The organism is Salmonella sp. 741265116_PST, assembly GCF_046567715.1.
GTDB classification, from domain to species: Bacteria; Pseudomonadota; Gammaproteobacteria; order Enterobacterales; family Enterobacteriaceae; genus Salmonella; species Salmonella enterica.
Window position 1 is genome coordinate 1 of sequence record NZ_JBKFPH010000027.1, and the last position, 57,671, is coordinate 57,671.

50 protein-coding genes and 3 pseudogenes (1 of these 53 running past the window's edge) are annotated in these 57,671 nt (G+C 53.2%); 16 read left to right on the forward strand and 37 right to left on the reverse strand.

What is annotated here, in order from left to right:
• The 5 genes and pseudogenes from ACLD11_RS17055 to torC form a co-directional block, all read right to left on the reverse strand.
• Positions 1–63, reverse strand: a pseudogene (locus ACLD11_RS17055) (heme ABC transporter ATP-binding protein CcmA); the annotation flags it as partial.
• Between the two features lie 5 nt (positions 64–68).
• Positions 69–1,469 (reverse strand): cytochrome-c peroxidase, encoded by a 1,401-nt coding sequence (locus ACLD11_RS17060; RefSeq protein ID WP_000724467.1) that lies wholly within the window; start codon positions 1,467–1,469, stop codon positions 69–71.
• A 189-nt stretch (positions 1,470–1,658) separates the two neighbouring features.
• Positions 1,659–2,291 (reverse strand): molecular chaperone TorD, encoded by a 633-nt coding sequence (gene torD, locus ACLD11_RS17065; protein ID WP_411015147.1) that lies wholly within the window; start codon positions 2,289–2,291, stop codon positions 1,659–1,661.
• Positions 2,284–4,836 carry a trimethylamine-N-oxide reductase TorA gene (gene torA, locus ACLD11_RS17070; RefSeq protein WP_020437375.1) on the reverse strand — a complete coding sequence of 851 codons (2,553 nt, stop codon included), beginning with the start codon at positions 4,834–4,836 and terminating at the stop codon, positions 2,284–2,286. Before torA ends, torD begins: the two co-directional genes overlap by 8 nt.
• Entirely contained in the window at positions 4,826–6,010 is a 1,185-nt protein-coding gene (gene torC, locus ACLD11_RS17075; RefSeq protein WP_001230254.1) for a pentaheme c-type cytochrome TorC, read from the reverse strand. The genes torA and torC overlap by 11 nt, the downstream gene beginning before the upstream one ends.
• A 129-nt stretch (positions 6,011–6,139) precedes the next feature.
• On the opposite strand from torC, the gene torR reads away from it, so the two are divergent.
• Positions 6,140–6,832, forward strand: a complete 693-nt coding sequence (gene torR, locus ACLD11_RS17080) for a two-component system response regulator TorR (protein WP_001562512.1) — start codon at positions 6,140–6,142, stop codon at positions 6,830–6,832.
• Here the strand turns inward: torR and torT are convergent.
• Positions 6,805–7,845: a TMAO reductase system periplasmic protein TorT gene (gene torT / locus ACLD11_RS17085; protein ID WP_001202038.1), complete on the reverse strand. Its 1,041-nt coding sequence runs from the start codon at positions 7,843–7,845 to the stop codon at positions 6,805–6,807. The two genes, torR and torT, sit on opposite strands and share 28 nt — an antisense overlap.
• A 79-nt stretch (positions 7,846–7,924) precedes the next feature.
• On the opposite strand from torT, the gene torS reads away from it, so the two are divergent.
• On the forward strand, positions 7,925–10,660 hold the full coding sequence (torS, locus tag ACLD11_RS17090) for a TMAO reductase system sensor histidine kinase/response regulator TorS (RefSeq protein WP_411015148.1): 2,736 nt from the start codon (positions 7,925–7,927) through the stop codon (positions 10,658–10,660).
• Positions 10,661–10,685: 25 nt separating this feature from the next.
• Here torS and ACLD11_RS17095 read toward each other — a convergent pair whose 3' ends face one another.
• The 6 genes from ACLD11_RS17095 to yidA form a co-directional block, all read right to left on the reverse strand.
• Positions 10,686–12,023, reverse strand: a complete 1,338-nt coding sequence (locus tag ACLD11_RS17095; RefSeq protein WP_076727569.1) for an MFS transporter — start codon at positions 12,021–12,023, stop codon at positions 10,686–10,688.
• 84 nt (positions 12,024–12,107) lie between these two features.
• On the reverse strand, positions 12,108–13,256 hold the full coding sequence (dgoD, locus tag ACLD11_RS17100; RefSeq protein ID WP_061377470.1) for a galactonate dehydratase: 1,149 nt from the start codon (positions 13,254–13,256) through the stop codon (positions 12,108–12,110).
• Entirely contained in the window at positions 13,253–13,870 is a 618-nt protein-coding gene (locus ACLD11_RS17105; RefSeq protein WP_156010370.1) for a 2-dehydro-3-deoxy-6-phosphogalactonate aldolase, read from the reverse strand. The genes dgoD and ACLD11_RS17105 overlap by 4 nt, the downstream gene beginning before the upstream one ends.
• The gene (locus ACLD11_RS17110; RefSeq protein ID WP_000127129.1) at positions 13,854–14,732 is read right to left on the reverse strand and encodes a 2-dehydro-3-deoxygalactonokinase; all 879 of its coding nucleotides are present in this window, start codon (positions 14,730–14,732) and stop codon (positions 13,854–13,856) included. The genes ACLD11_RS17105 and ACLD11_RS17110 overlap by 17 nt, the downstream gene beginning before the upstream one ends.
• A complete protein-coding gene (gene dgoR, locus ACLD11_RS17115) occupies positions 14,729–15,418 on the reverse strand; it encodes a D-galactonate utilization transcriptional regulator DgoR (RefSeq protein WP_000174317.1) in 690 nt (229 codons plus the stop codon). The genes ACLD11_RS17110 and dgoR overlap by 4 nt, the downstream gene beginning before the upstream one ends.
• Positions 15,419–15,671: 253 nt before the next feature.
• The gene (gene yidA, locus ACLD11_RS17120) at positions 15,672–16,523 is read right to left on the reverse strand and encodes a sugar-phosphatase (RefSeq protein WP_156010368.1); all 852 of its coding nucleotides are present in this window, start codon (positions 16,521–16,523) and stop codon (positions 15,672–15,674) included.
• Between the two features lie 305 nt (positions 16,524–16,828).
• Between yidA and ACLD11_RS17125 the strand changes: the two genes are divergently transcribed.
• From ACLD11_RS17125 to ACLD11_RS17135, 3 genes are all read left to right on the forward strand, one after another.
• Positions 16,829–18,091, forward strand: coding sequence for an MFS transporter (locus ACLD11_RS17125; RefSeq protein WP_411015149.1), 1,263 nt, complete (start codon positions 16,829–16,831; stop codon positions 18,089–18,091).
• A 13-nt stretch (positions 18,092–18,104) separates the two neighbouring features.
• Positions 18,105–19,298: a mandelate racemase/muconate lactonizing enzyme family protein gene (locus ACLD11_RS17130; protein WP_183057508.1), complete on the forward strand. Its 1,194-nt coding sequence runs from the start codon at positions 18,105–18,107 to the stop codon at positions 19,296–19,298.
• Between the two features lie 114 nt (positions 19,299–19,412).
• Positions 19,413–20,309 (forward strand): LysR family transcriptional regulator, encoded by an 897-nt coding sequence (locus ACLD11_RS17135; RefSeq protein WP_079973661.1) that lies wholly within the window; start codon positions 19,413–19,415, stop codon positions 20,307–20,309.
• 18 nt (positions 20,310–20,327) lie between these two features.
• Here ACLD11_RS17135 and gyrB read toward each other — a convergent pair whose 3' ends face one another.
• The 4 genes from gyrB to dnaA form a co-directional block, all read right to left on the reverse strand.
• Entirely contained in the window at positions 20,328–22,742 is a 2,415-nt protein-coding gene (gene gyrB, locus ACLD11_RS17140; RefSeq protein WP_000072047.1) for a DNA topoisomerase (ATP-hydrolyzing) subunit B, read from the reverse strand.
• A gap of 28 nt (positions 22,743–22,770) precedes the next feature.
• Positions 22,771–23,844, reverse strand: coding sequence for a DNA replication/repair protein RecF (recF, locus tag ACLD11_RS17145; protein WP_411015150.1), 1,074 nt, complete (start codon positions 23,842–23,844; stop codon positions 22,771–22,773).
• 197 nt (positions 23,845–24,041) lie between these two features.
• Positions 24,042–25,142: a DNA polymerase III subunit beta gene (dnaN, locus tag ACLD11_RS17150; RefSeq protein ID WP_000673474.1), complete on the reverse strand. Its 1,101-nt coding sequence runs from the start codon at positions 25,140–25,142 to the stop codon at positions 24,042–24,044.
• Positions 25,143–25,146: 4 nt separating this feature from the next.
• Positions 25,147–26,547, reverse strand: a complete 1,401-nt coding sequence (gene dnaA / locus ACLD11_RS17155) for a chromosomal replication initiator protein DnaA (RefSeq protein ID WP_000059093.1) — start codon at positions 26,545–26,547, stop codon at positions 25,147–25,149.
• Positions 26,548–27,207: 660 nt separating this feature from the next.
• On the opposite strand from dnaA, the gene rpmH reads away from it, so the two are divergent.
• From rpmH to yidC, 4 genes are read left to right on the forward strand one after another with little or no spacing between them, the layout of a single operon-like run.
• Positions 27,208–27,348: a 50S ribosomal protein L34 gene (gene rpmH, locus ACLD11_RS17160; protein WP_000831330.1), complete on the forward strand. Its 141-nt coding sequence runs from the start codon at positions 27,208–27,210 to the stop codon at positions 27,346–27,348.
• A 16-nt stretch (positions 27,349–27,364) separates the two neighbouring features.
• Positions 27,365–27,724, forward strand: coding sequence for a ribonuclease P protein component (gene rnpA, locus ACLD11_RS17165; protein WP_000239725.1), 360 nt, complete (start codon positions 27,365–27,367; stop codon positions 27,722–27,724).
• Positions 27,688–27,945 carry a membrane protein insertion efficiency factor YidD gene (gene yidD, locus ACLD11_RS17170; RefSeq protein ID WP_001307474.1) on the forward strand — a complete coding sequence of 86 codons (258 nt, stop codon included), beginning with the start codon at positions 27,688–27,690 and terminating at the stop codon, positions 27,943–27,945. Before rnpA ends, yidD begins: the two co-directional genes overlap by 37 nt.
• Before the next feature lie 2 nt (positions 27,946–27,947).
• Positions 27,948–29,594, forward strand: a complete 1,647-nt coding sequence (yidC, locus tag ACLD11_RS17175; RefSeq protein ID WP_000378278.1) for a membrane protein insertase YidC — start codon at positions 27,948–27,950, stop codon at positions 29,592–29,594.
• A 300-nt stretch (positions 29,595–29,894) separates the two neighbouring features.
• Here the strand turns inward: yidC and ACLD11_RS17180 are convergent, their stop codons facing one another.
• A complete protein-coding gene (locus ACLD11_RS17180; protein ID WP_411015151.1) occupies positions 29,895–30,986 on the reverse strand; it encodes a hypothetical protein in 1,092 nt (363 codons plus the stop codon).
• Between the two features lie 174 nt (positions 30,987–31,160).
• Between ACLD11_RS17180 and mnmE the strand changes: the two genes are divergently transcribed.
• From mnmE to ACLD11_RS17205, 5 genes and pseudogenes are all read left to right on the forward strand, one after another.
• Complete coding sequence (gene mnmE, locus ACLD11_RS17185) at positions 31,161–32,525, forward strand: tRNA uridine-5-carboxymethylaminomethyl(34) synthesis GTPase MnmE (protein WP_411015152.1); 1,365 nt, start codon at positions 31,161–31,163, stop codon at positions 32,523–32,525.
• 182 nt (positions 32,526–32,707) lie between these two features.
• Positions 32,708–33,098: pseudogene (locus tag ACLD11_RS17190) on the forward strand (MFS transporter); the annotation flags it as partial.
• Between the two features lies 1 nt (position 33,099).
• Positions 33,100–33,393, forward strand: a pseudogene (locus ACLD11_RS17195) (DNA-binding transcriptional regulator); the annotation flags it as partial.
• A gap of 157 nt (positions 33,394–33,550) precedes the next feature.
• A complete protein-coding gene (locus ACLD11_RS17200; RefSeq protein ID WP_024157381.1) occupies positions 33,551–34,306 on the forward strand; it encodes a 4'-phosphopantetheinyl transferase family protein in 756 nt (251 codons plus the stop codon).
• On the forward strand, positions 34,306–34,890 hold the full coding sequence (locus ACLD11_RS17205; protein WP_001608976.1) for an NADPH-dependent FMN reductase: 585 nt from the start codon (positions 34,306–34,308) through the stop codon (positions 34,888–34,890). Before ACLD11_RS17200 ends, ACLD11_RS17205 begins: the two co-directional genes overlap by 1 nt.
• 44 nt (positions 34,891–34,934) lie before the next feature.
• Here ACLD11_RS17205 and adeP read toward each other — a convergent pair whose 3' ends face one another.
• On the reverse strand, positions 34,935–36,272 hold the full coding sequence (gene adeP / locus ACLD11_RS17210) for an adenine permease AdeP (protein WP_411015153.1): 1,338 nt from the start codon (positions 36,270–36,272) through the stop codon (positions 34,935–34,937).
• A gap of 168 nt (positions 36,273–36,440) precedes the next feature.
• Here adeP and yieH point away from each other — a divergent pair, with 168 nt between their 5' ends.
• Complete coding sequence (yieH, locus tag ACLD11_RS17215) at positions 36,441–37,106, forward strand: 6-phosphogluconate phosphatase (RefSeq protein ID WP_411015154.1); 666 nt, start codon at positions 36,441–36,443, stop codon at positions 37,104–37,106.
• A gap of 94 nt (positions 37,107–37,200) precedes the next feature.
• Here the strand turns inward: yieH and phoU are convergent, their stop codons facing one another.
• From phoU to ACLD11_RS17250, 7 genes are all read right to left on the reverse strand, one after another.
• Positions 37,201–37,926, reverse strand: coding sequence for a phosphate signaling complex protein PhoU (phoU, locus tag ACLD11_RS17220; protein WP_000377800.1), 726 nt, complete (start codon positions 37,924–37,926; stop codon positions 37,201–37,203).
• A gap of 14 nt (positions 37,927–37,940) precedes the next feature.
• A complete protein-coding gene (pstB, locus tag ACLD11_RS17225; RefSeq protein ID WP_000063118.1) occupies positions 37,941–38,714 on the reverse strand; it encodes a phosphate ABC transporter ATP-binding protein PstB in 774 nt (257 codons plus the stop codon).
• An 86-nt stretch (positions 38,715–38,800) separates the two neighbouring features.
• Positions 38,801–39,691 carry a phosphate ABC transporter permease PstA gene (gene pstA / locus ACLD11_RS17230; RefSeq protein ID WP_411015155.1) on the reverse strand — a complete coding sequence of 297 codons (891 nt, stop codon included), beginning with the start codon at positions 39,689–39,691 and terminating at the stop codon, positions 38,801–38,803.
• Complete coding sequence (gene pstC, locus ACLD11_RS17235; RefSeq protein WP_000741630.1) at positions 39,691–40,650, reverse strand: phosphate ABC transporter permease PstC; 960 nt, start codon at positions 40,648–40,650, stop codon at positions 39,691–39,693. The genes pstA and pstC overlap by 1 nt, the downstream gene beginning before the upstream one ends.
• A gap of 135 nt (positions 40,651–40,785) precedes the next feature.
• Entirely contained in the window at positions 40,786–41,826 is a 1,041-nt protein-coding gene (gene pstS, locus ACLD11_RS17240; protein WP_000867131.1) for a phosphate ABC transporter substrate-binding protein PstS, read from the reverse strand.
• Between the two features lie 165 nt (positions 41,827–41,991).
• Positions 41,992–43,365: a fructose-specific PTS transporter subunit EIIC gene (locus ACLD11_RS17245; RefSeq protein WP_001542435.1), complete on the reverse strand. Its 1,374-nt coding sequence runs from the start codon at positions 43,363–43,365 to the stop codon at positions 41,992–41,994.
• A gap of 48 nt (positions 43,366–43,413) precedes the next feature.
• Entirely contained in the window at positions 43,414–44,232 is an 819-nt protein-coding gene (locus ACLD11_RS17250; protein WP_000166709.1) for a shikimate 5-dehydrogenase, read from the reverse strand.
• A gap of 94 nt (positions 44,233–44,326) precedes the next feature.
• On the opposite strand from ACLD11_RS17250, the gene ACLD11_RS17255 reads away from it, so the two are divergent.
• Positions 44,327–46,084, forward strand: coding sequence for an SgrR family transcriptional regulator (locus ACLD11_RS17255; RefSeq protein ID WP_411015157.1), 1,758 nt, complete (start codon positions 44,327–44,329; stop codon positions 46,082–46,084).
• Between the two features lie 149 nt (positions 46,085–46,233).
• Here the strand turns inward: ACLD11_RS17255 and glmS are convergent, their stop codons facing one another.
• From glmS to atpI, 12 genes are all read right to left on the reverse strand, one after another.
• Complete coding sequence (glmS, locus tag ACLD11_RS17260) at positions 46,234–48,063, reverse strand: glutamine--fructose-6-phosphate transaminase (isomerizing) (protein WP_411012025.1); 1,830 nt, start codon at positions 48,061–48,063, stop codon at positions 46,234–46,236.
• 188 nt (positions 48,064–48,251) lie between these two features.
• On the reverse strand, positions 48,252–49,622 hold the full coding sequence (glmU, locus tag ACLD11_RS17265) for a bifunctional UDP-N-acetylglucosamine diphosphorylase/glucosamine-1-phosphate N-acetyltransferase GlmU (RefSeq protein ID WP_183059028.1): 1,371 nt from the start codon (positions 49,620–49,622) through the stop codon (positions 48,252–48,254).
• 319 nt (positions 49,623–49,941) lie between these two features.
• Positions 49,942–50,640: a Bax inhibitor-1 family protein gene (locus ACLD11_RS17270; RefSeq protein ID WP_183059029.1), complete on the reverse strand. Its 699-nt coding sequence runs from the start codon at positions 50,638–50,640 to the stop codon at positions 49,942–49,944.
• Between the two features lie 229 nt (positions 50,641–50,869).
• Entirely contained in the window at positions 50,870–51,289 is a 420-nt protein-coding gene (locus ACLD11_RS17275; RefSeq protein WP_001251971.1) for a F0F1 ATP synthase subunit epsilon, read from the reverse strand.
• A gap of 20 nt (positions 51,290–51,309) precedes the next feature.
• Positions 51,310–52,692 (reverse strand): F0F1 ATP synthase subunit beta, encoded by a 1,383-nt coding sequence (gene atpD, locus ACLD11_RS17280; RefSeq protein ID WP_000190499.1) that lies wholly within the window; start codon positions 52,690–52,692, stop codon positions 51,310–51,312.
• 26 nt (positions 52,693–52,718) lie between these two features.
• A complete protein-coding gene (gene atpG / locus ACLD11_RS17285; RefSeq protein ID WP_000896506.1) occupies positions 52,719–53,582 on the reverse strand; it encodes a F0F1 ATP synthase subunit gamma in 864 nt (287 codons plus the stop codon).
• A 50-nt stretch (positions 53,583–53,632) separates the two neighbouring features.
• Positions 53,633–55,174 (reverse strand): F0F1 ATP synthase subunit alpha, encoded by a 1,542-nt coding sequence (gene atpA, locus ACLD11_RS17290; protein ID WP_001176751.1) that lies wholly within the window; start codon positions 55,172–55,174, stop codon positions 53,633–53,635.
• A gap of 12 nt (positions 55,175–55,186) precedes the next feature.
• A complete protein-coding gene (gene atpH / locus ACLD11_RS17295; protein ID WP_001288957.1) occupies positions 55,187–55,720 on the reverse strand; it encodes a F0F1 ATP synthase subunit delta in 534 nt (177 codons plus the stop codon).
• Positions 55,721–55,734: 14 nt separating this feature from the next.
• Positions 55,735–56,205, reverse strand: a complete 471-nt coding sequence (gene atpF / locus ACLD11_RS17300) for a F0F1 ATP synthase subunit B (protein ID WP_183059031.1) — start codon at positions 56,203–56,205, stop codon at positions 55,735–55,737.
• A 59-nt stretch (positions 56,206–56,264) separates the two neighbouring features.
• Complete coding sequence (atpE, locus tag ACLD11_RS17305; RefSeq protein ID WP_000429386.1) at positions 56,265–56,504, reverse strand: F0F1 ATP synthase subunit C; 240 nt, start codon at positions 56,502–56,504, stop codon at positions 56,265–56,267.
• Between the two features lie 46 nt (positions 56,505–56,550).
• Positions 56,551–57,366 carry a F0F1 ATP synthase subunit A gene (gene atpB, locus ACLD11_RS17310; RefSeq protein WP_000135632.1) on the reverse strand — a complete coding sequence of 272 codons (816 nt, stop codon included), beginning with the start codon at positions 57,364–57,366 and terminating at the stop codon, positions 56,551–56,553.
• A gap of 8 nt (positions 57,367–57,374) precedes the next feature.
• On the reverse strand, positions 57,375–57,671 hold the 3' portion of the coding sequence (gene atpI, locus ACLD11_RS17315; RefSeq protein WP_000116685.1) for a F0F1 ATP synthase subunit I. Its footprint extends 84 nt past the window's final position; 297 of the gene's 381 nt are visible here — the last part of the coding sequence; its start codon lies beyond the right edge, outside the window; the stop codon is at positions 57,375–57,377.

Consider the following 57,671-nt stretch of genomic DNA (forward strand, 5'->3'; position numbering starts at 1 on the left):
CGACAGCCCGCGAAACAGCGTCCTCTCGTCCCGCTCGCAGTACAGATCTCTGGCTTCAAGCATCATTGTCATTGCGCATATTCAGGTTGATATGGCGTATAAACACCGGTCAGGCTTTCCAGGAAGGCGACGATATCGTCAATATCGTTTTGCGGCAGATCGGTGCCAACCTGGTAACGCAGCATCAGTTTTACCGCGCCATCCAGCGTCGGTACGTCGCCCCGATGGAAATAAGGCGCTGTTAACGCGACGTTGCGTAAGCCCGGGACTTTTTGCCGTAATTTATCGCGAACCTCTTTGGTGACGTTCATACGACCAATATCCGCTGCGGTAATTTCGCCAAAATTAAAGTCTCGCTTTAATCCCAATGGTTCAAAAGAGCGCCCGCCTAAAATGATACCGCCGTGACAGGTTGCACATTTATTCTCTTTAAATAATTGATAACCGTGTTTCTGTTGCGCGGTCAGCGCATTTTCATCTCCACGTAGCCATTTATCAAAGGCGGAATCCGGCGTTATCAACGTTTTTTCGAATTCGGCGATCGCATCAGTAATATTTTCCCCGGTAAATCCTTGCGGATAAACCGCCTGGAAATCTTTTTTCAGGACAGGATCTTTATCAAGCTTGCTAATAATTTCATCCCAGGATTTAGAGGCCATTTCGATAGGATTTAACGGCGGTCCGCCTGCTTGCGCCTGCAGGGTTGCAGCACGACCATCCCAAAATTGTTCGATATTAAATACGGAGTTGAATACCGTCGGCGCATTTATTGGTCCTACCGCACCGCCAACGCCAATTGAGGTTTTTCTGCCATCGACACCGCCCGCATTTAACGCGTGACAATGCGCACAGGATATTGTGCTGTCGCCGGATAAACGTTCATCATGATAAAGACGGAAACCTAAGTCGACTTTTTTCGCATCGACGGGAATATTGCGCGGAATAGGCTGAACGGGTTCATTCCGGTGCGCGGCGTCGGTATCGGCGCTGGCATAGTTGCGCTCACGCTGATCGGCTATCCAGTTCAGGATGTCAGTACGCTCTTTATCGCTGACGCCTCCCGCCCAGTGCAGCGCGACATAGCGGGTTGGCGGCATAGTCTGATGTTGCATAACCCATTCAATTTTATTCAGTTCGCTTTGCGGCACCGGCGTATCCGCAATCAGGGCGGCCCGTACCGCCTCCAGGTTAAACGATTTGTAGCCGAGCTGGATATCGTAATCCATTAGCTGCTTTGCCACCGGAAAAGAGGAATAAAAAGGTAATTCAGCGGAAGGCGTATGACAATAATCACATCCTTTCTCCCTGAAATAACCCAGTATTTTATTATTTTCACCTACAACCGAGGCCTGCACATCGCTTTTTTTACTGCGCTGTTTGTCGTAATACCATACATACCCGGACAAACCTAAATAACATAACAGCCCAACGGTGATAACCGTTGTCGCATAGAGGGTAATTTTTTTCATATCACTATCCTTATGGGGTATTGCGGCATGATTAATTAAATTTTATTTTTTTACTCATGAGGCCCGTCAATACTAAATACAAACCCATCATGGATATTGATTGGTATCAATAATTACAATTGGCTAAACCTATAGATATGATAACCCCCGACTATCGTAAGATTTATTTTGCGATGCCCGTCACAGGATTTATTCAGTCGCAACAATGGATAAATCCTCTTTTCCGTCATCAAAACGAACGATAGCCAACAATAATTGACTTAACGCAGCATAAAAACCATAGGAATCATGCTTAAGGCAATTATTTGTAAATTCCGGAAGCCATTCCAGTAATGACGACAATGTTTTCTGGCGTAATTTATTCATTCTCCGTTGTTGGAACGATTCACCCAATGAAAAATGTAAATGGCTGAGTAATTCCAGATAAATCGCCAGGTGGTCGGTCGGCTCTTTAAAATCGTCGTTGACTTCCATCCCGGCTTCAAGTAATAAATGTTTAATCATGCCGGGTTCCTGCTGCGGGTATTGCGAGGCGTAGGGCAACGCCGATTTTCTATCCGTCATCAGGAACAATCCGCAAAAATCTGCGGCCAGCTCCAGCTGCGCATCCTGGCGCAGGCTAAGCGCGGCAATTTTTTGTTCGAGTAACGCCACCGACGCCGCCAGCGCAGGCTGACGCTTTAACAGCGCCAGCCAGTCCGCGATCTCCGCGGACTGTAATTGTATTAACCCTTCATCATCTACTTCCCGGAAAAAGAGTAACGCCAGCCATGCATATACGCAGGCGTACTGTTCCTGAGCAAGCGCTGGCTGCTTAATCATGCGGATTCCCCTGCGATGCGGGTACATATTCACACTGCGCGACCATCTCGACCGGACCGTTAAACGCCGTGACGTTATCAATAGGACCGGTATATTTTTCAATTTCCACCAGCGTCGTATGCGCGCTGGTCGCCTGCGCGAGCTGTGATGTACCGATATCCAGCGTTAATACGTTAGGGTTGCCGTACTTACACAACGCGTTGAGATCGCCGCCTTTATCAGGATCGTACCAGGCGCCTTCATGAATTCGCGCCACGCCCGGCGCATAGCGATCGGAAACCACCGCCCCCGCCAGTACCTGCCCGCGTGCATTGAATACCCGCACGATGTCACCGTTGCGGATCCCGCGCGCGCTGGCATCCTGTGGGTTAATAAAGACCGGCTCCTTGCCGCCAACGGCATATTGCTGACGCAGCGTTTCCGACTCGCACAGTTGGGAATGCAGACGGAAATCAGGGTGGACGGATTGTAAGTGCAGCGGCCAGCGCTGCGATCCCGGCCCGCCATGCGAGCGTTCGATTTTTTCGAACCACATGGGATGGCCCTGACAATCGTCGTATTGCATGTCGGCGATCGTTTTGGAGTAAATCTCGATCAAACCGCTTGGCGTGCCCAACGGCTCCAGGTCCGGATCTTCACGGAAAGCCTGATGGCGTACAAACATCTGCGGATGATCAAACTCGATGTACTCCTGTTGATTCCAGAACACCTCGAAAGTCGGTAAGTGGATACCGCGACCTTTTCCCTGCTGGCTCCCTTCCTGCCAGATGCGTTTCAGCCAGCCCATTTCATCAAGACCTTCCGTGAATGCCGCTTCACGGTTAAAGCGTCGGCAGAGATCGCGGAAAATATCAAAGTCGTTACGCGCTTCAAACTGCGGCGACACCACCTGTTTCATGGCGATAATGCCGCGGTTAGAGTGGTTGCCGAACTGATCGAGGTCGTTACGCTCAAATTGGGTGGTAGCCGGCAAAACGATATCCGCAAAGCGGCAGGTCGACGTCCACTGGTTATCAATAGCGATGACCGTTTCCAGCTTGCGCCAGCCTTCAATTATGCGGTTAATTTGTTGGTGTCGGTGGAACGGGTTAGTCCCGGCGAACACGCACATCTTCAGCGGCGGTAATTTAACCGATTTGCCGTTCCAGTTAATGACCTTGCCCGGTTCAAGAATGGCATCCATAAAACGCGCAATAGGAATGGTGCTGCTGTAGCCTTTGTAATCCGTGCTGTCGTGTACTGGCGGAACGGTCGTCGAACCGGAAAAGCCGCTTAAAATGATCCCTTTACGGCCAGGCGTCCCAGCGCCGTTGTAGTGCCAGCCAAAACCAAAGCCGCCGCCCGGTAAACCAATCTGGCCCAGCATTGCCGCCAGCACGACGACCATCCATGACCACTGTTCGCCATGCTGCATACGTTGTACGCACCAGCCAGCGATGATTTGCGTTCTGTCGCCCGCCATCTGCCGCGCCAACGCGCGGATGGTGTCGGCGTCAATACCGCACAGTTTTTCCGCCCAGGCGGCATCTTTGGGCTGTCCATCTTTTTCGCCCAGCAAATAGGGGAGGAACTGGTCAAAACCGACGCAGTAGTTATCAAGGAAATTTTTATCGTACAGTTTCTCGCTGTACAGAGTATGCGCCAGCGCCAGTTGTAACGGGACATCCGTCTGCGGGTTAATGGCGATATGTTTGACCTTATCGCGCCCCAGATAATCGTGCGTGGAGGTGACAACCGGGTCGATGCTGATGACCGAGATAGCACCGCTGGCAACCTTCTCTTTTAATTGTTCATAGTACTGATAGACATCGTGATCCGGGCACCACCAGTTTGCCTGCTGGTTTTTCACCATATCAGAACCCCATAGCACAATCGTTTTACTGTTCTGTAAAACCAGAGGCCATGACGTTTGCTGCTCGTACACTTCCATTGAACCCACCACGCGCGGCAGAATCACCTGCGCCGCGCCGGTCGAATAGTCCCCTCCCGTGCTGACGCTATTGCCATGTAGCGCAATCGCGCGCGCCAGCATCCCGGAGGCGTTATGGAACATGCCGGTAGATTGCCAGCCGCTCGCCGTCAGTAACGCGCTCGGCCCGTAGGTTTTTTGCACCCGCTCCAGTTCCTGATAGAACAGATCCAGCGCTTCATCCCAGGAGACGCGCACAAAACGATTATCGCCGCGCTGCGAGGTGTCGCTTTGATGACCTTTGCGCATCCAGTCGACGCGCACCATCGGATAGCGAATACGCGCCGCGTTGTGGACGTGATCGGGCAGGCCGGCGATCATTTTGGACGGGTATTTATCCTGTTCAAACGGTTTTGCCGCCACAAATCGACCGTCAACCACCGTGGCGCGAATCGCCCCCCAGTGAGAACCGGTAAGGATACCCTCTTTCGTCGCGGCGCCTGGCGCAACGGCATCCGCTGCGCGGGCGCTACGGGGCGTCAGCAGTGACGGCCCCAGCATTCCTGCCACCGTCAAGCCGCCAAGCTGCGCCAGAAAACGTCGACGAGAGACGTGTAACGAGTCCTTATTTTTCATTGTGTTCTCCCTTATCGCTGTGCGGCGTGTTGGTGGTATCAGACGCATTCATCTGGAGATATTTCAACAAGGTACGTTCTTCACGCTTATCCAGACTGGTGAAACCGATCATGCCGTTGAGCGTGCCGATCCAGCCGTTAGCGTCAAAGTGCGCTTTGTCCGGCGCGCCGTGACACTGATTACAGGTGCCGTTATAGAGGGAGTCGGCATAGGCCCAAATCGGTTTAATGTCATTTACCATGTCGCCTTTTTGCATCCACGCGGTTGCCTGTAATTTGCTCCACTGAGTATTGGTCGCCGCGACGGTGGTCTCTTCCAGCGTTTTCACATGCTGTTGCACATCGCCGCGAATCGAGGCGACAAAAATACGTTTACCGGGCAACTGCGTCAGCACGCGCTGGCGACCGTCCGTCTCCGTCCAGCCTTCGATTTGCACTTGCAGCCAGTCACCGTCCCGTTTAAGGACTTTCACTTCAGAAGCAGGTAACAGCGAACCTGCCGGTTCTTTATCGCCTTTAGCGGCGTAAATCGGCTTGATATCCAGCGAATAGAGCGTATCGCCGTCATTATGCGTACTGGCGCTGGCGCGCAGTTCATCAAACTGTTTGCGGAAACCGCTGCTCATATCCGGTAGCTGGTGGGCAATCCCTTTATGGCAGTCGATGCAGGACTGATTTTCTTTCGCGGCGATTTTCATTTGCCGCGCCGCTTCCGGGTTCTGTTTCGCGTGATCCATCGCATCGTAGTTATGGCAGGAACGACAGGTCGCGGAGTTATTCTCTTTCATGCGCGCCCATTCACGCTCGGCAAGCTCGGCGCGTTTGGCTTCAAATTTTTCCGGGGTATCAATCGAGTGGGCGATAAATGTCTGGTAAAGATCGTTGCTGGCTTCCAGCTTACGTTTCACCATGCCTGGAATATCAGGGGGGATATGGCAATCGTGACATTCCGCGCGTACGCCGGAAGCGTTCTGGAAATGTACGGACTGTTTATATTCCTGATACACCGGCTGCATACTATGGCAGCTGACGCAAAACTCTGTCGTACTGGTCAGTTTGATACCGACGTGAGGTAACACGATCAGCGCAACGCCGATCACAATCCCGACAATGACCAGCGCCAGTATCGACCAACGGGCGCTTGGCCTGAGTAGCGCTCTCCAGAGTTTTCGCATAATAGCCCCTGTAATTATATGGTTTAATGCGCAGATCTTATTCCGCAAATATGAACAGCGTCACTGGTCAGGATGAACGGGATACGGCAATATATGAACAGATATGAACAGAAAGAGACCGCGCGCAGGATGTCACATCACATTGTTATTGTTGAGGATGAACCTGTTACTCAGGCCAGATTACAGGCCTATTTTGAGCAGGAGGGGTATCGCGTTTCGGTGACCGACAGCGGCGCGGGCCTGCGTGACATCATGGAGCATGAGCACGTTTCGCTGATCCTGCTGGATATCAACCTCCCCGATGAAAACGGGTTGATGCTGACCAGGGCGCTACGAGAACGCTCCACGGTGGGCATTATTCTGGTGACGGGGCGTTGCGACCAAATCGACCGCATCGTCGGACTGGAGATGGGCGCGGACGACTACGTCACCAAGCCGCTGGAACTGCGCGAGCTGGTAGTACGGGTGAAAAATCTTTTGTGGCGCATCGATCTGGCCCGCCCCACGCCGCAAAATGCCAGTGAAAACTGCTATATGTTTTCCGGTTACTGCCTGAACGTGATGAATCACACGCTGGAGCACAACGGTGAAGCCATTAAGCTTACGCGCGCGGAGTACGAGCTACTGCTGGCCTTTGTGACCAACCCAGGCAAAGTGCTGCATCGCGAACGTCTGCTGCGAATGCTTTCTGCCCGCCGCGTAGAGACTCCGGATCTCCGCACGATTGATGTCCTGGTTCGCCGCTTACGTCATAAAATTACACCGGAACTGCTGGTCACACAGCATGGCGAAGGCTACTTTTTAGCCTCGGAGGTGTATTGATACAGATAGACGGGCCGAAATCCCGGAGGCGATAGCGAACGGCGAACGCGCGCGCTGTCGGCGTTGTTATGCGTCAAAATAAGCACCGGCGGGCTGATATTTTCAGGCACCGGTTGCCCCTGTAAGACCTTAATCGACTGCGTTATCGCTAATTCTCCCTGCCAGGCCATCTGATCGCTGAGCGCCATCAGGATATGGCCGCGTTTTAAACCGCGATAAACCTGATGCGTCAGATAAAATGAGACGATCGTGAGCGGAGTCGTCAAATTTCGCCCTTCGCCCATCGCCGCCTCCGCCGCTATCGCCGACCCGGCGACCACATTGGCGTCCGGATGGCGCTCCAGCATTTCCTGGAGTAAGTTTCGTTGCACTTCAATGTCGTTATCGCCCCAGGCGATATCCACAATGTTGATGGCGCTGCCTTTAATTGCCTGACGAAAACCCGCCACCATCTCCTGACTGCCGCCGGCTTCTTCCGGCCCCGGGAAGAGTAAAACGTTAAGCGCTTTTCCTTTGCTCCACTGCACCAGGAAACGTCCCGGCAGATACCCCATCTGAAACCACGGCAGACCAACGCGGGTTGCGACGCTGGCATCGTGAATCATGTTCACCAGTTCAATAACCGGCACATTACCGGCATACCGTTCCAGTTCCGGGAAACGATCGGTACTGCTGCCAAGCAGAATAGCGTCGGCGCCCCACTCCCGGCACTGCATCATTTGCTGTTGTTGCGTCGCCAGTTGCCGATAGCCATTCGCTTCCAGCACTTTTAAATCAACGCCATACAATTTGGCCGCTTTTTGCATCCCGTAGTTGACGGACAACCAGTAAGAATCTTTCAGACTGGGGTATAATGCGCACAGTTTCCAGGGTTTACTCGCATTGACTGACGTTTGCCGCCAGGGAATCGCCCGATCGGCGCGCGTCCAGTGTAGCAGCCCGGTTTCGGCTGACGCCGTTTCTACATTCGAGACGATGATTATCAAAAAAAAGAACGAAATAAGCGCGCGCATGATAGCCCCACCAGCAACAAGGTTTTATCCTAATGGTTTTTCCGGCGGCAACTCAACCCATTTCACCCGCGGCGCATAAATGTCAACGCCTTCACTGACCCGCAGATTATGGCTGGCCTTCGCCCTGATGGCGGCACTCACCCTGCTCAGCACCGTGATCGGCTGGATAAGCCTGCGCGTCATTAGTCAGGTGGAGCAAACCAATACGCAAGCGCTGCTCCCGACGATGAATATGGCCAGGCAGTTAAGCGAAGCCAGCGCTTACGAGCTCTTTTCTGCGCAAAATCTGACCAATGCCGACAGTGAGGGCGTTTGGCTGGCGCAGGGGAAGATGCTGAAAGCGCAAAGCCTTAAAATTAACCATCTTTTGCAGGCATTAAGCGAGCAGGGATTTAATACCTCGGCCATCGCCCGGCAAGAAAAAGAGATCGCGCAAACGCTTGGGCAACAGGGAACGCTGGTCGGTGAAATTCTCACGCTGCGCGCACAGCAACAGCAGTTAAGCCGCCAGATTGCGGAGGCGGCAGAAAGCATTGCCGCCCAGGCTCACGGTCAGGCCAATAATGCAGCGACATCTGCGGGCGCCACCCAGGCCGGTATTTACGATCTTATCGAAAGCGGTAAAGGGGACCAGGCTGAACGCGCGCTTGACCGACTGATTGATATCGACCTTGAGTATGTGAATCAGATGAATGAGCTGCGGGTCAATGCCCTGCAGTTTAAGCAGCTCATTGTGACCTTAAAAGACGCGCAAGGGCTGAGCGATGCCGAGGACACCGATGAAAAACTTAATCAGTTGGTTAAAATTTTATCCCGCCGCCAGCAGCGTATAGAAGATCCTACCGTTCGCGCCCAAATCGCCGACGCGCTGGAGAAAATAAACCAGTACACCACACTGGTTACCCTGTTTCGTAAGGAAAACGCCATCCACGACCAGCTTCAAACGCTTATGGCCAATAACCTCTTTCAGTTTACCCGCTTCAGTACGGAAGTGTCGCAGTTGGTGAACGCCATCGAAAAACGAAACGAGGCTGGGTTAGCGCGTCTTACACACGCCAGTCAGCGTGGGCAAATAGGGTTAGTGATCTTAGGTATCCTGGCGCTGTGCTCATTAAGTTTTATTCTTTGGCAAGTGGTTTACCGTTCTGTATCCCGCCCGCTGGCGCAACAAACGCAGGCCTTACAGCGGCTACTGGAGGGCGATATTGACTCACCGTTTCCGGAGGCGGCTGGCGTCAGCGAACTGGATACCATCAGCCGTCTGATGGAAGCGTTTCGCGCCAACGTGCGCAAATTGAACCGCCATCGTGAGGATTTGGCGGAACAGGTGCGTTCGCAAACGGCGGAGCTTCATGCGCTGGTGCTGGAACACCGGCAGGCGCGCGCCGAAGCGGAAAAGGCCAACGAGGCGAAATCGACGTTCCTTGCCGCCATGAGCCATGAAATTCGCACGCCGCTTTACGGCATTCTCGGTACGGTACAATTGCTGGCCGATAAACCGCTCATGGCAAACTACCGCGACGATTTACAGGCCATTAATGATTCAGGCGAATCGCTACTGGCAATTCTTAACGATATTCTTGATTACTCGGCGATTGAAGTAGGCGGCACCAACGTTTCTATTAGTGAGGAGCCGTTTGAACCGCGACAATTGTTGAATAGCGCGCTGCATTTAATGCACAGCCGCGTTCAAGTGGCGCTCATCGCCGACTTTAGCGAGCGACTCCCCTCCACGCTACAAGGCGATCCGCGCCGGATACGTCAAATTGTGATTAATCTTTTAAGTAATGCGGCGAAATTTACCGATCGCGGCAGCATAGTGCTGCGCACGTTTTGCGACGATCAGAGCTGGTTTATTGAGGTTGAAGATACCGGGTGCGGTATCCCTGAAGCGAAGCTGACAGCTATTTTCAAACCGTTTGTGCAGGCGACAGGACGCCGGGGCGGGACGGGCCTGGGGCTGGCTATCAGCGCCAGCCTGGCAGAAGCGATGGGCGGGACGCTAACCGTCACCAGTACGCTTCATGTTGGCAGTTGTTTTCGTTTACAACTGCCGGTTCGCCCCCCCAAACCCGCAAGCAAAAATGCGTTCAGGGAACCGGTAAATCTTAACGGACTACGCCTGTTGCTGATTGAAGATAATATGCTGACGCAGCGTATTACCGCTGAAATGCTCACGGGTAAAGGGGTGAAGGTCTCAGTAGCTGAAAGCGCGAATGACGCGCTACGCCGTTTAGCCGAAGGCGAGTCCTTTGATGTGGCGCTGGTGGATTTTGATTTACCGGATTATAACGGCTTAACCCTGGCGCAGCAGTTGATGAGTCTGTATCCCGCCATGAAGCGCATTGGTTTTAGCGCGCATGTGATAGACGATAATCTTCGTCAGCGTACCGTCGGTCTTTTCTGCGGGATTATTCAAAAGCCCGTTCCCCGCGAGGAGCTTTACCGCATGATAGCGCACTATTTACAGGGCAAATCTCACAACGCGCGGGTGATGTTGAATGAACATCAGCTTGCCGGCGATATGGCGTCTGTCGGCCCGGAAAAACTCCGGCAGTGGGTCGCGTTATTCAAAGACAGCGCGCTGCCTTTAGTCGAGGAGATCGAGGCAGCGCGCGCCATGAATGACGACGTTAACATTAAGCGGCTGGCGCATAAATTAAAAAGCGGCTGCGCCAGCCTGGGGATGACGCAGGCAACCGAAGCCTGTCGGGAGCTGGAATTGCAACCGCTTAGTGATATAGATATTAAAACTATCGTGACGCAGGGAGTGACGGCGCTCGACGCATGGATAGCCGGTCATCCTTCGCCATAATGGCTTCCGGCTCGCCACGGCCAACTTATCCGACGCGTTTCACATCGCCCACTAACAGGATGTAAGACAGCGCACCCAGCAGGGCCACAACGGAGATATAGACCAGCGCCGGAGCAAAACCGTAGCTTTGCGCCAGATAACCAATCACTAACGGTACGCTAATCCCGCCCAACCCGCCGATAAAGTTAAACATACCGCCGGTAAGGCCAATCAACCGCATCGGCGCAAGGGAAGAGATTAACGACCAGGTAATGGATGCAAATCCGTTGCCGAAGAAAGCTATCGCCATCAATGCCATAATCCACAACGGATCGTTAGTGTAGTTAGCGCCCATAATGCACGTGGAGATGAGCAAACCGCAAATAATCGGCGTTTTGCGCGCCACGCCCAGCGAAAAGCCTTTTTTCACCAGTTTATCCGCCAGCCAGCCGGAGAGCAGTACGCCAAAAAAGGCAGCCAGGAACGGTACGGTCGTCATAAAGCCCGCTTTTAGCGCGGTAATGCCTTTTTCCTGGGTCAGATAATTAGGAAACCAGGTCAGAAAGAACCATAGCGTAGAGTTTACGGCGAACTGTCCGAGGTAGACGCCCACCAGCTTACGATGGAATACCAGTTTCCAGTCGGCTTTCGTCAGCGGCTGGCGGGCCTCTTTTTTCGCTGGCGCATCGCCATCCACCAGACCGCCGCCATCGCGAATATACTCCAGCTCCGCCTGGCTAAGGCTTTTCGTCAAACGCGGCGGTTGATAAACCTTAAACCAGACCAATGACCAGATAATCCCGATACCGCCGGTGACGATAAAGACCCAGTGCCAGCTCAGCATTTCCTGAATCCAGATCAGCAGCGGCGTAAGGAACGCCAGTCCGACGAACTGTCCGGAGGTGTAGAACCCGACTGCGGATGCGCGCTCATGCTCCGGAAACCAGCTAGTGACCATCCGGTTATTTGCCGGAAAGGCTGGTGCCTCGAAAATCCCGGTAATAGCGCGCAGGCCGATAAGCGACAATAGTCCCGTCGCAAACCCCTGCAATAGCGTCGCGACTGACCAGCCGAAGATAGCGATAAAATAGGTCAGCCGGGACCCAATACGGTCGAGAAACCAGCCGCCGGGGATCTGGCATAACGTATAGAGCCAGGCAAAAGCGGAGAAGACATAGCCCATTTCCGCTTTGGTAATGCCGAATTCTTGTTGAATATGCATGGAAGCCACGGCAAGGTTGGCGCGATCGACGTAGCAAATCACCACGGTAATAAAGATCATCACCAGCGTCAGATAGCGGCGACGCCCCGGCTGTGCTGCTGTAACTGAAATATCCATCGTCATCTGTCTCCAGATTCTGGGCATAGCGAGGCCGCTCACCATGCCCTGTAAATTACAGAGGGTGTGTTTTTATATTTAAATTGGGTTGCCCGGAGGGCGACGTTTGTTGAGCCTACAGCGTGGCGATCACCACTCGGCTACCGATCCGTCAGCGTGCCGCCACAACGGATTACGCCAGTCCGGCGCGCTTTTGCTAAGTTCAATCACCCTGGCCTCGTCAATATCTACGCCAAGACCCGGTTTGGTTAAGGGTTTAAAGAAGCCGCCGTTCATGCTGAAGTCTTCTTTGTTTTTCACAAAGTCGAGCAGCTCCGCGCCCTTGTTATAGTGAATGCCCATACTCTGTTCCTGGAATACCGCGTTGCGCGAAACAAAATCGATATGCAGGCAGGCAGCCAGGGCGATTGGACCCAGCGGGCAATGCGGTGCCAGCGCCACGTCATATGCTTCCGCCATTCCGGCGATTTTATAGCATTCGGTAATGCCGCCCGCGTGGGATAAATCCGGCTGTAGAATCGCCAACCCGCCCGCGTCCAGCACGCGTTTAAATTCAAAACGCGAGAACATACGCTCACCTGCGGCAATCGGAATATGCGTTTGCGCCGCCAGGCGCGGATAATATTCCGCCTGTTCCGCCAGCACCGGCTCTTCAATAAACAGCGGGCGATAGGGTTCCAGTTCTTTAATCAGCACCTTCGCCATCGGCGCGCTAACGCGACCGTGGAAATCGAGCCCAAACTCAATTTCACTGCCGAAAGCTTCGCGGATTTGCGCCACGGTATTGACCGCCGCATCCACCGCACGGGAATTATCAATCACGCCCATCTCTTCACAGCCGTTCAGCTTGAAGGTGTCAAAACCAATACCGCGCAATTTTTCAATACCGTCAATGACGTCTGCCGGACGATCGCCGCCCACCCAGCTATAGGCCTTGATTTTGTCGCGCACCAGGCCGCCCATGAGCTGCCAGACCGGCGCATTCAACACCTTGCCTTTGATATCCCACAATGCCTGGTCAATACCGGCGATGGCGCTCATCATAATCGGGCCGCCGCGATAAAAACCGGCCCGGTACATTACCTGCCACAGGTCGTTGATACGCGCCGGATCTTTCCCTATCAGGTAGTCGGCAAACTCATGTACTGCCGCCTCTACAGTACGTGCCCGACCTTCAATGACCGGCTCTCCCCAGCCAACCACGCCTTCATCCGTTTCGATTTTCAGGAACATCCAACGTGGAGGTAAACGGTACGTGGTGATGTGAGTTATTTTCATTTCACTGCCTCTCGATACGCATTAACAAATGCCGTAGCCTGCTGCGCGGTGCGTTCAACGGATTGCCCGGCGCGATAGAGATCGCTACCCAATCCTGCGCCCACACAGCCGGCTTTAATCCATTGCGCCAGGTTTTCCGGCGTCACGCCGCCGACGGAAAATAGCGGAACATCCGGCGGAAGTACCGCTTTCAGCGCGCTGATGTAGCCCGGACCAAACGCCGACGACGGGAAAATTTTTAGCGCCTGTGCGCCAGCATCCAGCGCAGCAAAGGCTTCTGTTGCCGTGGCGCAGCCCGGACACACGGTCATGCCATAGCTCACCGCCCGGCGGATCACCTCCGGTTGGATATTTGGCGTGACGACCAGCTTGCAGCCCATCCCGGCAAGCTGGTCTACCTGTTCCGGTTTCAGTACGGTACCAGCGCCAATAAGCGCCCTGCCGCCGTACGCTTTCACCACGGAAGAAATGCTTTTTTCCCACTGTGGGGAGTTAAGCGGAATTTCTATAGCGTCAAATCCCGCATCCACCACCGCGCCAACGTGCGCCAGCACATCGTCGGGCGTTATACCGCGTAAGATAGCGATGAGAGGGAGATTAGTTTGCCACTGCATGAGCGATGCTCCTTATTCCAGCCTGAAATGCCATATCGCCATCCACGGTTGAAACATCACGCCCAATAGCACGAAACGCCTGTTGGTAACGTGAGATCAGCGCGGGTCCAGCGACGAGAGTGATAGCCTGTTGCGCCGCGAAGGATTCGCTCATGCTGGCGACTTCCGCACCAATCAACAGGCCGGAGAGGAAGTCGCTGACCTGCTCACGCGCAAGATGCCCCAACACGTGCGAGGCGCGAACCTCAAAAAGAGAAGGCAGGACGGCAGGGGAATTAAGACCGCGCTCCAACCCCGCGGCATAGGCGTCGCCAGAAGCTTCCTGTTCCGGCAAACCAGCCCCGACCAGCGAGTGACGCAGCAACAAGTGATGGAGTTCGCCTGTCATCACAGTACGAAAATCATGAATTTGTTGCGTATCAGTCTGTACCCATTTGCAATGCGTGCCGGGCATGACATAGACAGAAGAAGGAGAAAGTTCGCGGGCGCCAAGCAGTTGCGTCTCTTCGCCGCGCATCACGTTGTGGTTATCCTCGCGTGAGACACACAATCCGGGGATGATCCAGATGTTGTCGCCAACGGCGGTTAACTGTTCGCCAATAGCGGAGAACAGGGCGGGAACCGGCAGGTAAGGCGCATTTTGCCAGCCTACGTTACTGCCGATCATGCCCGCCATTACCACAGGGGTGGCGCTGTCGCGCCAGTGTGTTGTGACTTCTGCTAACACCGCGTCAGGAGATTTACCGTTCAGGCGCGTAACGCCTGCTTCTGATTGCCTGCTCTCCAGGCATTTGTCGCCCTGGTAAAGCCAGGCGCGCAGATTGGTCGATCCCCAGTCAATTGCGATGTAGCGAGCTGTCATGTGATTTCCTTTAACCTTCGTGTCGAGCTGGCGATCATGGTTAATGCCGCCTGCTCTGCCGCATCGCCATCCTGATGCCGTATCGCATCGAATAGCGCCTTATGTTCCTGGAGCGTTTTCGGCATGTTGGCCGCATCGCCCATCCAGGTCCGTTCAAATACCGCTCGCTGTAGCGAGCTGATCGCTACATTTAACTGTTGCAGCACCGGGTTATGCACCGACTGCAACACTGCCTCGTGATAGCGAATATCCGCCTCGTTAAACGCTTCCCGGTCCTGGTTGTTGGCAATCATGTCGTTTAGCGCCGACTCAATTTCAGCCAGATCGCTTGATGTTGCCCGTTCCGCCGCCCAGCGTGCTATTGCTGGCTCCACCAGGTTTCGTATTTCGCTCATCGCGCTGATAAGCCTCGGGTCGTAGTCGTTTTCCAGCACCCATTGCAGCACGTCGGTATCGAGATAATTCCACTGGTTACGCGGTGCGATAAACGCGCCGCGATAGCGCTTCATTTCAATTAGCCGCTTCGCCATAAGCGAACGAAACACTTCACGAATGATGTTGCGCGACGTTTCAAACTCCTCGCACAGATCCGCTTCCGCTGGCAGCGCCGAACCGGGTACGTATTTACCGCTGACAATCTGTTTGCCCAGCGTGATAACGATGCGATCGGTTTTATTGAGAGTCATAGAGAGTCCTTGTGCTCGATGTGAACTCTCTTACTTTACCGCGATAGCTGAATTACGCCGCAATTTTGTAGTACTAGCGTGATATCAACCGTCGTTATCATGTCAATAATGTAGTACAACAAAATTATGTTGTACTACAATTTAGATCACAAAAACGACAATTGGTTATGAGGACGTTATAAGACGTAAACGAAAGATATAAAAAAACCCGCAGCAAGTGCGGGTCGTTAAGCGCGTATTTGCCCGATGGCGACTATGCCTTTCGGGCAGGAAAATAGCCGGATGAGTGATCGGGGTTCAGCACAAATTTTTCAATCGCCCAGGCAACACCATCTTCAAGGTTCGATTTAGTCACAAAGTTAGCCACCTCTTTGACCGACGGAATGGCGTTGTCCATTGCCACGCCCATACCGGCGTATTCGATCATCGCAATGTCGTTTTCCTGATCGCCAATCGCCATCACCTCCTCTGGCTTAATACCCAGCGCCTCGGCCAGTGATTTTACGCCAGTGCCTTTATTAACCCGTTTATCGAGGATTTCAAGGAAGTACGGCGCACTTTTCAGCACGGTATACTTTTCCTTCACCTCTGCCGGTATACGCGCAATCGCCCGGTCGAGAACGGCAGGCTCATCGATCATCATAACTTTCAGGAACTGGGTGTTCGGGTCCATCTTCTCCGCTTCACAAAATACCAGCGGAATGGTCGCCACATACGATTCATGCACCGTGTAGTAGCTGATATCGCGGTTAGCGGTATAAAGCGTATTTCGGTCTAATGCGTGGAAGTGAGAACCCACCTCACGGGACAGTTTTTCCAGGTAACGGTAGTCATCATAGCTGAGCGCCGTTTGCGCAACCGTACTGCCGTCCCCTGCTTTCTGCACCAGCGCCCCGTTGTAGGTGATGCAATAATCACCGGGCTGTTCCATGTGAAGTTCTTTCAGGTAACTGTGCACACCCGCATACGGACGGCCTGTGGTCAGCACCACGTTTACCCCTTTTTCACGCGCAGCGGCAATCGCGTTTTTAACCGCCGGAGAAATGGTGTGATCGGGCAGCAGAAGGGTGCCATCCATGTCGATAGCAATGAGTTTAATAGCCATGAAATCCCCGCATTAAATGAGTCCTGACTCATGCTAACGCGATTCCGCTCAAAAAACAGTAAAGAATCCGAGAGAAAGGGGGATAAGATTCACAAACGAGATTCCCCTTTTCAGGCCGTATTCTCCCCTCCTGATGTATTAGATAACCTCATTAATCAAACAGAAAATACCGTTTTTCTAAAAGAATGCGTATTGCTACTTTGGACATCATCACTTAGAGCCTAATGGGATTGGTTCTCAATCAGTAAAAATCAACAAAAACTTATATTTTAAAATAACCTTATCCGATGAGAAGGAGATCGCTAATGTCGATGGCCCTTACCGCCCCCCCAACCAGGAAAAGATTTTTAATCGTTGCCTGTCTGTTTATTGGAATATTTATTGCTTATCTCGATCGCGTTAATGTTTCGGTATTAGCCGCGAATGAACCCTTCTTAGCCTATATGGGTATTGAAGGTATGCCATTGCAAATCGGCATGATGATGACCGTCTTTCTGGCCGCTTATGGTATCGCTAACGTTGTATTATCACCGCTTGGTGATTATCTCGGCCCCAGAAAAGCAATGATGCTTTGTATTCTGATCTGGACTATCGCTTTAATGATTGGCGGAGTCGCTACATCATTCGCTCTAATTATTATTTGCCGTATATTACTGGGCATCGGAGAGGGATTTTATTATCCACTGCAAAGCGTATTTATTAAAAACTGGTTCCCGAAGCAGGAACGCGGCAGAGCAAACGCGGCGTGGATCGTCGGCCAGTCAGTCGCTCCCGCCATTGCGATGCCTTTTTTCACCTGGTGGATAGGCACCCACGGCTGGCGCTCCAACTTCTTTTTATGCGCCGCTCTTGGGTTAATCCCACTCTGGCTACTTTGGCGATATGTTGCTGATAAACCAGAACAACATAAAAGTATCAGCGAGCAGGAACTGGCTTATATCAAAGCCGGGCAGGAAACGGAAAGCGCAGGCAGCAGCGAAAGTTTTATGTTGCGGGTAAAACCGGTGATTACCAACTACAGCTATTGGCTGCTGGTGCTGTGGTATCTGTGTCTGCAATGTTTATATTGGGGAATGATTACCTGGCTACCGACCTATCTAAAATCAGCCAGAGGGTTCAGTTGGGCGGAAATGGGTTGGCTGGCGTCGCTTCCCTTTGTCCTGTCGATATTTGCCAAAGCGGCCGCAGGCATCTTCGTCGATAAAATAGGACGCAGCGCCCCCATATTAATGGTATTAATGTTTTTCGCTGGCGTCAGTATCTATTTCGGTACTATAACCGAACATAAATATATGTCAGCAGTACTCCTCTCCTTTGCTGTGGCTTTCTGTACGATGGGCACCCCCGTTGCCTGGACGTTATTACAGGGAATGATACCCGGAAAATCCATATCCGCCGCCAGCGGCGTAATGAACGGCGTCGCCAATGGACTCTCTTCATTATCTCCCGTATTTATCGGCTTATTTATTTCTATCACTGGAACTTATACCGGCGGCTTACTATGCCTGGTTTTTATCAGCGCTATCGCCGTGGTATCGGCATTAATCTTAACGATTAAAAAATATTAATTACGAGGAGTAAATTATGAAAATTACCAGCGTTGATATTATTGATGTGGCGAACGATTTTGCGTCCGCCACCAGCAAATGGCGTCCGGTGGTGGTAAAAATTAATACCGATGAGGGCATTTCCGGTTTTGGCGAAGTCGGGCTGGCTTACGGCGTCGGTGCCTCTGCGGGCATCGGCATGGCAAAAGATTTAGCCTCCATTATCATCGGCATGGACCCGATGAATAACGAAGCTATCTGGGAAAAGATGCTCAAAAAAACCTTCTGGGGGCAGGGCGGCGGCGGCATTTTTTCCGCGGCGATGAGCGGCATCGATATCGCGCTGTGGGATATCAAAGGCAAAGCGTGGGGCGTACCGCTGTATAAAATGCTTGGCGGCAAAAGCCGCGAGAAAATCAGAACCTACGCCAGTCAGCTACAGTTTGGTTGGGGGGACGGCAGCGATAAAGATATGCTGACCGAGCCGGAGCAGTATGCACAGGCGGCGCTGACCGCCGTCAGCGAAGGCTATGACGCAATAAAAGTGGATACCGTCGCAATGGATCGCCACGGCAACTGGAACCAGCAAAACCTCAACGGGCCTCTCACCGATAAAATCCTGCGTCTGGGCTACGACCGTATGGCCGCCATTCGCGATGCAGTCGGCCCGGACGTGGATATCATCGCCGAAATGCATGCCTTTACGGATACCACCTCGGCGATTCAGTTTGGCCGCATGATCGAAGAACTGGGCATCTTCTACTACGAAGAGCCGGTCATGCCGTTGAACCCCGCGCAGATGAAGCAGGTTGCCGATAAGGTCAATATTCCACTGGCGGCTGGCGAACGCATTTACTGGCGCTGGGGATACCGTCCTTTCCTGGAAAACGGCAGCCTGAGCGTTATTCAGCCCGATATCTGCACCTGCGGCGGCATCACCGAAGTGAAGAAAATCTGCGATATGGCGCATGTTTACGACAAAACGGTGCAAATCCACGTTTGCGGCGGGCCGATTTCCACGGCGGTGGCGCTGCATATGGAAACCGCAATCCCTAACTTCGTCATCCACGAACTGCACCGGTATGCGCTGCTGGAGCCGAATACACAGACCTGTAAATACAACTACCTGCCGAAGAACGGCATGTACGAAGTCCCGGAGCTTCCCGGCATCGGCCAGGAACTGACCGAAGAAACCATGAAAAAATCACCAACCATCACCGTAAAATAAGCCAACTGTCTGCCTGCGCCGCAGGCAGACCCCCTGTATTTGCGAGTCGTATCAACGCGACCTTATCCAGCCTGAGATAAAATCCTCTCAGTAAAGGGGTAACACAGGTGGCAAATGAATTTAACTATCCGGCAATTTCGCGCGTTTCTGGCCGTCGCGGATTTGCGTAGCTTTACCGCCGCCAGCAAATATCTGTGCATCACGCAGGGAGCTGTTAGCGGTTTAATCAACGAAATGGAAAGCCAGATGGAGGTTTCCCTTTTCGACCGCACTTCACGCGTGGTGAAGCTGTCGCCCGACGGCGAAAAATTTTTACCCGCCGCCATGCGGGTTGTTGAAGAGTTTCAACGGGCCGAAAATTATGCCCGCGACCTGAAAGAGATCAAAAAATCCCTGGTGCGGGTTGTTGGCGCGCCGCTGATTGCCTGTGCTTTTCTGCCGCAAATCATCCATGCCTTTAAGCGGCAGCATCCGCATACCCACGTACAGCTTATTGATAAGCCCATGTCGCAATTACAAAAAAGCATTATGTTGGGAGAAGCCGATTTTGGTATCGGCCCGGAGCGGCCGCTGGAGCCGGAAATCGACAAACAAACGCTGTTCACAACGGAAATCGCCCTGTACTGCCATCCGGACTATCGGCTGCATAAAAAAACGGTTCGCTGGGAAGAGATTCAAAGCGAAGAGCTGATCGCCGTTGGCAACGAATCCATTCCGATGATCTCCGCAACCGCTGGCGTGCGCATTAAGCCCAAAATGACGGTGGAACATATGGCGACCGCCATGTCGCTGGCGGCGCAGTGTGAAGGCGTGGTGATCGCCGGAACCTTTTCCCGCCATTACGCCAAAAGCTACCAATTAGCGACCTGTTCGCTCACGCCTCCGCTGCGGCGCAATATGAACCTTTATTTCCATGCGTGGCGCGCACAAACGCCCGCCACGCAGCGCTTTAGAGATTTTTTATTCAGCTATGTCGGAGAACATCATGATGCCCCGGCCAACCAGCGGTAGGCCGGGGATTAAGGCAGGTTAAATATCGATATTCGCCGCTTTCAGGGCGTTCTCTTCGATAAAGGCACGACGCGGCTCAACGGCATCACCCATCAGCGTGGTGAACAGCTGGTCGGCAGCAATCGCATCTTTAACGGTCACGCGCAGCATACGGCGGCTTTCCGGGTCCATGGTGGTTTCCCACAGCTGATCCGGGTTCATTTCACCCAGACCTTTATAACGCTGGATAGCCAGACCGCGACGTGATTCTTTCACCAACCACTCCAGCGCCTGCTCGAAGCTGGTTACCGGCTGGCGACGCTCGCCGCGTTCGATAAACGCGTCCTCTTCAATCAGACCGCGCAGCTTCTCGCCCAGCGTGCAGATACGACGATATTCCGCGCCGGTCACAAACTCGTGATCCAACGGATAATCGGTATCCACGCCATGCGTACGCACGCGAACGATAGGCTCGAACAGATTCTGTTCCGTATTAGTATGAACATCGAACTTCCACTGGCTGCCGTGCTGCTCTTTCTCGTTCAGCTCGGTAATCAGCGCATTCACCCAGCGCGTTACAGTCTGCTCATCAGAAAGATCGGCTTCGGTCAGAGTTGGCTGATACACCAGCTCTTTGAGCAGCGCTTTCGGGAAGCGACGCTCCATACGACCAATCATTTTCTGCGTGGCGTTATATTCAGAGACCAGCTTTTCTAACGCTTCGCCGGATAGCGCCGGCGCATGGGCGTTCGCGTGCAGAGTCGCACCGTCAAGCGCGATGGAAATCTGGTACTGATCCATCGCTTCATCGTCTTTGATGTACTGTTCCTGCTTGCCTTTCTTGACTTTGTACAGCGGTGGCTGCGCAATGTAGACGTGGCCGCGTTCAACGATTTCCGGCATCTGACGGTAGAAGAAGGTCAACAGCAGCGTACGGATGTGCGAGCCGTCGACGTCCGCATCGGTCATGATGATGATGCTGTGATAGCGCAGCTTGTCCGGGTTGTACTCGTCGCGACCGATACCGCAGCCCAGCGCGGTAATCAGCGTGGCCACTTCCTGAGAGGAGAGCATCTTGTCGAAGCGCGCTTTCTCGACGTTGAGGATTTTACCTTTCAGCGGCAGAATCGCCTGGTTCTTGCGGTTACGCCCCTGCTTCGCAGAGCCGCCCGCGGAGTCCCCTTCCACCAGGTACAGTTCGGACAGCGCCGGGTCGCGTTCCTGGCAGTCCGCCAGTTTGCCCGGCAGACCGGCTAAATCGAGCGCGCCTTTACGACGGGTCATTTCACGGGCGCGACGCGCCGCTTCACGCGCACGCGCGGCGTCGATAATTTTGCCGACGACGATTTTCGCGTCAGATGGGTTTTCCAGCAGGTATTCGCTCAACAATTCGTTCATCTGCTGTTCTACCGCCGATTTCACCTCGGAAGAGACCAGCTTATCTTTAGTCTGCGAGGAGAATTTCGGGTCCGGCACCTTCACGGAAACCACCGCAATCAGACCTTCACGGGCATCGTCGCCGGTGGCGCTGACTTTGGCTTTTTTGCTGTAGCCTTCTTTGTCCATGTAGGCGTTCAGCGTACGGGTCATCGCCGCACGGAAGCCTGCCAGGTGGGTACCGCCGTCGCGCTGCGGAATGTTGTTGGTAAAGCAGTAGATGTTTTCCTGGAAACCGTCGTTCCACTGCAGCGCTACTTCGACGCCGATACCGTCTTTTTCGGTGGAGAAGTAGAAGATATTCGGGTGGATCGGCGTTTTATTCTTGTTCAGATATTCAACAAACGCCTTGATGCCGCCTTCGTAGTGGAAATGATCTTCTTTGCCATCGCGCTTGTCGCGCAGGCGGATGGAGACGCCTGAGTTCAGGAATGACAGTTCACGCAGGCGTTTCGCCAGGATCTCATATTCAAATTCAGTGACGTTGGTGAAGGTTTCGTGGCTCGGCCAGAAACGTACCATCGTGCCGGTTTTATCGGTATCGCCAGTGACGGCCAGGGGTGCCTGCGGCACGCCGTGCTCGTAGATCTGACGGTGAATTTTGCCATCTCGCTGGATAACCAGTTCCAGTTTTTGCGACAGAGCGTTGACTACCGAGACGCCCACGCCGTGCAGACCACCGGAGACTTTATAGGAGTTATCGTCAAATTTACCGCCCGCGTGCAGAACGGTCATGATCACTTCCGCCGCCGAGACGCCTTCTTCCGGGTGAATCCCGGTCGGAATGCCACGGCCATCATCCGTTACGGACACGGAGTTATCGGCGTGAATAGTCACGACGATATCTTTACAGTGACCCGCGAGCGCTTCGTCGATAGCGTTATCTACCACCTCGAATACCATGTGGTGCAGACCGGTGCCGTCATCCGTGTCGCCGATATACATACCCGGGCGCTTACGCACCGCATCCAGCCCTTTCAGGACTTTGATACTGGAGGAGTCATAAGAATTCGACATCAACGTTTCTCGCTCATTTAATCTTGGGTTAATCCGTTATTTTACCCTTTTCCACGGTAAACATCTTCGAATTTTCATCCGACATGTCTATAACGTGTTCAGCGCTAATGGCGCTGACAAAGACCTGCGATTGCGTGGCTTTTAAGCGGCTGGCCAGCAGTCCGCGACGCGCATCGTCAAGTTCAGAGGCAAAATCATCTATCAGGTACAGGCAGCGCCGCCCGCTTTCGCGGGTGAGGAACTCGCCCTGCGCCAGACGTAAGGCGCACATCAATAACTTTAGCTGCCCGCGCGACAGGGTATCTTCCACCGGCGCGCCGTCGGCGCGAATGCGAAAGTCCGCTTTATGCGGCCCGTGCGCGGTGTAGGTCAACATACGGTCACGCTCAAAGCTTCGCTCCAGCACGTCCGCATAGTCTGTCTCTTTCTCCCAGCCGCGCTGGAAAGAGAACGTCAGGGAAAATTCAGGTAAAAACTGCTGACAGGTATCCGCCATGTCCTGTGCGATAGCGCTACTGTACTCCGCCCGCCAGATACTAATTTGTTCCGCCAGCGGAATCAGCTCTTTATCCCACGGGCGCAATTGCTCATAACGACTCACCTGGCGCAGCGCAGCATTACGCTGTTTCAGCAATCGTTTCAGGTTGCTCCAGGCGGTGAAGAATCCGGCTTCGTTGTGAAAGCATCCCCAGTCAAGGAACGCTCTTCTGTATTTGGGGCCGCCGTTGAGTAAAGTAAACCCCTCCGGCGTAATCAACTGCATCGGCATTAAATGCGCCAGCTCCGCGATCTTGTGACCGTCGGTACCGTCGATACGGACTTTGCTGTCGCCCTGCCTATCTTTGGTTAAGCCAATCGACGTCTCACGCTCTTCGCCCTGTAATCGCCCGTGAAGAACAAACGCTTCCTGCTCATGACGAATCACGCGGCCAGGCTGCAAACTGCGAAACGCCCGACCATGGCCAAGCGTATAGATAGCTTCCAGCACGCTGGTTTTGCCGCTGCCGTTGGCGCCAACCAGGAAGTTAAAGCCGGGGGATAAAGCGAGATCCGCATTTTCTATGTTGCGGAAGTCTTTGATTAGCAGTCTGGATAGCGACATATCAACTCATAACCAGGGCGTTATCGGCGCAATTAGTCTGGTTACGGCCAGCGCACAGCAACCGGAGCGTACTGGAGTACGTGAGGATTGCTCGCTGCGCTCGCCCTTCGGGCCGTCCATAAGACGTCCAAAATACTTCGTATTTTGTGCGAGCACTGCCCGAAGCCAGAATAACAAGTAAGATAGCCCGATATTCTTTACAAGCGCATTGGCATAACAACATAGGCAGCCGACTGTGACGCCGCATCCTCAATCTGTACGCTGGATACGGAATCCGTCAGCATAATGCGCACGGTTTCGCACTTCAGCGCATTGAGCACGTCCAGCACGTAACTGACGTTAAAGCCGATTTCCATCTCCGTCCCGCCGTAGCTCACGTCCAGAATCTCTTCCGCTTCTTCCTGCTCCGGGTTATTGGCGGTGATTTTGAGCTGATTCTCACTGACGTACAGACGAACGCCGCGGAATTTCTCATTCGAGAGGATTGCCGCGCGGGCAAACGCCTGCTTGAGGATATCGCAGCCCGCTTCCAGATGTTTATCCGGATTCTTCGGCAGAACGCGACGGTAATCCGGGAAGCGCCCATCCACCAGCTTCGAGGTAAAGATAAAGTCGCCGACGTGCGCGCGGATATTATTACTGCCAATCTGCACGCGCAGCGGGTTTTCGCCGCCGTCGAGCATACGCATCAGTTCAATCACGCCTTTACGCGGCACAATCACCGAGTGGCTGGGTAAAGACGCTTCCAGCGGCATTGAGCACACCGCCAGGCGGTGGCCGTCGGTCGCGACAGTGCGCAGTTCGCTACCTTCCGTTTCAAACAGCATACCGTTTAAGTAGTAGCGCACATCCTGATGGGCCATCGAAAACTGGGTCGCTTCAATCAGGCGCTTCATCGTGGCCTGCGGCAGCGTAAATTCAACTTCGCTTTGCCAGTCGTCAAGATTCGGGAAATCGGCGGCAGGCAGCGTAGACAGCGAGAAGCGGCTACGGCCAGAACGCACCAGCATCCGATCGCCTTCCAACTGAACGGCAATCTCCGCGCCCTCCGGCAGGCCGCGGCAGATATCAAAGAATTTCCGCGCCGGCACGGTAGTGGCGCCCGGCTCATGCGGCTGAGAAAGCGTAACGCGCGCGACCATCTCCATTTCAAGATCGGTGCCGGTCAGAGAAAGCGTACCGTCCGCTACCTGGAGGAGCAGGTTACCGAGAATCGGCAGCGTAGGACGACCGCCCAGCGGGCCGCTGACCTGCTGAAGCGGTTTTAATAAATGTTCACGTTCAACGGTAAATTTCATAGGATCACGACGACAATGTTCTGATTAAATTCGAAAAATCTTCTTTGATATCGTGGCTTTCTTCACGCAGTTGCTCAATTTTACGACAGGCATGAAGTACGGTAGTGTGGTCGCGCCCGCCAAACGCATCGCCGATTTCCGGCAGACTGTGGTTGGTGAGCTCTTTTGCCAGCGCCATAGCCATCTGGCGCGGACGTGCTACCGAGCGAGATCGACGCTTAGAAAGCAGATCCGCAATTTTGATTTTGTAATACTCCGCCACCGTCTTCTGAATATTGTCGATGGTGACCAGTTTTTCCTGCAACGCCAGTAAATCGCGCAGCGCTTCGCGCACAAAGTCGATAGTAATCGCCCGGCCGGTAAAGTTGGCATTGGCAATCACCCGGTTCAGCGCACCTTCCAGTTCACGCACGTTAGAGCGTAGACGTTTGGCGATAAAGAACGCGACCTCGCCTGGCAGACGAATATCATTTTCGTCCGCTTTTTTCATCAGGATCGCCACGCGGGTTTCCAGTTCTGGCGGTTCGATCGCCACTGTTAGCCCCCAACCAAAGCGGGACTTGAGACGATCCTCAACGCCGTTGATCTCTTTCGGATAGCGATCCGACGTCAAAATGATCTGCTGATTGCCTTCCAGCAGAGCGTTAAAGGTGTGGAAAAACTCTTCCTGGGATCGTTCTTTATTGGCGAAGAATTGAATATCGTCGATCAGCAATGCGTCAACGGAGCGGTAGTAGCGTTTAAACTCTTCGATGGCGTTATTTTGCAGGGCTTTTACCATGTCCTGCACAAAGCGCTCGGAGTGCATATACACGACTTTCGCGTTGGGTTTGCGCGCCATAATGCCGTTCCCCACCGCGTGCAGCAGGTGAGTTTTACCCAGACCGGTGCCGCCATAGAGGAATAACGGGTTATAAGCGCCGCCAGGATTATCCGCCACCTGACGTGCCGCCGCGCGCGCCAGTTGGTTGGATTTACCTTCGACGAAGTTATCAAATGTATGTTTAACATTGACGTTGGAGCGGTAGGTCGGCTCCGCCGGCGCTGGTACGTTATCCCAGCCCGAACGGGCCGCAGGCGCTACGCGCTGCGGCTGCGCCGTCGTTGTCTGCGCGGGCGCGACAACGTTATGCACAGGCGTTTTTAGCGTTTGCGTAACGGGCTTTGTTCCCACTTCAAAACGCAGTTGTGGGGCATCCGCGCCGCAGAATGTGTTGAGTAATCCATTGATATTGTTGAGGTACTTATCTCTTACCCAATCGAGCACAAAACGGTTTGGCGCATACAAAGCCAGCGTGTTATCGCTCAGTTCCGCCTGCAACGGGCGTATCCACATACTGAATTCTGTGGCTGGTAACTCATCCTGCAATCGGGCAAGACACTGCTGCCAAAGCGAAAGTGACACGGCGGACTCCACTCGAACAAAAGTCGATAAATGACAAAGGCTGATACATTAATGATTGTTGGCGCACGTCGATAAGACCCTGCATGAAGGGTGACGCACGAACCGCTGTCTGCGGTTTTCACGGATCTTTCAAACGATCGCGACTTCACGCAGTCTGAAAGATTTCGTGTTCATGCCTGACCAGGATCGTTTGAAACGATCAGGACCGCGGATCATAGCCTAAACTGAGCAAGAGATCTTCTGTTTCTCACAGATTCTTCCCGATTTATCCACAGGACTTTCCAGGAAAGGATAAGTGTAATCGATCCAGGGGAACTCCTGTACGCTTTCGCGCGCATATTGAAAAAATTAATAGGTAAAGGTGAGCAGACGCCTAAAAGATCGCACAAAGATCCAGGGCGATCCTTGCGCTTTACCTGGCAGTACGTATAATTCTCCACCCGTCGCGCAATGCCCGTCATATGGCGTCAACGCTGCTTATTTTCCGCACAAAAAGGTGTGGAAAATCGCGGGAAAATAAGGAAAGAGAATTGACTCCGGAGTGTACAATTATTACAATCCGGCCTCTTTAATCACCCACACTGTGGCGTAAGTCGTTCAAAGTTTGTTCGGGTATACGCAAAAGTCAGTGAATTTATTCAAGTTTAGGTAGAAATCGCCATGAAACGCACTTTTCAACCGTCTGTACTGAAGCGCAACCGTTCTCACGGCTTCCGTGCTCGTATGGCTACTAAAAATGGTCGTCAGGTTCTGGCACGTCGTCGTGCTAAAGGCCGCGCTCGTCTGACCGTTTCCAAGTAATAAAGCTAACCCCTGAGTGGTTAAGCTCGCATTTCCCAGGGAGTTACGTTTGTTAACTCCCGCTCATTTCACATTCGTCTTCCAGCAACCTCAACGGGCTGGCACGCCGCAAATCACCATCCTCGGCCGCCTGAATTCGCTGGGGCATCCCCGTATCGGTCTTACCGTCGCCAAGAAAAACGTTCGACGTGCGCATGAACGCAACCGGATTAAACGTCTGACGCGTGAAAGCTTCCGTCTGCGCCAGCATGAACTTCCTGCAATGGATTTCGTGGTGGTGGCGAAAAAAGGGGTTGCCGACCTCGATAACCGTGCTCTCTCGGAAGCGTTGGAAAAATTATGGCGCCGCCACTGTCGCCTGGCTCGCGGGTCCTGATAGCCCTTATTCGGGTCTATCAACGCCTGATCAGTCCGCTGCTTGGGCCGCATTGTCGTTTCACGCCAACGTGCTCAAGCTACGGAATTGAGGCATTGCGCAGGTTTGGAGTGATAAAAGGCAGTTGGTTGACGGTGAAACGCGTATTAAAATGCCACCCTTTACACCCTGGTGGTGACGATCCCGTCCCGCCCGGACCATTTGATACCAGAGAACACTAACGATGGATTCGCAACGCAATCTTTTAGTCATCGCTTTGCTGTTCGTGTCTTTCATGATCTGGCAAGCCTGGGAGCAGGATAAAAATCCGCAACCTCAGACTCAACAGACCACGCAGACAACGACCACCGCAGCGGGTAGCGCCGCCGACCAGGGCGTACCAGCCAGTGGCCAGGGGAAAATGATTACGGTGAAAACCGATGTGCTTGATTTGACTATCAACACCCGTGGTGGTGATGTCGAGCAGGCCTTGCTCCCGGCTTACCCGAAAGAACTGGGTTCCAACGAACCGTTCCAGCTGCTGGAAACCACCCCGCAGTTTATCTATCAGGCGCAAAGCGGCCTGACAGGCCGCGACGGCCCGGATAACCCGGCGAACGGCCCGCGTCCGCTGTACAACGTCGAGAAAGATGCGTTTGTACTGGCCGACGGTCAGAACGAACTGCAGGTTCCGATGACTTATACTGACGCCGCAGGCAACACGTTTACCAAAACGTTTGTCTTTAAGCGTGGCGATTATGCGGTTAACGTGAACTATAGCGTGCAGAACACCGGCGAAAAACCGCTGGAAGTCTCCACCTTTGGTCAGTTAAAACAATCCGTCAACCTGCCTCCTCATCGCGACACCGGCAGCAGCAACTTTGCGCTGCATACGTTCCGCGGCGCAGCGTACTCCACGCCGGATGAGAAGTATGAGAAATACAAATTCGACACTATTGCCGATAACGAAAACCTCAACGTCAGCTCCAAAGGCGGTTGGGTGGCAATGTTGCAGCAGTATTTCGCTACCGCATGGATTCCGCGTAACGACGGCACCAACAATTTCTACACTGCCAATCTTGGTAACGGCATTGTCGCTATCGGCTATAAAGCGCAGCCGGTACTGGTACAGCCAGGCCAGACTGGCGCGATGACCAGCACCCTGTGGGTCGGCCCGGAAATTCAGGATAAAATGGCGGCTGTTGCACCGCACCTGGATTTGACCGTGGACTACGGTTGGTTGTGGTTCATCTCTCAGCCGCTGTTCAAGTTGCTGAAGTGGATCCACAGCTTTGTGGGCAACTGGGGCTTCTCCATTATCATCATTACCTTTATCGTTCGCGGTATCATGTACCCGCTGACCAAAGCGCAGTACACGTCAATGGCGAAGATGCGTATGCTGCAGCCGAAAATTCAGGCGATGCGCGAACGTCTTGGCGATGATAAACAGCGCCAAAGCCAGGAGATGATGGCCCTGTACAAAGCGGAGAAGGTTAACCCGCTGGGCGGCTGCTTCCCGCTGATCATCCAGATGCCTATCTTCCTGGCGTTGTACTACATGCTGATGGGTTCCATTGAACTGCGTCATGCGCCGTTCGCGCTGTGGATTCATGACCTGTCCGCACAGGACCCGTACTACATTCTGCCGATCCTGATGGGCGTAACGATGTTCTTCATTCAGAAGATGTCGCCGACCACCGTGACCGACCCGATGCAGCAGAAGATCATGACCTTTATGCCGGTCATCTTTACGGTGTTCTTCCTGTGGTTCCCGTCAGGTCTGGTGCTGTACTATATCGTCAGCAACCTGGTCACCATCATTCAGCAGCAGTTGATCTACCGTGGTCTGGAGAAGCGTGGCCTGCATAGCCGCGAGAAGAAAAAATCCTGACCGTAAGGCCGGATAAGGCGTTTATGCCGACGTCCGGCTAATCTAACGGATGGTCAGTCAAGCCCTGAAAAAAACCGCAACCTACACATTGCGGTTTTTTTACCACTCGAAATATGACCATCTTCTTCACTTCAGCCTGGCTGAACAAATATTATTGAATATTATTCTGACACGATGATATTTTCATCCATACGCGAAATTTAAATGAGCCAAAATAAGTATAGTTAATTTCTCGGTTGATTGCTGGCTATTAAAAACACTTAAACTACTTTGTTGTTAGAGCTTAAAACCCGTATACTTCTATTGCATGATAAAATCAGATGGCTCGCTCATCAATTTTATTGAATCCCTTACTAAAGAATACACTCTGCTACTCCATTTCTCAGGCAATTTCATTTCGTCCCTAAACATATTTTCGAAAATTCTATTTGAAACGGTGCTAACTATGTCGGCGGTTATTGTTTTTTTGACCTCGCGGTTAGTAGAGGTTTGATTAATAAAAATGTCCCAGCGTTCATCTTTATTTAACAATGTTAACACACAATGCTTTATTGAACTTTGTGCACAGGCACTATTTAACCGTAGGTCACACACACCTAAGTTATTTTTTACATGTTCAAAAATCCCCTCTTTTACTTGTTTTGATAATTTCACCTGTTTCTCGCCAAAATGAAGATCTATTGCTTTATTAACCATTGCCGAGAGATAGGTTTCTTTTTCTTCATCTTGCCACAACCTGAAATTATCACCTTTTTGTACTGAGGTAATGAAGTTCAACACATGCTGGTAAAAACCATTGAAATCTAAGTTAAATTCACCTGTTTCATACGATACTTTATAACAACCGTCTTTTAACCACAATATACTATCAGTGCTTGATTGAGATTCACTTTCTTGAAAGATTATGGATAACCCTGGCGTGCTTATTTCGCATTTCTGTTGAGAATGCGGCATTTGGCTGGTGTTAAAAATAAATGTTTTCCCAAGTATGGTATAATTACAAGATCCTTCACTCATTTCTATATACAGAAAAACATCCCCAGAGTTATCTTTAAGATACAAACTCCCCGTGCTCCCCGTGCTCCCCGTGCTCCCCGTGCTCCCCGTAAAAGAGCCTTCAAAATCATGAATAAATCTTTCCTGATATCCTGGTGAAGCTAGCTCTTTTAACCTAAAGAAACAAGATGTAACGTCTGTATCCTTTAAATCTGGTGTGGGATTACATAATTTATGTAAACAATTTAAAGCTTCTCTTTGCCCTGTACTAAAGAAAAAATCTTTTATGCACTCCCATATAGTCATATGTGGGAGCTCACCGGAAGAGAGCATTTTATTTATTGTTTCTCTGCTGATAGTAGCAGTGCAATATGAATGACCAACAGTAAGTCCCATATGTCCGTCCTGTGAGTTAATAAGAAAGAAATATTATTATATTTGCTATTCCGCCTGATGGTGATAAGCTTTTTACCTTATTTGTAGGCCTGTCGGTTCCCGGAAACAGACATAGTCTGGTAAAAAAGGAACGGTTGACGACCGCCTTTTTATTCGTATTTTACGAGACATATCATGAGCCATAACGACACTATTGTCGCCCAGGCTACCCCACCGGGACGCGGTGGCGTCGGTATCCTGCGTATTTCCGGTCTGAATGCTAAAGAGGTCGCTCAGGCGGTGCTGGGCAAGCTGCCGAAGCCGCGCTATGCCGACTACCTGCCGTTTAAAGACGTTGACGGCAGCGCGCTGGATCAGGGTATTGCGCTGTGGTTCCCCGGCCCGAACTCCTTCACCGGTGAAGATGTGCTGGAGCTACAAGGGCACGGCGGTCCGGTGATCCTGGACCTGCTGTTAAAACGTATCCTGACGCTTCCAGGCGTGCGAATTGCCCGACCGGGCGAGTTCTCCGAGCGAGCGTTCCTCAACGATAAGCTCGATTTAGCCCAGGCGGAAGCTATTGCCGACCTGATCGACGCCAGTTCCGAACAGGCGGCGCGTTCGGCGCTAAACTCGTTACAGGGGGCATTTTCCGCCCGCGTTAACCACCTTGTGGAAGCACTTACTCACCTGCGAATCTACGTCGAAGCGGCTATCGATTTTCCGGATGAGGAGATCGATTTTCTCTCTGACGGCAAAATTGAAGCGCAGCTCAATGGTGTCATTGCCGATCTTGACGCCGTGCGCACCGAAGCGCGCCAGGGCAGCCTGCTGCGCGAAGGAATGAAGGTAGTGATTGCCGGACGCCCGAATGCCGGGAAATCAAGCCTGCTGAATGCGCTGGCGGGCCGTGAAGCGGCCATTGTCACCGATATCGCCGGTACCACGCGCGACGTGTTGCGCGAGCATATTCACATCGACGGGATGCCGCTGCATATCATCGATACCGCCGGACTGCGCGACGCCAGCGACGAAGTTGAGCGTATCGGCATCGAACGCGCCTGGCAGGAGATTGAACAGGCCGATCGCGTGCTGTTTATGGTGGATGGCACCACGACGGACGCCGTTGACCCTGCCGACATCTGGCCGGACTTTATCGCCCGGCTGCCCAAAAATCTACCGATTACCGTGGTACGTAACAAGGCGGATATCACCGGCGAAACTCTGGGTATTAGTGAAGTAAATGGTCACTCACTGGTTCGCCTCTCGGCGCGTACCGGCGAAGGCGTCGACGTGTTGCGTAACCACCTCAAGCAGAGCATGGGGTTTGATACCAATATGGAAGGCGGCTTCCTGGCCCGCCGCCGTCACCTACAGGCGCTGGCGGAAGCCGCTGAACATCTTGAACAGGGCAAAGCACAGCTATTAGGCGCATGGGCGGGGGAACTGCTGGCGGAAGAGTTGCGCCTGGCGCAGCAAAGCTTAAGCGAGATTACCGGCGAATTTACTTCCGACGACCTGCTGGGACGGATTTTCTCCAGCTTCTGTATTGGTAAATAACGTTGTGTTGCCCGGTGGCGCAATGCTTACCGGGCCTACAGAATCCGTAGGCCGGATAAGGCGTTTATGCCGCCATCCGGCAGCAATGATTTCCCATGCGGAAATCACTGTTGTCCAAATGGCAACTCGTCTCGCGCAACGTCGCCCCGTATTCTTAGCGCCACACTTTTCGTGAGGCCGCTATGAAACGTTTTCTACTGTGTAGTTTTGTCCTGGTTTTACTCTATCCTGCCGGTATTGATATGTATCTGGTCGGTTTACCGCGTATAGCCGCCGATCTGAACGCCAGCGAGGCGCAGTTGCATATCGCCTTTTCCGTTTACCTGGCCGGAATGGCGACGGCCATGCTGTTTGCCGGGAAGATAGCCGACCAGTCAGGCCGCAAGCCGGTCGCGATCGTCTTTATGATGGCCTCACTGCTTTGTTCATGGGCGTCGAAAGGCTCGCTATTTCTGAGTGGGCGTTTTCTTCAGGGGGGTAGGAGCAGGCGGCTGCTATGTGGTGGCGTTCGCCATTCTGCGCGACACGCTCGACGAGCATCGCCGGGCGAAAGTGCTGTCATTATTGAATGGGGCAAGAAATGGGGCGCAAACGCCATATCGCGTTGAGCCTGCCGGGGTTCGAGCAGTCGCTCTTTATGGCCGCCCAGCCGGATCACACCCTGATAGCAACCGCGCCGCGCTATTGCCAGCACTACAATCAGCTCCACCAGCTACCGTTAGTGGCGCGCCCCCTGCCTTTTGATGCGCAACAGCGGGAAAAGCTGATGGTGCCGTTTACCCTATTATGGCACAAACGTAATAGTCATAATCCCAAGATTGTGTGGCTACAACAGGCTATCAACACGCTCTGCCGTCGCCTTATCTGACCACCTGCGTTGATAAATTAACCTTCCTCTTACCAGAAATGTCACCGTCTGATTAAAGAACCTTCTGAAATTGAATTTTTAGCGCGTAAAACCTGTCCATAATTTACGTTAATGTTACTCTCGTCATTATCACGGCCCATTAATCACGGAGCGAAAAATGGCGACTCACTTTGCCAGAGGGATACTTACGGAGGGACAGTTAGTTTCAATTCGTCTCTCTTCGTCTTGCCATATTGAAGCCAGAAACCTGCCTGCTCACCGACGAACGCGTTTTCTCGCCTCCAGAGGCCTTCTTGCCGAACTGATGTTTATGCTGTACGGAATTAGCGAGCTGCCGGAAATCATTATTCAGGCGAAAGGTAAGCCCGCGTTTCGTGACAAAAATCTGCCAGGTTTTTCTATCTCCTACGCCGGAAATATGGTTGGCGTGGCGTTGACCACCGAAGGAGAGTGCGGGCTGGATATGGAATTACAGCGCACCTCCCGCGGCTTTCACCATCCGCATTCGCTCGAACGCCACCCTTTCTCCCGTAATGAAAACTTATGGGTAGCCAATCAAAGCGATCCCAACGAAGCGCGAGCGCAACTCATTACATTGCGCCAGAGCGTGTTAAAACTCACCGGCGATGTCATGAATGACGATCCGCGAGAACTGCAACTTTTACCCGTTGCCGGACGCCTGAAGTGCGCGCATGTCACGCAGCTTGAAGCCGTGTGCGATGCGGAAGATGTGCTGGTATGGTCCGTAACCGTTACGCCAGCGATAGAAAAATTAAAAGTGTGGGAGTTCGATGGCAAACTGGGCTGGAAAAGCCTGCCCGATATCCAGACGCGCGCCAATGAGCCAACCGGTCGTCTGATGCGATTCGCCCAACTCCCCGCCGCCAAATCGTATACGCTTAATCGTTCATAATGAAAAAAGGGGCACGTATGTCTGAAACGCTGAATGTGGTTACATTGCTGGGAAGTTTACGCAAAGGTTCCTTTAACGGAATGGTGGCGCGTACGCTGCCTAAAGTCGCGCCGGCAGGAATGACGGTATCGCCGCTGCCTTCGATCGGGGATATTCCGCTGTATGACGCCGATATCCAGCAGGAAGAGGGATTTCCAGCCAGCGTAGAGGCGCTGGCGGAGCAGATTCGCAACGCTGACGGCGTCGTCATTGTGACGCCGGAATATAACTATTCCGTTCCCGGCGGCCTGAAGAATGCCATCGACTGGCTATCCCGTCTGCCTGAGCAGCCGCTGGCGGGTAAACCCGTTCTTATCCAGACCAGTTCAATGGGGGCGATTGGCGGCGCGCGCTGCCAGTATCATCTGCGCCAGATTCTGGTGTTCCTTGATGCGATGGTGATGAATAAACCGGAATTTATGGGCGGCGTGATTCAGAATAAAGTCGATCCGCAACTGGGCGAAGTGATTGAGCAGGGAACGTTAGATCATTTGACCGGTCAGTTGACCGCATTTGGCGAGTATATTCAGCGCGTTAAAGCGTAAGTTATTTAAAAACCCTCCCCCCGATGGGGCGAGGGTTCATTTCATCAGTGTGCGTCAATAAACACAATCTTCAGCACGAATAACAGCGCGACAATCACTACGCACGGGCTAAGGTCGCGCAGGCGACCGGTACCAATCTTCATCACGCAGTAAGAGATAAAGCCCAGCGCGATACCTTCGGTGATCGAGAAGCTAAACGGCATCATTACCGCCGTAATAAACGCCGGGACCGATTCGGTTAAATCCTGCCAGTTTACCCGCGCCAGGCTGGAGGTCATCAGCACGCCGACGTAAATCAGCGCGCCCGCCGCCGCGTAAGGCGGCACCATGCCCGCCAGCGGCGACAGGAAGATAACCAGCAGGAACAAAATACCGACCACCACCGCCGTCAGACCGGTACGACCGCCCACCGAAACGCCGGAAGAGGATTCAATATAAGCGGTCACAGAAGAGGTTCCGACAAATGCGCCAGTGACGGAAGAAATACTATCAACAAACAGCGCCTGCTTCATGCGCGGGAATTTGCCTTTCTCATCCGCCAGGCCGGCTTTATCGGTCACGCCAATCAGCGTACCGGAGGAGTCAAACAGGTTTACCAACATGAAAGAGAAAATAACCCCCGCCAGGCCAAGATTGAACGAACCTGCTAAATCGACATGCCCTACCACGCTGGTGACGCTTGGCGGTGCGGAGATAATGCCATTGTAGTGTACATCGCCCATCATCCAGCCAAGCAGCGTCGTGACGATGATGGACACCAGCACCGCCGCATGAATGTTGCGCGAAGCGAGAATCGCAATAATAAAGAATCCGAGAACCCCCAGCAGCACGCTGTGCGAGGTCAGGTTGCCGATGCTGACCAGCGTTTCCGGGTTAGCGACGATCACGCCGGCGTTTTTCAGCCCCATCATACCGATAAACAGGCCGATGCCGCTGGTGATGCCCACGCGCAGGCTGACCGGAATGTTGGCGATCATCCAGTAACGCACGCGGAAGATAGTCAGCAATAAAAGACCAACAGCGCCCCAGAAAATGGCGCCCATGCCTACCTGCCACGGCAGTCCCATTGCCTGCACAACCACGAAGGCAAAGAACGCATTCAGCCCCATCGCGGGCGCCAGCGCCACCGGCAGGTTAGCGAACAGGCCCATCAGAATACTGCCAAAGGCTGCAATCAGACAGGTGGTCACAAAGACGGCGCTGGTGTCCATGCCAGCTACGCCCAGAATTTGCGGGTTAACAAAAACGATATAAACCATCGTCAGGAAAGTGGTAAAACCGGCGATCACTTCGGTTCGTGCCGTCGTGCCATGTTCGCGCAGTTTAAACACGCGTTCCAGCATACCCTGACCAGAAGCCTGGGTGGTGTGTTGTTGACTCATTATCAATTTCCGGAGAAAGGAGGGAAAATTCGCCGTTATCCTATACCAAAATGCGACACCTGGCGCAGTTGTGTGGTAATTTTTTTCACTCAATTTGTTAGTACGGCAACGATTGCGTCCCCTCATTCAGCATTACGTAAACGTTAAACTTGTTAAAATGGAAATGACATGTCCCAAATCGAAGCGGTGTTTTTTGACTGTGACGGCACTCTGGTCGACAGTGAAGTGATTTGCTCGCGCGCCTATGTTGCTATGTTCCGGCAGTTCGGCATTACGCTTGAGCTCGCGGAAGTATTCAGACGCTTTAAAGGCGTAAAGCTCTACGAAATTATCGATACCATCAGTAAAGAGCATGGCGTTGCGCTGGCAAAGGCGGAGCTGGAACCCGTGTATCGCGCCGAGGTTGCGCGCCTGTTCGATACCGAACTGGAAGCGATCGCGGGCGCAAATACCCTGCTGGAGAGCATTAAGACGCCCATGTGCGTGGTATCCAACGGGCCGGTCAGTAAGATGCAGCATTCGCTGGGTAAACTGGGCATATTGCATCATTTTCCCGATTTGCTGTTTAGCGGTTACGATATTCAACGCTGGAAGCCCGATCCGGCGCTGATGCTCCATGCGGCGAACGCCATGAAGGTCAATGTTGAGAGGTGTATTCTGGTGGATGATTCCAGCGCAGGCGCGCAGTCAGGAATTGCGGCGGGAATGGAAGTGTTTTATTTCTGCGCCGATCCGCATAACAAGCCGATCGATCACCCTAACGTGACGACATTTACCGATTTGGCGCAGTTGCCGGGATTGTGGAAAGCGCGCGGGTGGGAGATTACGCGTTAACTGAAATGCCGGATGGCGCTGACGCTTATCCGGCCTACAGCATCTGTACCTGTAGGCCCGGTAAGCGCAGCGCCACCGGGCAAAAGAATGAGATTTACTCTTTCGGATCTTTCCCCGCCAGCAGCTTATCCAGCTCATCACCGCCCACGTGACGGAAGTCTTGCCCCTTCACGAAGTAGAAGATGTATTCGCAGATATTCTGGCAACGGTCACCGATACGCTCGATAGAACGCGCGCAGAATAACGCGGTCAGCACGCTGGGAATGGTGCGCGAGTCTTCCATCATGTAGGTCATCAGCTGACGCACGATGCCTTCATATTCCTGGTCAACTTTCTTGTCTTCACGGTAGATACGCACCGCTTCGTCGAGATCCATGCGCGCGAACGCATCCAGCACGTCGTGTAGCATCTGCACGGTGTGGCGGCCCAGCGACTCCAGGCTGACCAGCAGTGGCTGGTGCTGCTGGGAGAATTTCTCCAGCGCGGTGCGGCAGATTTTATCCGCCACGTCGCCAATGCGCTCCAGTTCGGCGATGGTTTTGATAATCGCCATCACCAGACGCAGATCGCTCGCCGTCGGCTGGCGCTTGGCGATAATACGCACGCAGGCTTCATCGATGGCGACTTCCATCATATTAACCTGATGGTCGCCTTCTACCACGCGCTTCGCCAGCTCGCTGTCCTGGTTGTGCATGGCGGTGATAGCGTCAGAAAGCTGCTGCTCCACCATGCCGCCCATGGTCATTACCTGAGTGCGGATGCTTTCCAGTTCGGCGTTGAACTGGCCGGAAATATGTTTATTAAGGTTCAGACTGTCCATTACGCACTCCTGAATTAACCGTAACGACCGGTGATATAGTCTTCTGTTTGTTTCTTCGCGGGCTTGGTGAACAGATCGTCCGTGTTGCTGAACTCAATCAACTCGCCCAGGTACATAAACGCCGTATGATCGGAACAACGTGCCGCCTGCTGCATGTTGTGGGTCACGATCACCACGGTGTAATCCTGTTTCAGCTCGGTGATCAGCTCTTCAATACGCCCGGTGGAGATCGGGTCCAGAGCTGAACATGGCTCATCCAGCAGCAACACTTCCGGGCGAATGGCGATACCGCGCGCAATGCACAGACGCTGCTGCTGACCACCGGAGAGAGAGTACCCGCTCTGGTGCAATTTATCTTTGGTTTCGTTCCATAATGCGGCTTTGGTCAACGCCCACTGCACGCGCTCGTCCATATCGGCGCGAGACAGCTTCTCAAACAGACGCACGCCAAAGGCGATATTGTCATAGATGGACATCGGGAACGGCGTTGGCTTCTGGAATACCATTCCCACTTTTGCGCGCAGCAGCGCGATATCCTGGGTGTTGGTGAGAATATTGTCGCCATCCAGCAGAATTTCACCTTCCGCGCGCTGCTCCGGATAAAGCGAATACATTTTATTGAAGGTACGCAGTAGCGTTGATTTACCGCAGCCGGATGGCCCGATAAATGCCGTTACCTGATTCTTCGCGATATCCAGATTAATGTTCTTCAGGGCATGGAATTTGCCGTAGTAGAAGTTCAAATCACGAACCTGAATCTTACTCGGGGCAGTTTCAACCATACTCATTTCACTCTTTTCCTCATCCAGCGCCGCATCCGCCACGCCGTAAAATAATGCCTGATGGCGCTACGCTTATCAGGCCTACAATGTCTTTAACCGTGTTTTTTCTTCGCGAAAACAACACGCGCCAGAATATTCAGCAGCAGTACGCACAGGGTAATAATCAGCACGCCCACCCAGGCTAATTGTTGCCATTCGGCAAACGGGCTCATCGCGAATTTAAAGATGGTCACCGGCAGGTTGGCGATCGGCTGCATCATGTCGGTGCTCCAGAACTGGTTGGAGAGCGCGGTAAACAACAATGGCGCCGTTTCGCCGGCGATACGCGCAATCGCCAGCAGAATACCGGTCATAATGCCGGAGATAGAGGCTTTCAGCGTAATCGCGGAGATCATCTTCCACTTCGGCGTACCCAGCGCATAAGCGGCTTCACGCAGGCTATCCGGCACCAGTTTGAGCATGTTCTCGGTGGTACGAATAACGATCGGCACCTGCAGCAGCGCCAGCGCAATCACCCCTGCCCAACCGGAGAAGTGCTGCATCTGCGCCACCACGATGGTGTAAACAAACAGCCCCACAACAATTGACGGCGCGGAAAGCAGAATGTCGTTAATAAAGCGAATGATTTCCGCCAGCCAGGATTTACGGCCATATTCCGCCAGATAGATCCCGGCCATAATCCCCAGCGGCGTACCCAATACGGTAGCCCAGAGAATCAACAATCCACTCCCCGCCAGGGCGTTCGCCAGCCCGCCGCCCGCCGTATTCGGCGGCGGCGTCATTTCGGTAAACAGCGCCAGCGACATCCCGTCGATACCACGAGTGATGGTCGCCATCAGGATCCACACCAGCCAGAACAGGCCGAAGATCATCGTGGCCATCGATAGCGTCAGCGCAATGCGGTTCTTCATGCGGCGGCGCGCCTGCATCTTGCGACGGGATTCCGCGAGCTGCGCGGTGTTCTGCATATCAAGCGTAGCCATTAACGTGCTCCCTCGTTCTTCGCCAGACGCATAATCATGAACTTAGACGCCGCCAGGACGATAAAGGTGATCACAAACAGGATCAGCCCCAGTTCCATCAACGCTGCCACGTGCAGACCCGATTCCGCCTCAGCGAATTCGTTCGCCAGCGCGGAAGTGATGCTGTTGCCCGGCATATACAGCGACGCGCTGTCGAGCTGGTAAGTGTTGCCGATGATAAAAGTGACCGCCATCGTTTCACCCAGAGCACGGCCCAGCCCCAGCATAATGCCGCCGATCACGCCATTTTTGGTGAACGGTAGCACGATGCGCCAGATAACTTCCCAGGTAGTACAGCCGATACCGTAAGCGGACTCTTTCATCATTACCGGCGTTTGCTCGAAGACGTCGCGCATAACCGCCGCAATGTAGGGGATGATCATGATGGCGAGGATGACGCCCGCCGCCAGAATGCCGATACCAAACGCCGGGCCGGAGAACAGCGCGCCGACAAACGGAATGTTGGAAAGAATATTGCCGACCGGCTCCTGGAAGTACGTCGCAAACAGCGGTGCGAAGATAAACAGCCCCCACATGCCGTACACGATACTGGGAATGGCCGCCAGCAGTTCAATGGCGATGCCGAGCGGACGCTTTAGCCAGCCTGGCGCCAGCTCGGTTAAAAACAGGGCAATGCCGAAACTGACCGGAACGGCGATCAGCAGTGCGATAAAGGAGGTCACCAGCGTGCCGTAAATGGGCACCAGCGCGCCGTAGATATCGTTTGGCGCGTCCCATTCCTTAGTCCAAAGAAATGAGAAACCAAATTTCTGAATACTTGGCCAGGAGGAGATGATCAATGAGACGATAATACCGCCCAACATCAATAGCACAATCAGCGCAGCCAGTTTCACCAGCGCGCTGAAAATCATGTCGCCTTTTTTACCCGGCGGGTTAAAAGCAGGCTTGGTTGCAGCCATAAATTACTCTTTCCATTAAACGCATTTTACGACGTTGCCCCTGCCGGATGGCGCTACGCTTATCCGGCCTACAACGTGGGCCTGCGGTCGAAACCGTAGGGCGGATAAGCGTAGCGCCATCCGCCAATTCGTTAATTAATACAGCGCCTTACCGTTGCTGTCTTTTATACTGGTCTTCCAGGCGGTACGAACCTGCTCAACAACGTTATCCGGCAGGCTGGCGTAGTCCAGATCATTCGCCTGCTTAGCGCCATTTTTGTAGGCCCAGTCGAAGAACTTCAGCACTTCAGCACCCTGCTCAGGTTTCTTCTGCGCTTTGTGGACCAGGATAAAGGTGGTGGAGGTGATTGGCCACACATCGTCACCTTTCTGGTTGGTCAGATCCTGCGCGAAGGTTTTGCTCCAGTCTGCGCCTTTCGCCGCATTAGAGAAGCTCTCTTCCGTCGGGCTTACCGGTTTACCGTCGGCAGAAACCAGTTTGGTGTAGGCCAGGTTGTTCTGCTTGGCATAAGCGTATTCAACGTAGCCAATAGCGCCTGGCAGACGCTGTACAAATGCCGCGATGCCGTCGTTACCTTTACCGCCCAGGCCGGTTGGCCAGTTCACGGTAGAACCCGCGCCCACTTTCGACTTCCACTCGTCGTTGACTTTCGCCAGGTAACTGGTGAACACGAAGGAGGTACCGGAACCGTCAGCGCGACGCACCACAGCGATGTTCTGAGAAGGCAGCTTCACGCCTGGGTTCAGTTTGGTGATGGCTTCATCATCCCACTTTTTGATTTTACCGAGGTAGATGTCACCCAGTGTTTTACCATCCAGCACCAGTTCGCCGGATTTGAGGCCTGGAATATTCACCGCCAGCACCACGCCGCCGATCACCGTCGGGAACTGGAACAGGCCTTCCTGATTCAGTTTTTCGTCAGACAGCGGCGCATCGGAAGCGCCGAAATCAACGGTATTCGCGGTGATTTGTTTCACGCCGCCGGAAGAGCCTATCCCCTGGTAATTGACTTTGTTACCGGTTTCTTTCTGGTAGGTATCCGCCCATTTGGCATACACCGGCGCAGGAAACGTTGCACCGGCACCTGTCAGGCTTGCTGCTGCAAAGGCAGAGAACGCGCTCATCGATAAGGTCGCGGCGACAACAGTTGCGACAGTGGTACGCATAACTTTCATAATGTCTCCTGCACGGTTTCGGTAAATCATTGTTTGAGTTGCTACGATGAGCAAAATAGGACAAATTGATGACAGTTATATGTCTTGATTATGACGGTTTGATGACAATGGAAATAAAAAAGCTGGCCCGGGGAGACACCAGACCAGCCTGCAGGGGGAGATGAATTAAACTGTTTGCGCAACCGCAGACGGTTTCAACAACGCGTACATCAGGCCGCAGGCAATAGTGCCCAGGGCAATCGAGAGCAGGTACTGCATCACATGTTCTACCGCATGCGGGATCGCCAGGACAAAGAGACCGCCGTGTGGCGCCATCAACGTACAACCGAAATACATGGACAGTCCCCCGGCGATTGCGCCACCGACCATCGTGGAAGGGATGACGCGCATCGGGTCACGCGCGGCGAAGGGAATCGCCCCTTCAGAGATAAAGCACAGCCCCAGGATAAAAGATGCATTACCCGCTTCATGCTCAGCGGCATTGAATTTCGCTCTGGCCGCCCAGGTTGCGACGCCCATTCCTAATGCCGGAACCATCCCTGCCGCCATAATGGCCGCCATTGGCATATAAGAATGAGAAGCCAGTAAACCAACGCCGAAGGTATACGCAGCTTTATTCACCGGCCCGCCAAGGTCAAAACCTTGCATTGCGCCCAGCAACATTCCCAGCAAGATCGCATTCGTAGAGGTCATATTCCCCAGGAACGTCGTCAGCCCCTCCATCACCGCAGAAACGGGGCCACCCACCACGTAAATCATGATAAGGCCGGTAATCAGCGTAGACAGTAGCGGCAGAACCAGCACAGGTTTAAGCGCTTCCATCGACGCCGGCAGCTTAATATTTTGCGCCAGAAACCGTACGCTGTAACCGGCCAGAAAACCGGCCACAATCCCACCCAGGAAACCAGCGCCGCACAGGCTGGCCAACATCCCGCCAATAAGCCCCGGGGCCAGACCCGGACGATCGGCAATTGAGAAGGCAATAAACCCAGCCAGTACCGGCACCATCAGCGCAAAGGCCGCCTTACCGCCGATTTGAAATAACGCAGCCGCCAGCGTGTCCGGCTCGTTGAAGGCCTGGATACCGAAGACAAAAGAGAGCGCGATACACAATCCTCCCGCAACCACCAGGGGAAGCATATGGGATACGCCGGTCATTAAATGCTTATAAACGCCGGGTAGCTCTGTTTTACCAGCTGAAGAAGAGCGCCCGGCACTCCCCTGATAGACCTCGGCGCTATTGAAAGCATTATCCATTTCCTGCGCACTCTTTTTTAGCGCCGCGCCGGTACTGGTGCGATAGAGTCTTTTGCCAACAAAGCCTGACAGATCCAGTTCAATATCCGCCGCGATAATCACCACATCCGCTTGCGCTATCTCTTCCGCGGTCAGCGTGTTCTTCGCCCCGACGGAACCGCGGGTTTCAACCTTGATCCAGTCACCACGCTTGCGGGCTTCAATTTCCAACGCTTCTGCCGCCATAAAGGTATGGGCGACGCCCGTCGGACAGGCCGTCACAGCAACAATTTTTTTAGTCATAGTAGGGTACCCTGTTCTTTTAATTTAAAGAAAAAGCGGGAAAAAATGTTACAGACGTGACCAGGCCGCTGCTTTCTGGAACAGCGCGTCATCCGGGCGAATCCCGGTATAAAGGACAAATTGCTCCACGGCCTGAATAGCAAACACTTCGGAACCGGTAATCACGGTTTTACCGCGTTCACGGGCGTAGCGGATTAGCGGCGTGACGGGCGGTAGCGCCACCACATCAAAGATAACGCTCGCCTTATCCACTTCCTGTTCGGAATAAGAGAGTTTGTCGGCATCATTACCGCCAGCCATTCCGATAGGCGTGGCGTTAATTAACAAATCGGCTTCAATACCGTCGGTATCCGGGCGCCATTCATAGCCATAGAGTTCGGCCAATTGTTTACCTGACGCTTCATCAATCGCGACAATATAACCACGGGTAAACCCCGCATCTTTCAGCGCGCAGGCCACCGCCTTTGCCATACCACCGCTGCCACGCAAAGCAAACACCAGGTCGGGAGAGACCTTGTAATTCGCCAGCAAGCGAGCTATTGCAATGTAATCCGTGTTGTACGCCTTCAGATGGCCATTGGTATTCACAATGGTATTAACTGAGTGAATGGCCTGAGCAGAAGCATCCAGTTCATCCACCAGCGGAATGCAGGCTTCTTTAAACGGCATAGAGATCGCGCACCCACGGATCCCCAGACCGCGCACGCCGCTAATGGCCTGCGTAAGATCGGTCGGCGAGAAAGCTTTGTAGAGATAATTGAGATCCAGCGCTTCGTACAGATAGTTGTGAAAGCGTGTACCGAAGTTACTTGGGCGTGCCGCCAGGGACATGCAGACCTGAGTATCTTTATTAATGCGCTTTGTCATGATGAATCCTCATAGAAGTTGCGATAGAGAAAATCATCGGCTAAAAAGGGGATATTAAAAATTGCTCATTCCCGTTCGGGAAATTTCACCTTTTATGACAACCCGGCACACTGAACAAAAATACTTAAAGCTACTCCAGCACTATGGCGACAAGCCTGTTAGCGTGACATTACAGGAGCTGGCGGATGTGTTGTTCTGCACCCGGCGGCATATGCGTAATCTGTTGCTTCAGATGCAGGAGGCAAAGTGGCTCATCTGGCAATCACAGGCCGGACGTGGGCATCGCGCCCGGCTTCACCTGCGCTATAAACCAGAACAGCTATTAAGCGAAAAGGCGGAGCAGTTACTGGAGTCTGGTCATGTTGATCAGGCCATTCAACTGCTGGGTAAAAATAAGCACCAGGTGGCGCAACTGCTGCGCTCAAAACTGGGCTATAGCGTGCGGGCGGACTATCAGCGGCTGTGCATCCCCTATTACCGGACAATGCCGTCGCTGTGCCCCGGCATACCGTTGCGTCGCTCTGAGCAGCATCTGGTCAGGCAGATTTTTAGCGGCCTGACGCGCATAAATGAGGAAAAAGGTGAAGTCGAAGCCGATCTTGCCCACCACTGGCGGCAGATTGATCCACTGCGCTGGCGTTTTTATCTGCGCCCCGCCGTCCTCTGGCATGATGGCCAGGAGCTGACGATCGACGCGGTTATCGCTTCACTGACCCGTAGCGCTAAGCTGCCGCTGTTCTCGCACTTGCAGACTATTCAGGCCACCGGGCCGCTGAGCCTTGAAATTACGCTGGTGCATCCGGATAACCGACTGCCGCTACTACTCAGCCATATTGATGCCATGATCCTACCGCCTGACCATACACAACGCGCTGATTTCCCGGCACATCCTGTGGGGACTGGCCCTTATGAGGTGGTGGAAAACAATGGCTTTCATCTGCAAATGAAGGCCTTTTACCACTATTTCGGTCTGCGCGGGCTGCTGGATGAAGTGGAGGTCTTTATCTGGCCGAATTTAACGGAGACAGACAACCTGGCGGAATCGCTGTCGGATAACGACACGGCAGCCTGGCTCAGTTCCAGCCTGAGCGATGAGGATTACGTTTCCGAACGGCTTAGCCAGGTAGCGGGCAAACCTTCTGACAACCTGCGCGAGATGTTTCTTGAGCGTGGAGGCTATTTTTTATTATGCGACAGCCGCTCCCCGCACTGGCATACCGCCGAACATCGCCGCTGGCTGCGGGAAACACTCAGCCCTTACGCCTTACTCCAGCATCTGAGTGAGGCAATTCGCCCCTTCTGGGTACCGGGCGGCAGCCTGCTGTCCTCCTGGTTTCATACTATTGAAGCGGGCCCGGCCTGTTCACCTTTTATCTCGTCGTCGCCCTACGCGAAACTGCGTCTGGCCTATCACGATCAGCACCCTGAATTTCCAATGCTCCTGGATATCATGCAAGAGATCATGCGCCAGCAGGGCATTTTACTTGAGGGCGTTGCACTGAATTATGATGACTGGGCAAGCGGCAAGGCCGAGGTTGATCTCTGGCTGGGGACGGTCAATTTCCCCGTTCCCGAAGAGTGGAACGTCGGTACATGGCTACTGGGCTCCCCTTTACTGCGCCACGCCATCAGCGGTGGGGATGATGCGCTGCTGGCCCAATGGGAAACCCAGTGGCATGCCGAAACAATCAGCGCGGAACAACTGGTCAGGGAAACCACCCGTTCAGGCTGGCTACAACCGCTTTTTCACCACTGGATGCGACTCAAAGGCCCCGACCGGGCCAGGGGGATCCACCTGAATAACCTGGGGTGGTTTGATTTCCGATCCACCTGGATTGAACCAGGGCCTTAAAGAAGAGAATGTGACCGGGTGCCCGTAGCGCAGGCAGGCGTAGCACCTCTTAGTCGCTCTTCAGCCACCATAGAGAAAGAACAGCGCCTGTCACGGCGCACAAAAAAAGGCCGTCTGTCGACGGCCTTCTGCCTGGTTCTACATTTGACTTACTCTACCGTCACTGATTTCGCCAGGTTACGCGGCTGGTCAACGTCGGTGCCTTTAATCAGCGCCACGTGATACGCCAGCAGTTGCAGCGGAACGGTATAGAAGATAGGCGCGATCACCTCTTCCACATGCGGCATCTCGATGATGTGCATGTTGTCACTGCTCACAAAACCCGCATCCTGGTCGGCGAAGACGTACAACTGACCGCCACGTGCGCGAACTTCTTCGATGTTGGATTTCAGTTTCTCCAGCAGTTCGTTGTTCGGTGCCACCACAATCACCGGCATGTCGGCGTCAATCAGCGCCAGCGGACCGTGTTTCAGCTCGCCTGCAGCATAGGCTTCCGCGTGAATGTAAGAGATTTCTTTCAGCTTCAGCGCGCCTTCGAGCGCAATCGGATATTGATCGCCACGCCCCAGGAACAGCGCATGGTGTTTGTCAGAGAAATCTTCCGCCAGGGCTTCGATACGTTTGTCCTGCGACAGCATCTGCTCAATACGGCTCGGCAGCGCCTGTAGGCCATGAACGATATCATGCTCAATGGACGCATCCAGACCTTTCAGACGCGCCAGTTTCGCCACCAGCATCAACAGCACGGTTAACTGGGTGGTAAAGGCTTTGGTAGATGCTACGCCAATTTCCGTACCCGCGTTGGTCATCAGCGCCAGATCGGATTCACGCACCAGCGAAGAGCCCGGCACGTTACAAATTGCCAGAGAGCCCAAATATCCCAGCTCTTTCGACAGACGCAGGCCAGCCAGGGTATCTGCGGTTTCGCCAGACTGTGACAGGGTGATCATCAAGCTGTTACGGCGCACGGCAGATTTGCGATAACGGAATTCAGAGGCGATTTCAACGTCGCACGGAATACCTGCCAGCGATTCAAACCAGTAACGGGAAACCATACCGGAGTTGTAAGACGTACCGCAGGCGAGGATCTGAATATGCTCAACCTTCGACAGCAGTTCGTCGGCGTTCGGTCCCAGCTCGCTTAAATCCACCTGACCGTGGCTGATGCGCCCGGTAAGGGTGTTTTTAATCGCGTTCGGCTGTTCGTAGATCTCTTTCTGCATGTAGTGGCGGTAAATACCTTTATCGCCCGCGTCATATTGCAGATTGGATTCGATATCCTGACGTTTTACTTCCGCGCCGGTGTTATCGAAGATATTTACCGAACGGCGAGTGATTTCAGCGATATCGCCCTCTTCAAGGAAGATAAAGCGACGAGTCACTGGCAACAGCGCCAGCTGGTCAGAAGCGATAAAGTTTTCGCCCATACCCAGGCCAATCACCAGCGGGCTACCAGAACGTGCAGCCAGTAGGGTATCCGGGTGACGGGTATCCATGATCACTGTACCGTACGCACCACGCAGTTGCGGGATAGCACGCAGAACAGCCTCACGCAGAGTACCGCCCTGTTTCAGTTCCCAGTTTACCAGGTGTGCAATCACTTCGGTGTCGGTTTCAGAAACGAAGGTATAGCCACGCGCTTTTAACGCTTCACGCAGCGGTTCATGGTTTTCGATGATGCCGTTATGCACCACCACAATGTGTTCAGAAACATGCGGATGCGCGTTAGCTTCTGAAGGTTCGCCGTGCGTCGCCCAGCGAGTGTGAGCAATACCGGTGCCGCCATGCAGCGGATGTTCTTCCGCGGCCTGAGACAGCATTTGTACTTTACCGAGGCGACGCAGGCGGGTCATATGACCTTCTGCATCAACCACGGCCAGACCGGCAGAGTCATATCCGCGGTATTCCAGACGACGTAAACCTTCAAGAAGGATTTCAGCTACATCACGCTGCGCGATAGCGCCAACAATTCCACACATAGTTTTATTTCCTGATTATGGCATTACGCCATGCGTTGTCGCTGACCTGTATGCCCGTCGTTGCGGGTGCCCCGAGCCTTGTAGAGAGTGGGGTTATTTTTATAAGTACTGCTCATGGAGCGGAGGATTATTTTATCTTCTCATCTCCGGTCTGCCGGATGGCGCTGACGCTTATCCGGCCTACAAAATCACTTTTTCTTCACCGGACGCTGCCAGCCTTGCTTATGCACCTGCGGCACGCGGCTTAATACCAGTTCATTGTCAGCTACGTTACGGGTGACGGTAGTCCCTGCGGCGATGGTAGCCCCTTTACCAACAGTAACCGGCGCCACCAGTTGGGTATCGGAGCCGACAAACACATCGTCGCCAATAACCGTTTTGAATTTATTCGCGCCATCATAGTTACAGGTGATGGTCCCCGCGCCGATATTCACGTTGTCGCCAATTTCCGCATCGCCCAGGTAGGTCAGATGACCGGCTTTAGAACCTTTACCGAGGCGCGCTTTTTTCATCTCAACGAAATTGCCGACGTGAGCGCCCGCTAACAGCTCCGCGCCGGGACGCAGGCGAGCAAACGGACCGATGGTGCAGGCTGCTTCCAGATGCGCATCTTCCACCACGCTGTATGGGCTAATTTCGCAGCCATCGCCAATGACGCTGTTTTTAATAATGCAGCCTGCGCCGATCTTCACGCGATGACCGAGCGCCACGTTACCTTCGATGATAACGTTAGCGTCAATTTCGACATCACGCCCGTGAGCCAGATTACCGCGCAGATCAAAACGTGCCGGATCACGCAGCATCACCCCTGCCAGCAGCAGTTTCTCCGCCTGTTCGGCCTGGTAAATACGCTCCAGACGAGAAAGCTGTAGACGGTTATTCACGCCGTCCGTTTCGCTGATGCGAGCCGGATGCACCGCGGCGATTTCCCGTCCTTCCTGATAAGCCAGCGCAATGATATCAGTGATATAATATTCACCCTGCGCATTATTGTTAGTCAGCTTAGACAACCAGCGTTTCAGGTCCGCGCCGTTGGCGATCAGAATACCGGTGTTAATTTCCTGGATCTGACGCTGTTCATCAGTGGCGTCTTTATGTTCAACGATGCCGGTCACTTTACCGTTTTCACGCGTAATACGGCCATAGCCGCTCGGATCGTCCAGCTTCACGGTTAATAACCCAATACCACCCTGCGGTTTGGCATCGCGCAGGCGCTGTAAGGTTTCAACCGAAATCAGCGGCACGTCGCCGTAAAGCATTAAAATATCTTCATCGTCGCTAAAGAAGGGCGCGGCCTGCTGCATTGCGTGACCTGTTCCCAACTGTTCCGCCTGGAGCACCCAGTTCAGCTTGTCATCTTTCAGGGTCTGTTTTAACAACTCGCCACCGTGGCCATAGACCAGATGAACCTGTGCGGCCCCTAATTTAGTTGCTGCATCAATGACATGCTGCACCATGGGTTTACCCGCCAGCGTGTGCAGCACTTTAGGAATATCGGAATACATGCGCGTGCCTTTACCTGCGGCAAGGATCACTACGCTCATAGCACTATTTAACATACGCGTCCTGACTGTAATTTGAGAACGAATTTATACTGTTTCACGTTGAAAATACTACATTTTTTTCATCGTAAAATGGAAGAAGGATAAAACGCTCACCGGGATAACATCCCCGCCTGCTAATGAATCATTTTCGTTCATTAGCGCGCCTTTTGTCTCCTGAAAAGTAAAAATACCCGCGTATTGGCAACGTAGTCCGATGTTTTTGCTGTTTTTTTGCACCATAAATAAAGAAGATAACGTAGTAAAGCGCAGGGGGGTCAGAAAAGCAAAAACCAGCGACAGGGGCCGCTGGTTTTCCGTTGCGCGTATTTTTTACTTAATTACGCGACATAAAAATCCGCAAAATATACCAGAACATGGTCGCGATAGAAGCGAACAGATGTAACGCCGCGCCAGCAGGACGATCGGTAGGGTAATGGTGAATAATGTTAGAAGTATCGTAAAGTATAAACCCAGCGCATAGCAGTACCATTAGCGCAGAAAACCAGACGCCCAACGAGAAGCCGCAGATGACGCTGGCAATAATCGCCCCAAGAGCAATGCATCCAGCCATAGTCAAAAGCGAGCGCAGAAATGAAAAATCTTTTTTTGTGGAAAAAGCGGTAAACGTCAGGCCGCCAACCAGCAACAGGGTCGTAATCGCCGCCGCGCCAATGATCGACGGGTTAATATACGCAGCCAGCGTTAACAACGGGGCAAAAATCAGGGATTCCGCCAGAACATAAATCCCCAGACCAATAAGTTGCGTATGGTTAGAGCCAGCATCATCCGCCAGTCGTGTTGCCAGCATTCCCACCAGCATAAAAGCGCCGAGAACCACCAACCAGCTATATTTTCCGCCAGCCAGCAGGACATCAAGCATAAGCTCGCCGACCCCTATGAACATCCATGCCGCGCTCAACACGATAAAACCGACGATGGCGACGGCGAGATGGAGATAAGCGCGACGAATAAAGGTAGTACGATCAATCCTTGAGTCGGGTTGTGGACCCGCAAAGGACGGCTGAAATGACATAGTAATAATCCCTCATTTAATGCAATAAAAACGCATCCATTCCTTCCTTCTTCGCACAATGTGCAGATGCCAATGACAGAAAGAAGGATTTAATGAAAACAGCGCTGTCGCTGAAAACGCATCGCCTTCAGCCGCTTGTTTTTGTCGTTGCTAGTTTATCGAATAAAAATTGAGAGGATAAAAAAAAACCAGTCCGCAATCAGACTGGTTTTATGCTTTCAAGCCGGTGTTACATCGCTTTTTTGGTCAACTCGATAACGCGCAGTTTAGCGATCGCTTTGGCCAGTTCCGCAGACGCCTGAGCGTAATCCACGTCACCGTGCGAGCTCTTAATGTGCTCTTCGGCTTTACGCTTCGCTTCCAGGGCTCGCGCTTCGTCGAGATCCTGACCGCGAATCGCGGTATCCGCCAGAACGGTCACGCTGCCAGGCTGCACTTCCAGAATGCCGCCGGACAGATAGATAAACTCTTCATGACCGTGCTGCTTAACGATGCGAATCATACCAGGCTTAATGGCGGTGAGCAGCGGCGCGTGCCCCGGGTAAATCCCCAGTTCGCCTTCGCTACCCGTAACCTGGATTTTCTCGACCAGACCGGAGAACATTTGTTGCTCCGCGCTGACGACATCCAAGTGGTAAGTCATTGCCATATCACCCTCCGATTAAGGCGTTAAAGTTTTTTGGCTTTTTCCACGGCTTCGTCGATGGAACCGACCATGTAGAACGCCTGCTCCGGCAGGTGATCGTATTCGCCTTCCATGATGCCTTTAAAGCCACGGATGGTGTCTTTCAGGGAAACGTATTTGCCCGGAGAACCGGTAAATACTTCCGCCACGAAGAACGGCTGGGACAGGAAGCGCTGAATTTTACGCGCGCGTGCTACCACCAGTTTATCTTCTTCAGACAGTTCATCCATACCGAGGATGGCGATGATGTCTTTCAGTTCCTGATAACGCTGCAGGATGGACTGAACGCCACGCGCGGTGTCGTAGTGTTCCTGACCAACAACCAGCGGATCCAACTGACGGCTGGTGGAGTCCAGCGGGTCAACGGCCGGGTAGATACCCAGGGATGCGATCTGACGGCTCAGTACCACGGTTGCATCTAAGTGCGCAAAGGTGGTGGCTGGAGACGGGTCAGTCAAGTCATCCGCCGGTACGTATACCGCCTGTACGGAGGTGATAGAACCGGTTTTGGTGGAGGTGATACGTTCCTGCAGAACGCCCATCTCTTCCGCCAGAGTCGGCTGGTAACCTACTGCGGAAGGCATACGGCCCAGCAGTGCGGATACTTCCGTACCGGCCAGGGTGTAACGATAGATGTTATCGACGAACAGCAGTACGTCACGACCTTCGTCACGGAATTTCTCCGCCATGGTCAGACCGGTCAATGCAACGCGCAGACGGTTTCCCGGCGGCTCGTTCATCTGGCCATACACCAGGGATACTTTATCGATAACGTTGGAGTCGGTCATTTCGTGGTAGAAGTCGTTACCCTCACGAGTACGTTCACCTACGCCCGCAAACACAGAGTAACCGGAGTGCTCGATCGCGATGTTACGGATAAGCTCCATCATGTTTACGGTTTTACCTACACCCGCACCACCGAACAGACCGACTTTACCGCCCTTCGCGAACGGACACATCAGGTCGATAACTTTGATACCGGTTTCCAGCAGTTCCTGAGAGTTTGACAACTCTTCGTAGGAAGGCGCTGCGCGGTGAATCGCCCAACGTTCTTCTTCGCCGATCTCGCCTTTCATGTCGACCGGTTCGCCCAGGACGTTCATGATACGACCCAGCGTGGCTTTACCTACCGGGACTTCGATCGGGTGTTCGAGATCTTTTACATCCAGACCGCGACGCAGACCGTCAGAAGACCCCATCGCGATGGTACGCACGATACCGCCGCCAAGCTGCTGCTGAACTTCCAGCACCAGCTTCTCATTACCATTCTGCACCTCAAGGGCATCGTACACGCGTGGTACGGCATCCTGAGGGAACTCGACGTCGACCACGGCGCCGATTACCTGGACAATCTTTCCAGTAGCCATCTTAAATCCTCTACGAAATAACCTGGTTAAACCGCGGCGGCCCCCGAGACAATCTCGGTGAGTTCCTGAGTAATGCTGGCCTGACGAGCTTTGTTGTATACCAACTGCAGCTCTTTAATCAGGCTGCCGCCATTATCGGTTGCGGCTTTCATCGCCACCATTCGTGCGGCCTGCTCGCTGGCCAGGTTTTCTACCACGCCCTGATAAACCTGAGACTCCACATAACGACGCAGGAGAGTATCCAGCAGCGCTTTCGGGTCGGGTTCATACAGGTAATCCCAGGCTTTACGCTTCAGATCATCATCTTCTGACGCCGGCAGCGGCAGCAGTTGAGTGATCGTCGGCACCTGAGACATGGTGTTAATAAATTTGTTGCTGACAATGTAAAGCTTGTCCAGACGGCCTTCGTCGTAGGCCTGCAACATCACTTTAACCGGACCGATCAGTTCGGACAGCGAAGGGTTATCCCCCATACCTGTCACCTGAGCGACAACGTTGCCACCTACGGAATTAAAGAATGACACGCCCTTAGAGCCGATCATTGCGAGTTCGCACTGAACGCCTTTATCGGACCATGCCTTCATATCCGCCAGCAGCTTTTTGAACAGGTTAATGTTCAAGCCACCGCACAAACCACGGTCGGTCGACACTACCAGGTAGCCCACGCGTTTAACGTCGCGCTCTTCCAGGTAGGGGTGCTTATATTCCAGATTACCGTTCGCAAGGTGACCAATCACTTTGCGCATGGTCTCTGCATAAGGACGGCTGGCCGCCATGCGATCCTGCGATTTACGCATTTTGGAAGCGGCGACCATCTCCATCGCTTTAGTGATCTTTTGCGTGTTCTGGACGCTTGCGATCTTACTACGTATCTCTTTTGCGCCGGCCATGAGCTTCTCCTCAATGCCTTACGGCCTGCCCTAAGGCAAGCCGCCAGACGTTACCAGGACTGGGTTGCTTTGAAGGAATCGAGGATGCCTTTCAGCTTGCCTTCGATTTCGTCGTTATAGCCACCGGACTGGTTGATCTCTTGCATCAGCGGAGCGTGATCACGGTCGACGTAAGCCAGCAGTGCGGCTTCGAAGCTACCGATTTTCGCCAGTTCGACATCCGCCAGATAACCACGTTCTGCTGCGAACAGAACCAGAGACTGCTGCGCGACGGACATCGGCGCATACTGTTTCTGTTTCAGCAGTTCGGTCACTTTCTGACCGTGGTCAAGCTGTTTACGGGTGGCATCGTCAAGGTCGGATGCAAACTGAGAGAACGCCGCCAGTTCACGATACTGCGCCAGCGCGGTACGAATACCACCGGACAGTTTTTTCATGATCTTGGTCTGGGCTGCGCCACCTACACGGGATACCGAGATACCCGGGTTAACCGCAGGACGAATACCGGCGTTAAACAGGTTAGATTCCAGGAAGATCTGACCATCGGTAATCGAAATTACGTTGGTCGGAACGAACGCGGAAACGTCACCTGCCTGCGTTTCAATAATCGGCAGCGCGGTCAGAGAGCCGGTTTTCCCTTTCACTTCACCTTTGGTGAAGGCTTCGACGTAGTCGGCGTTAACACGCGCAGCACGCTCCAGCAGACGAGAGTGGAGGTAGAATACGTCGCCCGGGAATGCTTCACGTCCTGGTGGACGACGCAGCAGCAGGGAGATCTGACGGTAAGCAACAGCCTGTTTAGACAGGTCATCGTAAATGATCAGCGCATCTTCACCGCGGTCGCGGAAGTATTCGCCCATTGCGCAACCGGCATACGGCGCCAGATATTGCAGAGCAGCGGATTCGGACGCGGTTGCCACCACTACAATGGTGTTAGCCAGCGCGCCGTGTTCTTCCAGTTTACGCACCACGTTAGAGATGGTGGACGCTTTCTGGCCGATAGCGACATAGATACATTTGATGCCGGAGTCGCGCTGGTTGATGATGGCGTCGATAGCCAGCGCGGTTTTACCGGTCTGACGGTCACCGATGATCAGTTCACGCTGACCACGACCGATTGGGATCATGGAGTCAACGGCTTTATAACCGGTCTGCACCGGCTGATCGACAGACTGACGATCGATAACGCCCGGCGCAATCGCTTCAACGGCAGAGAAGCCGTCATTATCAACCGGACCTTTACCGTCGATTGGCGCACCCAGGGTGTTTACCACTCGTCCCAGCAGGCCGCGGCCAACCGGAACTTCCAGGATACGCCCCGTACATTTAACCTTCATGCCTTCGGCAAGGTCAGCGTATGGACCCATGACTACCGCACCCACGGAGTCGCGCTCCAGGTTCAATGCGATAGCGTAACGGTTACCCGGCAGGGAGATCATTTCACCCTGCATACAATCGGCCAGGCCGTGAATGCGGATAACACCGTCACTGACAGAAACAATAGTACCTTCGTTGTGAGCTTCGCTCACCACATTGAACTGAGCAATGCGCTGCTTGATCAGTTCGCTGATTTCGGTGGAATTCAGTTGCATGCTCCAGTCCCCTTAAGACTGCAAGACGTCTGCAAGGCGCTCAAGACGGCCGCGTACGCTGCCATCAATGACCATATCACCCGCCCGGATGATAACGCCTGCCATTACAGACTTATCGATTTTGCAATTCAGCTTCACTTTGCGTGACAGACGTTTTTCCATCGCGGCGCTGATTTTCGAAAGCTGCTCTTCACTCAATGCGGTTGCCGACGTAACTTCTACCTCGGAGGTAGCTTCACTGGCGGCACGCAGATGAATAAACTGCTCCAGAACATCCGGGAGCGCATTCAGACGATTATTTTCAGCCATCACCCGAATCAGGTTCTGACCGTTTTCGTCTAACTGCTCACCGCAGACTGCGATAAACGACTCAGCGAGCGTTTCCGGCGCCAGCGCGCCAGAGAGAAGCTCTGCCATTTGTTCGTTCTTGGTTACCTCGGCGGCAAACGCCAGCATATCCTGCCAGCGCTCTACACTTTGGTGTTCAACGGCAAAGTCAAAAGCTGCTTTGGCGTAGGGGCGAGCTACCGTAACAAATTCAGACATCAGCCCCTCCCTCCTTACAGTTCAGCGACAAGTTTATCCACGATGTCGCTGTTAGCAGCTTCATCCACGGAACGTTCGATGATCTTCTCGGCACCAGCAACAGCCAGGATAGCAACTTGCTTACGCAGCTCTTCACGGGCACGTTTACGCTCGGCGTCAATTTCCGCCTGCGCCTGCGCCACGATTTTAGTACGTTCCTGCTCTGCTTCAGTTTTGGCTTCGTCCAGGATCTGAGCGCGGCGTTTGTTTGCCTGCTCGATGATTACCTGAGCTTCCGCTTTCGCTTTTTTCAGCTGGTCGGTCGCGCTGGCCTTTGCAAGGTCAAGATCCTTATGTGCTCGTTCAGCAGAAGCGAGACCGTCAGCAATTTCTTTCTGACGTTTCTCGATGGCTGCCATTAACGGCGGCCATACGAACTTCATGCAAAACCAGACAAAGATAATAAACGCGATGGCCTGGCCGAGGATTGTTGCGTTAAGATTCACAGCACAATGCCTCTATCTAGTTAACCTTCTGATATTGCTCTTAATTCAAGCAACGCTTACTACGCGACAGCGAACATCACGTACAGACCCAGACCTACAGCGATCATCGGGATAGCATCCACCAGACCCATAACGATAAAGAACTGAGTACGCAGCAGAGGAATCAGATCAGGTTGACGCGCCGCGCCTTCCAGGAATTTACCCCCGAGGATGCCGATACCGATCGCAGCACCGATTGCCGCCAGACCCATCATCACAGCGGCAGCCATGTACAGCAGATCCATATTCAGGTTTTCCATGACAGTCTCCAGTTTGTTTCAGTTAAAACGTAGTAGTGTTGGTAAATTAATGCTCTTCGGACGCCATCGACAGATAGACAATCGTCAGAACCATGAAGATGAAGGCTTGTAGCGTAATGATCAGGATGTGGAAAATGGCCCACGGCACATTCAGAATCCACTGTGACCACCACGGCAACAGACCAGCAATCAGAATGAAAATCAGCTCACCGGCATACATGTTGCCGAACAGTCGCAGACCCAGAGATACCGGTTTGGACAGCAGGCTTACCCCTTCAAGGATTAAGTTGACAGGAATGAACGCCCAGTGATTGAACGGCTGCAGCGTCAACTCTTTTGCGAAGCCGCCGATGCCTTTCATTTTGATGCTGTAGAACAGAATAAGGATGAATACGCCCAGCGCCATCGACAGGGTGATGTTGACGTCAGCAGACGGCACCACGCGCGTTGCCGGCAGACCCAGCCAATGCTCAGCGATATACGGCAGCAGGTCGATAGGCAGTAAGTCCATCAGGTTCATAAGGAATACCCAGACGAAAATCGTCAGGGCCAGCGGCGCAATCAGCTTGCTTTTGCCATGGTACATGTCTTTGACGCTGCCATGCACAAAGCCGACTATCAGCTCAATCGCGGTCTGAAACTTGCCTGGCACGCCGCTGGTCGCTTTTTTAGCAACGCTACGGAACATCACCAGAAACAACAGACCCAGCACCACCGAGAAGAACATGGAGTCAATATTGAGCGTCCAGAAGGTGGCTGGGGGGTTCTGCGGATCCACCAGCGAGAAAGTACGCAGGTCCAGCTGAAGGTTATTCAGATGGTGTCCTATGTATTCCTGCGGCGTCATATTTTCTGAAGCCATGATGCCTTTTACCCTTTGTTGTTAATTACAGCCGGCGCCAGTATCTGAACCACCAGCACCAAAACCCACGTAACGATCAGCGGCAAAAAAACCGCCTTTAAAACCGCCAACGCCACCACCAGTAAAACCAGCATCGCTAACACCTTGAAGGCTTCACCGAAGGCGAAAGTCCAGGACACGCGGCCCTTAGCAGGTGTATGCGCCTGGTGACGCCAGGCAAATATCATAAACAACATATTAGGCAGTGCCACTGCCAATCCCCCACATACTGCGGAGATGCCCCAGAAGGGGTCTTTGAGGCAAAA

What these genes read in the sequence shown, in the direction of transcription:
- ACLD11_RS17105 (WP_156010370.1), bottom strand. Translation starts at nt 13,870, where the DNA reads ATGCAGTGGCAAACTAATCTCCCTCTCATCGCTATCTTACGCGGTATA.
- ACLD11_RS17270 (WP_183059029.1), bottom strand. Translation starts at nt 50,640, where the DNA reads ATGTCATTTCAGCCGTCCTTTGCGGGTCCACAACCCGACTCAAGGATT.
- ACLD11_RS17245 (WP_001542435.1), bottom strand. Translation starts at nt 43,365, where the DNA reads ATGACTAAAAAAATTGTTGCTGTGACGGCCTGTCCGACGGGCGTCGCC.
- yidA (WP_156010368.1), bottom strand. Translation starts at nt 16,523, where the DNA reads ATGGCTATTAAACTCATTGCTATCGACATGGATGGCACCCTTCTGCTG.
- ACLD11_RS17060 (WP_000724467.1), bottom strand. Translation starts at nt 1,469, where the DNA reads ATGAAAAAAATTACCCTCTATGCGACAACGGTTATCACCGTTGGGCTG.
- pstB (WP_000063118.1), bottom strand. Translation starts at nt 38,714, where the DNA reads ATGAGTATGGTTGAAACTGCCCCGAGTAAGATTCAGGTTCGTGATTTG.
- adeP (WP_411015153.1), bottom strand. Translation starts at nt 36,272, where the DNA reads ATGAGTCAACAACACACCACCCAGGCTTCTGGTCAGGGTATGCTGGAA.
- atpD (WP_000190499.1), bottom strand. Translation starts at nt 52,692, where the DNA reads ATGGCTACTGGAAAGATTGTCCAGGTAATCGGCGCCGTGGTCGACGTC.
- atpG (WP_000896506.1), bottom strand. Translation starts at nt 53,582, where the DNA reads ATGGCCGGCGCAAAAGAGATACGTAGTAAGATCGCAAGCGTCCAGAAC.
- atpB (WP_000135632.1), bottom strand. Translation starts at nt 57,366, where the DNA reads ATGGCTTCAGAAAATATGACGCCGCAGGAATACATAGGACACCATCTG.
- ACLD11_RS17255 (WP_411015157.1), top strand. Translation starts at nt 44,327, where the DNA reads ATGACAACCCGGCACACTGAACAAAAATACTTAAAGCTACTCCAGCAC.
- ACLD11_RS17200 (WP_024157381.1), top strand. Translation starts at nt 33,551, where the DNA reads ATGGCGACTCACTTTGCCAGAGGGATACTTACGGAGGGACAGTTAGTT.
- dgoD (WP_061377470.1), bottom strand. Translation starts at nt 13,256, where the DNA reads ATGAAAATAACTCACATCACCACGTACCGTTTACCTCCACGTTGGATG.
- recF (WP_411015150.1), bottom strand. Translation starts at nt 23,844, where the DNA reads ATGTCGCTATCCAGACTGCTAATCAAAGACTTCCGCAACATAGAAAAT.
- yieH (WP_411015154.1), top strand. Translation starts at nt 36,441, where the DNA reads ATGTCCCAAATCGAAGCGGTGTTTTTTGACTGTGACGGCACTCTGGTC.
- torD (WP_411015147.1), bottom strand. Translation starts at nt 2,291, where the DNA reads ATGATTAAGCAGCCAGCGCTTGCTCAGGAACAGTACGCCTGCGTATAT.
- mnmE (WP_411015152.1), top strand. Translation starts at nt 31,161, where the DNA reads ATGAGCCATAACGACACTATTGTCGCCCAGGCTACCCCACCGGGACGC.
- ACLD11_RS17095 (WP_076727569.1), bottom strand. Translation starts at nt 12,023, where the DNA reads ATGGTGAGCGGCCTCGCTATGCCCAGAATCTGGAGACAGATGACGATG.
- pstC (WP_000741630.1), bottom strand. Translation starts at nt 40,650, where the DNA reads ATGGCTGCAACCAAGCCTGCTTTTAACCCGCCGGGTAAAAAAGGCGAC.
- torC (WP_001230254.1), bottom strand. Translation starts at nt 6,010, where the DNA reads ATGCGAAAACTCTGGAGAGCGCTACTCAGGCCAAGCGCCCGTTGGTCG.
- ACLD11_RS17275 (WP_001251971.1), bottom strand. Translation starts at nt 51,289, where the DNA reads ATGGCAATGACTTACCACTTGGATGTCGTCAGCGCGGAGCAACAAATG.
- yidC (WP_000378278.1), top strand. Translation starts at nt 27,948, where the DNA reads ATGGATTCGCAACGCAATCTTTTAGTCATCGCTTTGCTGTTCGTGTCT.
- torA (WP_020437375.1), bottom strand. Translation starts at nt 4,836, where the DNA reads ATGAAAAATAAGGACTCGTTACACGTCTCTCGTCGACGTTTTCTGGCG.
- rpmH (WP_000831330.1), top strand. Translation starts at nt 27,208, where the DNA reads ATGAAACGCACTTTTCAACCGTCTGTACTGAAGCGCAACCGTTCTCAC.
- torS (WP_411015148.1), top strand. Translation starts at nt 7,925, where the DNA reads ATGTCAACGCCTTCACTGACCCGCAGATTATGGCTGGCCTTCGCCCTG.
- phoU (WP_000377800.1), bottom strand. Translation starts at nt 37,926, where the DNA reads ATGGACAGTCTGAACCTTAATAAACATATTTCCGGCCAGTTCAACGCC.
- dnaN (WP_000673474.1), bottom strand. Translation starts at nt 25,142, where the DNA reads ATGAAATTTACCGTTGAACGTGAACATTTATTAAAACCGCTTCAGCAG.
- ACLD11_RS17125 (WP_411015149.1), top strand. Translation starts at nt 16,829, where the DNA reads ATGTCGATGGCCCTTACCGCCCCCCCAACCAGGAAAAGATTTTTAATC.
- torR (WP_001562512.1), top strand. Translation starts at nt 6,140, where the DNA reads ATGTCACATCACATTGTTATTGTTGAGGATGAACCTGTTACTCAGGCC.
- atpH (WP_001288957.1), bottom strand. Translation starts at nt 55,720, where the DNA reads ATGTCTGAATTTGTTACGGTAGCTCGCCCCTACGCCAAAGCAGCTTTT.
- pstA (WP_411015155.1), bottom strand. Translation starts at nt 39,691, where the DNA reads ATGGCTACGCTTGATATGCAGAACACCGCGCAGCTCGCGGAATCCCGT.
- atpA (WP_001176751.1), bottom strand. Translation starts at nt 55,174, where the DNA reads ATGCAACTGAATTCCACCGAAATCAGCGAACTGATCAAGCAGCGCATT.
- dgoR (WP_000174317.1), bottom strand. Translation starts at nt 15,418, where the DNA reads ATGACTCTCAATAAAACCGATCGCATCGTTATCACGCTGGGCAAACAG.
- ACLD11_RS17110 (WP_000127129.1), bottom strand. Translation starts at nt 14,732, where the DNA reads ATGACAGCTCGCTACATCGCAATTGACTGGGGATCGACCAATCTGCGC.
- yidD (WP_001307474.1), top strand. Translation starts at nt 27,688, where the DNA reads ATGGCGCCGCCACTGTCGCCTGGCTCGCGGGTCCTGATAGCCCTTATT.
- ACLD11_RS17250 (WP_000166709.1), bottom strand. Translation starts at nt 44,232, where the DNA reads ATGACAAAGCGCATTAATAAAGATACTCAGGTCTGCATGTCCCTGGCG.
- atpE (WP_000429386.1), bottom strand. Translation starts at nt 56,504, where the DNA reads ATGGAAAACCTGAATATGGATCTGCTGTACATGGCTGCCGCTGTGATG.
- glmU (WP_183059028.1), bottom strand. Translation starts at nt 49,622, where the DNA reads ATGTTAAATAGTGCTATGAGCGTAGTGATCCTTGCCGCAGGTAAAGGC.
- glmS (WP_411012025.1), bottom strand. Translation starts at nt 48,063, where the DNA reads ATGTGTGGAATTGTTGGCGCTATCGCGCAGCGTGATGTAGCTGAAATC.
- torT (WP_001202038.1), bottom strand. Translation starts at nt 7,845, where the DNA reads ATGCGCGCGCTTATTTCGTTCTTTTTTTTGATAATCATCGTCTCGAAT.
- ACLD11_RS17205 (WP_001608976.1), top strand. Translation starts at nt 34,306, where the DNA reads ATGAAAAAAGGGGCACGTATGTCTGAAACGCTGAATGTGGTTACATTG.
- pstS (WP_000867131.1), bottom strand. Translation starts at nt 41,826, where the DNA reads ATGAAAGTTATGCGTACCACTGTCGCAACTGTTGTCGCCGCGACCTTA.
- ACLD11_RS17135 (WP_079973661.1), top strand. Translation starts at nt 19,413, where the DNA reads ATGAATTTAACTATCCGGCAATTTCGCGCGTTTCTGGCCGTCGCGGAT.
- gyrB (WP_000072047.1), bottom strand. Translation starts at nt 22,742, where the DNA reads ATGTCGAATTCTTATGACTCCTCCAGTATCAAAGTCCTGAAAGGGCTG.
- ACLD11_RS17180 (WP_411015151.1), bottom strand. Translation starts at nt 30,986, where the DNA reads ATGGGACTTACTGTTGGTCATTCATATTGCACTGCTACTATCAGCAGA.